This window comes from Ectopseudomonas composti (assembly GCF_001567565.1).
Taxonomy (GTDB): domain Bacteria; phylum Pseudomonadota; class Gammaproteobacteria; order Pseudomonadales; family Pseudomonadaceae; genus Aquipseudomonas; species Aquipseudomonas composti_A.
Genome location: NZ_LSSW01000029.1, coordinates 331,714 through 388,518 on the forward strand (window position 1 = coordinate 331,714; position 56,805 = coordinate 388,518).

General features: G+C 62.8%; 51 protein-coding genes and 2 tRNA genes (1 of these 53 only partly in view). 29 read left to right on the top strand and 24 right to left on the bottom strand.

Annotation, left to right across the window (positions count from 1 at the left end):
* Window positions 1–163 precede the first annotated feature (163 nt).
* The 16 genes from ftsH to PCLY_RS18130 all read left to right on the top strand — a co-directional run bounded on the left by ftsH (window position 164) and on the right by PCLY_RS18130 (window position 15,613).
* A complete protein-coding gene (gene ftsH, locus PCLY_RS18060) occupies window positions 164–2,077 on the top strand; it encodes an ATP-dependent zinc metalloprotease FtsH (RefSeq protein ID WP_061240997.1) in 1,914 nt (637 codons plus the stop codon).
* An 8-nt stretch (window positions 2,078–2,085) separates the two neighbouring features.
* On the top strand, window positions 2,086–2,937 hold the full coding sequence (gene folP / locus PCLY_RS18065; protein WP_061240998.1) for a dihydropteroate synthase: 852 nt from the start codon (window positions 2,086–2,088) through the stop codon (window positions 2,935–2,937).
* A gap of 13 nt (window positions 2,938–2,950) precedes the next feature.
* Window positions 2,951–4,288: a phosphoglucosamine mutase gene (gene glmM, locus PCLY_RS18070; RefSeq protein ID WP_061240999.1), complete on the top strand. Its 1,338-nt coding sequence runs from the start codon at window positions 2,951–2,953 to the stop codon at window positions 4,286–4,288.
* Window positions 4,289–4,353: 65 nt separating this feature from the next.
* Window positions 4,354–5,109, top strand: a complete 756-nt coding sequence (gene tpiA, locus PCLY_RS24565) for a triose-phosphate isomerase (protein WP_082768102.1) — start codon at window positions 4,354–4,356, stop codon at window positions 5,107–5,109.
* A 3-nt stretch (window positions 5,110–5,112) separates the two neighbouring features.
* Window positions 5,113–5,490 (top strand): preprotein translocase subunit SecG, encoded by a 378-nt coding sequence (secG, locus tag PCLY_RS24570; protein ID WP_082768103.1) that lies wholly within the window; start codon window positions 5,113–5,115, stop codon window positions 5,488–5,490.
* A 7-nt stretch (window positions 5,491–5,497) separates the two neighbouring features.
* Window positions 5,498–5,583: transfer RNA gene (locus tag PCLY_RS18080), tRNA-Leu, on the top strand.
* A 97-nt stretch (window positions 5,584–5,680) separates the two neighbouring features.
* A tRNA-Met gene (locus PCLY_RS18085) sits at window positions 5,681–5,757 on the top strand.
* Between the two features lie 129 nt (window positions 5,758–5,886).
* A complete protein-coding gene (gene rimP, locus PCLY_RS18090) occupies window positions 5,887–6,345 on the top strand; it encodes a ribosome maturation factor RimP (RefSeq protein WP_061241001.1) in 459 nt (152 codons plus the stop codon).
* 160 nt (window positions 6,346–6,505) lie between these two features.
* On the top strand, window positions 6,506–7,987 hold the full coding sequence (nusA, locus tag PCLY_RS18095; RefSeq protein WP_061241002.1) for a transcription termination factor NusA: 1,482 nt from the start codon (window positions 6,506–6,508) through the stop codon (window positions 7,985–7,987).
* A 27-nt stretch (window positions 7,988–8,014) separates the two neighbouring features.
* Window positions 8,015–10,501: a translation initiation factor IF-2 gene (infB, locus tag PCLY_RS18100; protein WP_061241003.1), complete on the top strand. Its 2,487-nt coding sequence runs from the start codon at window positions 8,015–8,017 to the stop codon at window positions 10,499–10,501.
* A gap of 109 nt (window positions 10,502–10,610) precedes the next feature.
* Window positions 10,611–11,003 (top strand): 30S ribosome-binding factor RbfA, encoded by a 393-nt coding sequence (gene rbfA / locus PCLY_RS18105; protein WP_061241004.1) that lies wholly within the window; start codon window positions 10,611–10,613, stop codon window positions 11,001–11,003.
* A 3-nt stretch (window positions 11,004–11,006) separates the two neighbouring features.
* Window positions 11,007–11,927 carry a tRNA pseudouridine(55) synthase TruB gene (gene truB, locus PCLY_RS18110; RefSeq protein ID WP_061241005.1) on the top strand — a complete coding sequence of 307 codons (921 nt, stop codon included), beginning with the start codon at window positions 11,007–11,009 and terminating at the stop codon, window positions 11,925–11,927.
* Between the two features lie 170 nt (window positions 11,928–12,097).
* Complete coding sequence (gene rpsO / locus PCLY_RS18115) at window positions 12,098–12,367, top strand: 30S ribosomal protein S15 (RefSeq protein WP_004424394.1); 270 nt, start codon at window positions 12,098–12,100, stop codon at window positions 12,365–12,367.
* 171 nt (window positions 12,368–12,538) lie between these two features.
* A complete protein-coding gene (gene pnp / locus PCLY_RS18120) occupies window positions 12,539–14,644 on the top strand; it encodes a polyribonucleotide nucleotidyltransferase (RefSeq protein ID WP_061241006.1) in 2,106 nt (701 codons plus the stop codon).
* A gap of 359 nt (window positions 14,645–15,003) precedes the next feature.
* On the top strand, window positions 15,004–15,357 hold the full coding sequence (locus tag PCLY_RS18125; protein WP_061241007.1) for a BON domain-containing protein: 354 nt from the start codon (window positions 15,004–15,006) through the stop codon (window positions 15,355–15,357).
* 58 nt (window positions 15,358–15,415) lie between these two features.
* Window positions 15,416–15,613, top strand: coding sequence for a CsbD family protein (locus PCLY_RS18130; protein WP_061241008.1), 198 nt, complete (start codon window positions 15,416–15,418; stop codon window positions 15,611–15,613).
* Window positions 15,614–15,816: 203 nt separating this feature from the next.
* Here PCLY_RS18130 and PCLY_RS18135 read toward each other — a convergent pair whose 3' ends face one another.
* The 16 genes from PCLY_RS18135 to dksA form a co-directional block, all read right to left on the bottom strand.
* The gene (locus PCLY_RS18135; protein WP_061241009.1) at window positions 15,817–16,119 is read right to left on the bottom strand and encodes a DUF2845 domain-containing protein; all 303 of its coding nucleotides are present in this window, start codon (window positions 16,117–16,119) and stop codon (window positions 15,817–15,819) included.
* A 13-nt stretch (window positions 16,120–16,132) separates the two neighbouring features.
* Complete coding sequence (locus PCLY_RS18140) at window positions 16,133–16,435, bottom strand: DUF2845 domain-containing protein (RefSeq protein ID WP_394326856.1); 303 nt, start codon at window positions 16,433–16,435, stop codon at window positions 16,133–16,135.
* Window positions 16,436–16,437: 2 nt separating this feature from the next.
* Window positions 16,438–19,320 carry a DUF748 domain-containing protein gene (locus PCLY_RS18145; RefSeq protein ID WP_061241011.1) on the bottom strand — a complete coding sequence of 961 codons (2,883 nt, stop codon included), beginning with the start codon at window positions 19,318–19,320 and terminating at the stop codon, window positions 16,438–16,440.
* 102 nt (window positions 19,321–19,422) lie between these two features.
* Window positions 19,423–20,436, bottom strand: coding sequence for a class I SAM-dependent rRNA methyltransferase (locus tag PCLY_RS18150; protein ID WP_061241012.1), 1,014 nt, complete (start codon window positions 20,434–20,436; stop codon window positions 19,423–19,425).
* 157 nt (window positions 20,437–20,593) lie between these two features.
* Window positions 20,594–21,460 carry an oxygenase MpaB family protein gene (locus PCLY_RS18155; protein ID WP_061241013.1) on the bottom strand — a complete coding sequence of 289 codons (867 nt, stop codon included), beginning with the start codon at window positions 21,458–21,460 and terminating at the stop codon, window positions 20,594–20,596.
* Between the two features lie 79 nt (window positions 21,461–21,539).
* Window positions 21,540–23,477, bottom strand: coding sequence for an acetate--CoA ligase (gene acs / locus PCLY_RS18160; RefSeq protein ID WP_061241014.1), 1,938 nt, complete (start codon window positions 23,475–23,477; stop codon window positions 21,540–21,542).
* Window positions 23,478–23,628: 151 nt separating this feature from the next.
* Window positions 23,629–25,293, bottom strand: coding sequence for a glucose-6-phosphate isomerase (pgi, locus tag PCLY_RS18165; protein ID WP_061241015.1), 1,665 nt, complete (start codon window positions 25,291–25,293; stop codon window positions 23,629–23,631).
* Between the two features lie 80 nt (window positions 25,294–25,373).
* Window positions 25,374–26,231 (bottom strand): pantoate--beta-alanine ligase, encoded by an 858-nt coding sequence (panC, locus tag PCLY_RS18170; RefSeq protein ID WP_061241016.1) that lies wholly within the window; start codon window positions 26,229–26,231, stop codon window positions 25,374–25,376.
* Entirely contained in the window at window positions 26,228–27,028 is an 801-nt protein-coding gene (gene panB, locus PCLY_RS18175) for a 3-methyl-2-oxobutanoate hydroxymethyltransferase (RefSeq protein ID WP_061241017.1), read from the bottom strand. The genes panC and panB overlap by 4 nt, the downstream gene beginning before the upstream one ends.
* A 274-nt stretch (window positions 27,029–27,302) precedes the next feature.
* Window positions 27,303–27,791: a 2-amino-4-hydroxy-6-hydroxymethyldihydropteridine diphosphokinase gene (gene folK / locus PCLY_RS18180; RefSeq protein ID WP_061241018.1), complete on the bottom strand. Its 489-nt coding sequence runs from the start codon at window positions 27,789–27,791 to the stop codon at window positions 27,303–27,305.
* The gene (locus PCLY_RS18185; RefSeq protein ID WP_061241019.1) at window positions 27,788–29,179 is read right to left on the bottom strand and encodes a polynucleotide adenylyltransferase PcnB; all 1,392 of its coding nucleotides are present in this window, start codon (window positions 29,177–29,179) and stop codon (window positions 27,788–27,790) included. The genes folK and PCLY_RS18185 overlap by 4 nt, the downstream gene beginning before the upstream one ends.
* Before the next feature lie 768 nt (window positions 29,180–29,947).
* Entirely contained in the window at window positions 29,948–31,384 is a 1,437-nt protein-coding gene (locus tag PCLY_RS18190) for a sigma-54-dependent transcriptional regulator (RefSeq protein WP_061241020.1), read from the bottom strand.
* Between the two features lie 53 nt (window positions 31,385–31,437).
* Window positions 31,438–34,392 (bottom strand): sensor histidine kinase, encoded by a 2,955-nt coding sequence (locus PCLY_RS18195; protein ID WP_061241021.1) that lies wholly within the window; start codon window positions 34,390–34,392, stop codon window positions 31,438–31,440.
* Window positions 34,376–34,552, bottom strand: coding sequence for a hypothetical protein (locus PCLY_RS24885; RefSeq protein WP_003244646.1), 177 nt, complete (start codon window positions 34,550–34,552; stop codon window positions 34,376–34,378). Before PCLY_RS24885 ends, PCLY_RS18195 begins: the two co-directional genes overlap by 17 nt.
* Window positions 34,553–34,721: 169 nt before the next feature.
* Window positions 34,722–35,606, bottom strand: a complete 885-nt coding sequence (gene gluQRS / locus PCLY_RS18200) for a tRNA glutamyl-Q(34) synthetase GluQRS (RefSeq protein WP_061241022.1) — start codon at window positions 35,604–35,606, stop codon at window positions 34,722–34,724.
* A gap of 50 nt (window positions 35,607–35,656) precedes the next feature.
* Window positions 35,657–36,103: an RNA polymerase-binding protein DksA gene (gene dksA, locus PCLY_RS18205; protein WP_017675309.1), complete on the bottom strand. Its 447-nt coding sequence runs from the start codon at window positions 36,101–36,103 to the stop codon at window positions 35,657–35,659.
* Between the two features lie 258 nt (window positions 36,104–36,361).
* Here dksA and PCLY_RS18210 point away from each other — a divergent pair, with 258 nt between their 5' ends.
* On the top strand, window positions 36,362–37,543 hold the full coding sequence (locus tag PCLY_RS18210; protein WP_061241023.1) for a pyridoxal phosphate-dependent aminotransferase: 1,182 nt from the start codon (window positions 36,362–36,364) through the stop codon (window positions 37,541–37,543).
* Window positions 37,533–38,240 (top strand): DNA/RNA nuclease SfsA, encoded by a 708-nt coding sequence (gene sfsA, locus PCLY_RS18215; RefSeq protein WP_061241024.1) that lies wholly within the window; start codon window positions 37,533–37,535, stop codon window positions 38,238–38,240. Before PCLY_RS18210 ends, sfsA begins: the two co-directional genes overlap by 11 nt.
* Before the next feature lie 112 nt (window positions 38,241–38,352).
* Here the strand turns inward: sfsA and PCLY_RS18220 are convergent, their stop codons facing one another.
* Entirely contained in the window at window positions 38,353–38,682 is a 330-nt protein-coding gene (locus tag PCLY_RS18220; RefSeq protein ID WP_061241025.1) for a Rieske (2Fe-2S) protein, read from the bottom strand.
* Between the two features lie 144 nt (window positions 38,683–38,826).
* Window positions 38,827–41,037, bottom strand: a complete 2,211-nt coding sequence (locus PCLY_RS18225) for a TonB-dependent hemoglobin/transferrin/lactoferrin family receptor (protein WP_061241026.1) — start codon at window positions 41,035–41,037, stop codon at window positions 38,827–38,829.
* Between the two features lie 193 nt (window positions 41,038–41,230).
* Between PCLY_RS18225 and PCLY_RS18230 the strand changes: the two genes are divergently transcribed.
* The 6 genes from PCLY_RS18230 (at window position 41,231) to PCLY_RS18255 (ending at window position 46,432) form a co-directional block, all read left to right on the top strand.
* A complete protein-coding gene (locus tag PCLY_RS18230) occupies window positions 41,231–42,295 on the top strand; it encodes a hemin-degrading factor (RefSeq protein ID WP_061241027.1) in 1,065 nt (354 codons plus the stop codon).
* A 63-nt stretch (window positions 42,296–42,358) separates the two neighbouring features.
* Window positions 42,359–43,258, top strand: a complete 900-nt coding sequence (locus tag PCLY_RS18235) for a heme/hemin ABC transporter substrate-binding protein (protein WP_061241028.1) — start codon at window positions 42,359–42,361, stop codon at window positions 43,256–43,258.
* Window positions 43,255–44,295, top strand: coding sequence for a FecCD family ABC transporter permease (locus tag PCLY_RS18240; RefSeq protein ID WP_061241029.1), 1,041 nt, complete (start codon window positions 43,255–43,257; stop codon window positions 44,293–44,295). The genes PCLY_RS18235 and PCLY_RS18240 overlap by 4 nt, the downstream gene beginning before the upstream one ends.
* Window positions 44,295–45,062, top strand: a complete 768-nt coding sequence (locus PCLY_RS18245; protein ID WP_061241030.1) for a heme ABC transporter ATP-binding protein — start codon at window positions 44,295–44,297, stop codon at window positions 45,060–45,062. The genes PCLY_RS18240 and PCLY_RS18245 overlap by 1 nt, the downstream gene beginning before the upstream one ends.
* A gap of 15 nt (window positions 45,063–45,077) precedes the next feature.
* Entirely contained in the window at window positions 45,078–45,962 is an 885-nt protein-coding gene (locus tag PCLY_RS18250; RefSeq protein ID WP_061241613.1) for a ChaN family lipoprotein, read from the top strand.
* 62 nt (window positions 45,963–46,024) lie between these two features.
* Entirely contained in the window at window positions 46,025–46,432 is a 408-nt protein-coding gene (locus tag PCLY_RS18255; protein ID WP_061241031.1) for a nuclear transport factor 2 family protein, read from the top strand.
* Between the two features lie 315 nt (window positions 46,433–46,747).
* Here the strand turns inward: PCLY_RS18255 and PCLY_RS18260 are convergent, their stop codons facing one another.
* From PCLY_RS18260 to PCLY_RS18275, 4 genes are all read right to left on the bottom strand, one after another.
* The gene (locus PCLY_RS18260; protein WP_061241032.1) at window positions 46,748–47,545 is read right to left on the bottom strand and encodes a cyclic nucleotide-binding domain-containing protein; all 798 of its coding nucleotides are present in this window, start codon (window positions 47,543–47,545) and stop codon (window positions 46,748–46,750) included.
* Between the two features lie 105 nt (window positions 47,546–47,650).
* Window positions 47,651–47,923: a TfoX/Sxy family protein gene (locus PCLY_RS18265; protein WP_061241033.1), complete on the bottom strand. Its 273-nt coding sequence runs from the start codon at window positions 47,921–47,923 to the stop codon at window positions 47,651–47,653.
* A 100-nt stretch (window positions 47,924–48,023) separates the two neighbouring features.
* Window positions 48,024–48,368: a pentapeptide repeat-containing protein gene (locus PCLY_RS18270; protein ID WP_061241034.1), complete on the bottom strand. Its 345-nt coding sequence runs from the start codon at window positions 48,366–48,368 to the stop codon at window positions 48,024–48,026.
* Between the two features lie 97 nt (window positions 48,369–48,465).
* Window positions 48,466–50,028, bottom strand: a complete 1,563-nt coding sequence (locus PCLY_RS18275; RefSeq protein WP_061241035.1) for a bifunctional aminoglycoside phosphotransferase/ATP-binding protein — start codon at window positions 50,026–50,028, stop codon at window positions 48,466–48,468.
* 115 nt (window positions 50,029–50,143) lie between these two features.
* Between PCLY_RS18275 and mrcB the strand changes: the two genes are divergently transcribed.
* The 3 genes from mrcB (at window position 50,144) to PCLY_RS18290 (ending at window position 53,536) form a co-directional block, all read left to right on the top strand.
* Complete coding sequence (mrcB, locus tag PCLY_RS18280) at window positions 50,144–52,462, top strand: penicillin-binding protein 1B (protein ID WP_082768104.1); 2,319 nt, start codon at window positions 50,144–50,146, stop codon at window positions 52,460–52,462.
* Window positions 52,463–52,529: 67 nt separating this feature from the next.
* Entirely contained in the window at window positions 52,530–53,210 is a 681-nt protein-coding gene (locus PCLY_RS18285) for a tetratricopeptide repeat protein (RefSeq protein WP_061241617.1), read from the top strand.
* Window positions 53,210–53,536, top strand: a complete 327-nt coding sequence (locus PCLY_RS18290) for a YqcC family protein (protein ID WP_061241036.1) — start codon at window positions 53,210–53,212, stop codon at window positions 53,534–53,536. Before PCLY_RS18285 ends, PCLY_RS18290 begins: the two co-directional genes overlap by 1 nt.
* 4 nt (window positions 53,537–53,540) lie before the next feature.
* Here the strand turns inward: PCLY_RS18290 and PCLY_RS18295 are convergent, their stop codons facing one another.
* Window positions 53,541–53,975 carry a DUF4124 domain-containing protein gene (locus PCLY_RS18295; protein ID WP_061241037.1) on the bottom strand — a complete coding sequence of 145 codons (435 nt, stop codon included), beginning with the start codon at window positions 53,973–53,975 and terminating at the stop codon, window positions 53,541–53,543.
* Window positions 53,976–54,377: 402 nt separating this feature from the next.
* Here PCLY_RS18295 and PCLY_RS18300 point away from each other — a divergent pair, with 402 nt between their 5' ends.
* Entirely contained in the window at window positions 54,378–56,102 is a 1,725-nt protein-coding gene (locus tag PCLY_RS18300; protein WP_061241619.1) for an acetolactate synthase 3 large subunit, read from the top strand.
* A gap of 1 nt (window position 56,103) precedes the next feature.
* Window positions 56,104–56,595 (top strand): acetolactate synthase small subunit, encoded by a 492-nt coding sequence (gene ilvN, locus PCLY_RS18305; protein WP_061241038.1) that lies wholly within the window; start codon window positions 56,104–56,106, stop codon window positions 56,593–56,595.
* A gap of 54 nt (window positions 56,596–56,649) precedes the next feature.
* On the opposite strand, the gene ilvY is transcribed toward ilvN, so the two are convergent.
* Window positions 56,650–56,805, bottom strand: the final stretch of a protein-coding gene (gene ilvY, locus PCLY_RS18310) for an HTH-type transcriptional activator IlvY (RefSeq protein ID WP_061241039.1). 726 nt of this gene lie beyond the right edge of the window; only the last 156 of its 882 coding nucleotides appear in the window; the start codon falls outside the window, past its right edge; its stop codon occupies window positions 56,650–56,652.

Here is a 56,805-nt window from a genome sequence, read left to right on the forward strand (position 1 = left end):
GTGGCCGCCACGTCGGTCTCAGTGGCAAAGGTCTCATAAAGGGTTACAGACGGTGCCTGCGGGACGCGGGCGTTTGGTGTAAGTTAGGTCGGTATATCATTGGTCGTCATGGGAAGCCTGCTTCGCCACGAGGCCTGCTTCAGAGGGTAGCTAATTGAACGACATGGCAAAGAATCTGATCCTGTGGCTGATCATCGCGGCGGTGCTGGTTACCGTGATGAACAACTTCTCCAGCCCGAGCGAGCCGCAGACCCTGAGCTACTCGCAATTCATCGAGCAGGTGAAGGAGGGGCGCGTCGAGCGCGTCACCGTCGACGGTTACGTGATCACCGGTAAGCGCACCGATGGCGAAGGCTTCAAGACCATTCGTCCGGCGATTCAGGATGGCGGTCTGATCGGCGACCTGATCGACAACAACGTGGTCATCGAAGGCAAGCAGCCTGAACAGCAGAGCATCTGGACGCAGCTGTTGGTGGCAAGCTTCCCGATTCTGGTGATCATCGCCGTGTTCATGTTCTTCATGCGCCAGATGCAGGGCGGTGCCGGAGGCAAGGGCGGGCCGATGAGCTTCGGCAAGTCCAAGGCACGTTTGCTCTCAGAAGACCAGGTCAAGACCACCTTCGCCGACGTCGCCGGTTGCGACGAAGCCAAGGAAGAAGTCAGCGAGCTGGTCGAGTTCCTGCGTGATCCGGGCAAGTTCCAGCGTCTGGGTGGCCGGATTCCGCGTGGCGTCCTGATGGTTGGCTCGCCGGGTACCGGTAAGACCTTGCTGGCCAAGGCCGTGGCCGGTGAGGCGAAAGTGCCGTTCTTCACCATTTCCGGTTCCGACTTCGTCGAGATGTTCGTCGGTGTGGGTGCCAGCCGTGTGCGCGACATGTTCGATCAGGCCAAGAAGCACGCCCCCTGCATCATCTTCATCGACGAGATCGACGCCGTTGGTCGCCATCGTGGCGCCGGCATGGGCGGCGGTCACGACGAGCGCGAGCAGACCCTCAACCAGCTGCTGGTTGAGATGGATGGCTTCGAAATGAATGACGGCATCATCGTCATTGCCGCCACCAACCGTCCTGACGTACTGGACCCGGCGCTGCTGCGCCCTGGTCGTTTCGATCGCCAGGTGGTGGTCGGTCTGCCGGATATCCGTGGTCGCGAGCAGATTCTGAAGGTGCACATGCGCAAGGTGCCGATGGGTGACGACGTCAATCCGGCTGTCATCGCGCGCGGTACTCCGGGTTTCTCCGGTGCCGATCTGGCAAACCTGGTCAACGAAGCATCTCTGTTCGCCGCTCGCTCTGGCAAGCGCCTGGTGGAAATGAAGGAGTTCGAGCTGGCCAAGGACAAGATCATGATGGGTGCCGAGCGCAAGACCATGGTCATGTCCGACAAGGAGAAGCTCAACACCGCTTACCACGAGGCCGGTCACGCCATCGTCGGTCGCCTGGTGCCCGAGCATGATCCGGTCTACAAGGTCTCCATCATTCCGCGTGGTCGTGCCTTGGGTGTGACCATGTTCCTGCCGGAAGAGGATCGTTACAGCCTCAGCAAGCGCGCCCTGATCAGTCAGATCTGCTCGCTGTTCGGTGGGCGTATCGCCGAGGAGATGACCCTTGGTTTCGATGGCGTCACCACGGGCGCCTCGAACGACATCATGCGCGCCACGCAGCTGGCCAAGAACATGGTCACCAAGTGGGGCTTGTCGGAGAAGCTGGGTCCGTTGATGTACGCGGAAGAAGAGGGTGAAGTGTTCCTCGGTCGCAGCATGGGTAGCCAGAACAGCAATGTTTCCGGCGAGACTGCCAAGCAGATCGACGAGGAAGTGCGCCGCATCATCGACGAATGTTACGCCACCGCCAAGCAGCTGCTGGTGGAAAACCGCGGCAAGCTCGATGCCATGGCAGAAGCGCTGATGAAGTACGAAACCATCGATGCTGAGCAGATCGAAGACATCATGAGCGGTCGCGAGCCCCGTGAGCCGCGTGGCTGGGGCGGTGGCGACGACTCCGGTGCGCCGCAAGCCAAGGTCGACGAACCCAGTCTTCCCGAGAAGCCCATCGGTGGGCCGGCGGCCGAGCACTAAGGTCGCTTATGTCCAATACGCAATACCCGAGCCGGCTGCCCTGTGGCAGCCGGCTTCTTGATTTGTCCCGTCCGCACGTGATGGGCATCCTCAATGTCACCCCCGATTCCTTTTCCGATGGCGGACGCTTCACGGCTCGTGACGCGGCGTTGCGTCATGCCGAGCAGATGGTCGCCGCTGGCGCGACGCTGATCGATGTTGGAGGGGAGTCCACTCGCCCAGGCGCTCGTGCAGTTTCGCCGACCGAGGAGTTGGAGCGAGTTGCGCCGATGGTGGAAGCCATCGCGGGCAATCTGGATGTGATCATCTCGGTGGACACCTCGACGCCTGCGGTCATGCGCGAGAGTGCAAGGCTGGGGGCTGGGCTGATCAACGACGTGCGTTCGTTGCAGCGTGACGGCGCTCTCGATGCTGCTGCCGACAGTGGCCTACCGGTGTGCCTGATGCACATGCGCGGTGAGCCGGGCAACATGCAGGACAACCCTCAGTACCCGGATATCGTCAGCGAAGTGCACGACTTCCTCGTCGAACGCATGAGTGCATGCGCGACGGCTGGTATTGCCGCCGAGCGGATCGTGCTCGATCCGGGCTTTGGATTTGCCAAGACCCTGGAGCACAATCTGGCCCTGTTCAAGCGGATGGCCGAGCTGTCCGCACTTGGGCGGCCCTTGCTGGTTGGTGTATCGCGCAAGAGCATGATCGGTAAGGTGCTTGGTCACGAAGTTGGCGGGCGCCTTTACGGCAGCCTGGCTCTGGCAGCCCTGGCATTGACCAAGGGTGCACATATTCTGCGTGTGCATGACGTCGCCGAAACGGTGGATGTGGTGCGCATGATCGCTGCGGTTGAAGCAGTGCAATAACAAGGAAAGCGTCATGGCTAGAAAATACTTCGGTACCGACGGCATTCGCGGGCGCGTCGGTCAGTTCCCCATTACTCCGGACTTCATGCTCAAGCTTGGCTGGGCCGCTGGCATGGCGTTTCGCAAGCAGGGCAAGTGCCGCATCCTGATCGGCAAGGACACGCGCATCTCCGGCTACATGTTCGAGTCCGCACTGGAGGCGGGTTTGGCTGCGGCCGGGGCTGACGTGCAGTTGCTCGGGCCGATGCCGACACCGGCCATCGCCTATCTGACGCGGACCTTCCAGGCCGATGCCGGCATCGTCATCAGCGCCTCGCACAATCCTCACGACGATAACGGCATCAAGTTTTTCTCCAGTGAGGGCACCAAGCTGCCCGACGATGTCGAGCTGATGATCGAAGAGTTGCTCGATCAGCCGATGACCGTGGTGGAGTCTGCCGGTATTGGCAAGGCTTCGCGAATCAACGATGCGTCCGGGCGTTATATCGAGTTCTGCAAAGGCAGCGTACCCAGTGGTACCAGCTTCAAGGGGCTGAAGGTCGTTCTCGATTGCGCCCACGGTGCCGCTTACAAGGTCGCGCCGAGTGTGTTTCGTGAGCTGGGTGCCGAGGTGCGAGTCATTTCGGCGCAGCCTGATGGGCTCAACATCAATGACGGTTGTGGCTCTACGCACCTCGCCGCGCTGCAGGCCGAGGTGGTCGCGCAGCAGGCTGATCTGGGCATCGCCTTCGATGGCGATGCTGATCGCGTGCTGATGGTCGATCAGTACGGCGCGGTGGTCGACGGTGACGAGCTGCTGTTCATCATCGCTCGTGACCTGCAGGAGCGCGGGCGCTTGCGTGGCGGTGTGGTCGGCACGCTGATGAGCAACCTGGGGCTCGAGCTGGCCCTGGCTGATTTGAACATTCCGTTCGTGCGGGCCAATGTCGGTGATCGCTACGTGATTGCCGAGCTGCTGGGGCGCAACTGGCAACTCGGTGGCGAGAACTCGGGGCACCTTGTTTGCTTCCAGCACACCACCACCGGTGATGCCATCATTGCCGCTCTGCAGGTGCTGATGGCGCTCAAGCGGCGTGATCAGAGTCTGGTCGAGGCGCGCAGCGATCTGAAGAAATGTCCTCAGGTGCTGGTCAATGTGCGGTTTTCCGGTGCCCTCGATCCGCTTGAGCACCCCTCGGTCAAGGAGGCCTGCGCGCGGGTTACCGAGAGCATGGCGGGGCGTGGTCGCGTGCTGCTGCGTAAGTCGGGTACCGAGCCGCTGGTGCGAGTAATGGTCGAAGGTGACGAGGAAACTACGGTTCGCGGCTATGCCGATGAATTGGCTAAGATTGTTGCCGAAGTCTGTGCTTGATTGCGCTTGCTACCGAGGGTGCTCTTGGGTAACATCTGCGCCCTCTTTGATCGACGAGGTAAAACATGCGTCGCCCCTTAGTCGCCGGTAACTGGAAAATGCACGGTACCCGCGACAGCGTCGCAGAACTGATCGAAGGGCTGCGTCAGCAGGATTTGCCGGCTGACGTCGATGTTGCGGTGTTTCCCTCCAGTCTGCATATCGCTCAGGTTGTTGAAGGCCTGAGCGGCAAAGCAGTGGAAGTTGGAGCTCAGGATTGTGCGGCACAGGTAGAGCAGGGTGCCTTGACCGGTGAGCTGGCAGTCAGTCAGTTGGTCGATGGTGGTTGCGAGCTGGTGCTGGTTGGTCACTCCGAGCGTCGCCTGATTCTGGGTGAAGATGACGAAGTGGTCGTGCGCAAGTTTGCGGCAGTGCAGGCGGCGGGCTTGACTCCCGTGCTCTGCGTTGGTGAAACCCGTGAGCAGCGTGAGGCGAATGCAACGCTGGGTGTGGTGGGTGGCCAGTTGGCCGCGGTGGTCGATGCCCTGGGTGTCGATGCGCTGAACAATGCCGTAGTTGCTTATGAGCCTGTATGGGCCATCGGCACCGGGTTGACCGCTACGCCTGAGCAGGCTCAGGAAGTGCATGCAGCCATCCGTGCGCAGGTTGCGCAGCTGGATGCTGATGTCGCGAGTCAGTTGAGAATTCTTTATGGCGGCAGTGTAAAGGCCGCCAGTGCAGCCGAGTTGTTCGGTATGCGGGATATCGATGGGGGGCTCGTAGGTGGAGCTTCTCTGAATGCGGATGAATTCGGTGCGATCTGTCGCGCTGCAGGAAACTGAAGAATGCTGGAAACAGTCATTGTTGTTCTGCACCTGCTGGGTGCGATCGGGATTGTAGTGCTGGTGCTGCTGCAGCAAGGCAAGGGTGCTGACGCGGGTGCGTCGTTCGGTTCGGGTGCTTCTGCAACCGTATTCGGAAGCCAAGGTTCCTCTACCTTTCTGAGTAAGTTTACTGGTATACTCGCAGCCGGTTTTTTCATTACTAGCTTGGGCTTAGCGTTCTTTGCTAAAGAAAAAGCTGATGCACTGACTCAGGTTGGTCTGCCAGACCCAGCGGTTCTGGAAGTTCAACAAAAACCGGCCGCCGAAGACGTGCCGGTGCTCGAAGAGCAAGCTCCAGCGTCCGATACTTCGGATGTGCCGGAGGCTCCAGAGCAGTAACAGTTTTGCCGAGGTGGTGGAATTGGTAGACACGCTACCTTGAGGTGGTAGTGGCCATAGGCTGTAGGGGTTCGAGTCCCCTCCTCGGTACCATACTCAAGAAAGCCCGCTGTTCGCGGGCTTTCTTGTTGCTGGAGTGTTTGGTTGACCCTCGCCAGGGGGTGGCCGTATAATTCCGGCCCAGCTTTGACGCGGGGTGGAGCAGTCTGGTAGCTCGTCGGGCTCATAACCCGAAGGTCGTAGGTTCAAATCCTGCCCCCGCAACCAGTTTCAGCAGGCCCCTTTTCAGGGGCTTTTTGTTAGCTGAAAGACAGTGTCCGTTGGTGGTTGCAGCGGATTGAAGGGATGGGCGTTTCGCCCATTTTTTATTTGCACAGCATGCACGAGGGCCGTTAAGTGTCGAGCAAGCTAGAACAGTTGCAGGCCTTGTTGGCCCCGGTAATCGAGGCGCTCGGTTATCAATGTTGGGGCATCGAGTTCCTGTCGCAGGGGCGTCATTCGCTACTGCGTGTCTATATCGATAAAGCCGATGGCATCCTGATCGAAGATTGCGAAATCGTCAGCCGTCAGCTCAGTGGTGTGCTCGATGTCGAGGACCCGATTACCTCGGAGTACACGCTTGAAGTTTCTTCTCCTGGCATGGATCGCCCGTTGTTCACGCTCGAACAATTTGCGGCGCATGCCGGTGAGCAGGTGAAGATCAAGCTGCGTTCGCCTTTCGACGGGCGTCGTAACTTCCAGGGCCTCCTTCGCGGTGTGGAGGAGCAGGACGTGGTAGTTCAGGTGGATGACCACGAGTATCTGTTGCCGATCGACCTGATCGACAAGGCCAACATCATCCCCCGATTTGATTGATATGCGCATTCTGCGTCGCTGCTGGACAGCCAAGTGTTGGCGCAGCGTGGGCGACACAGATGACGCGAGGGTAGCGCGGTAACGCACGAATGTAGCGCCCATGGCGTGAACGTGATGCGGATTGCGCAGAACCAATGGATTGCGAAAGGCGAGGCGTACGATGAGCAAAGAAGTACTGCTGGTTGTTGAGTCGGTATCCAACGAAAAGGGTGTACCGGCCGGCGTGATTTTCGAGGCGCTGGAGCTGGCTCTGGCGACTGCCACCAAGAAGCGTTTCGAGGACGAAGTCGATCTGCGTGTATCGATCAATCGTCAGAACGGTAGTTACGAAACCTTCCGCCGCTGGACGGTGGTCGACGAGTCCGAGTTCGAAGATCCGGCCTATCAGCTGACCGATGACATGCCTCAGGCCGTCGAGGCCAACGCCAAGATCGGTGACGTGCTCGAAGAGAAGGTCGACTCCATCGAGTTCGGCCGCATCGCCGCGCAAACCGCCAAACAGGTCATCGTGCAGAAAGTGCGCGAGGCCGAGCGTGCTCAGGTTGTCGACGCCTACCGCGAGCGCCTGGGAGAGATCATCTCCGGCACCGTGAAGAAGGTCACCCGTGACAGCGTCATCGTCGACCTGGGTAACAACGCCGAGGCACTGCTGGCTCGCGAAGACATCATCCCGCGCGAAACCTTCCGCGTCGGCGTGCGTCTGCGTGCCCTGCTCAAGGAAATTCGTACCGAGAACCGCGGCCCGCAGCTGATCCTGTCGCGTACCGCGCCGGAAATGCTGATCGAGCTGTTCCGCATCGAAGTACCGGAAATTGCCGAAGGGCTGATCGACGTCAAGGCCGCCTCCCGTGATCCGGGTTCGCGCGCCAAGATCGCCGTGCGCTCCAAGGACAAGCGTATTGACCCGCAGGGCGCCTGCATCGGTATGCGCGGTTCCCGCGTACAAGCCGTTTCCGGTGAGCTCGGTGGTGAACGCGTTGATATCGTGCTGTGGGACGACAACCCGGCGCAGTTCGTGATCAATGCCATGTCGCCGGCAGAAGTGGCCGCGATCATTGTCGACGAGGATGCCCATGCCATGGACATCGCCGTTGGCGAAGACAACCTTGCCCAGGCCATTGGCCGCGGCGGTCAGAACGTGCGTCTTGCCAGTCAGCTGACCGGCTGGACCCTGAACGTGATGACCGAGGCGGATATCCAGGCCAAGCAACAGGCAGAAACCGGCGACATCATGCAGTCCTTCATCGATGAGCTGGAAGTCGACGAAGAACTGGCTCAAGTCCTGGTCGAAGAGGGTTTCACCAGTCTCGAAGAGATTGCCTACGTACCCATGGAAGAAATGCTCAGCATCGATGGCTTTGACGAGGAGATCGTTAATGAGCTGCGTGCACGGGCCAAGGATCGTCTGCTGACCAAGGCGATCGCCAACGAGGAGAAGTTGGCCGATGCCCATCCGGCAGATGATTTGCTGGAACTGGAAGGCATGGACAAGGCGCTGGCTCTTGAGCTCGCGTTGCGCGGCGTGATTACCCGTGAAGACCTGGCCGAGCAGTCGATTGACGACCTGCTCGACATCGACGGCATCGACGAAGAGCGTGCCGGCAAGCTGATCATGGCCGCCCGAGCCCATTGGTTCGAATAAGCGGTTGCGGCCTGAGGAGAAAGATGCATGACGCAAGTCACGGTGAAAGAACTGGCCACAGTGGTCGACACCCCGGTTGAGCGCCTGCTGCAGCAGATGCGCGAAGCTGGCTTGTCCCACAGCAGTGCCGAACAAGTAGTGACCGATAGTGAGAAACAGGCCCTGCTGGCCCATCTCAAGAGCAGTCACGGCGACAAGGTCGAAGAGCCACGCAAGATCACCTTGCAGCGCAAGACCACCAGCACCCTCAAGGTTGCTGGCAGCAAAACCATTAGCGTTGAAGTGCGCAAGAAGAAAACCTTCGTCAAGCGCAGCCCGGAAGAGCTCGAAGCCGAGAAGCAGCGCGAGCTGGAAGCTCAGCAGGCAGCTGCCGAGGCCGAGCGTCTGAAGGCCGAGCAAGAAGCCAAGCGCAAGGCTGAAGAAGAAGCCAAGCGCGAGGCCGCCAGCGCCGGCAGCGAAACCGCCGCGCCTGCTGCTGCGCCGGCTCCGGCCAGCGAACCGGTTGTCGCGGCTCCGGTCGTCGACGTCGAGCGCAAGAAGGAAGAAGTGCGTCGTCCCGAGAAGGCGCGCAGCGACGAAGACGAGCGTCGTGATCGCAAGCACGCTCAGCATCGCCCGACCCTCAAGGAAAAGGCACCGGCTCCGCGTGTTGCACCGCGCAGTGTCGACGAAGAGAGCGACGGTTTCCGCCGTGGCGGTCGTGGCAAGGCCAAGATGAAGAAGCGCAACCAGCACGGCTTCCAGAGCCCGACTGGTCCTATCGTGCGCGACGTATCGATTGGCGAGACCATCACTGTTTCCGACCTGGCCCAGCAGATGGCCATCAAGGGCGCGGAAATCGTCAAGTTCATGTTCAAGATGGGCACTCCGGTGACCATCAACCAGGTTCTGGATCAGGAAACCGCACAGCTGGTCGCCGAAGAGTTTGGCCACAAGGTCAAGCTGGTCAGCGATAACGCGCTGGAAGATTCTCTGGCCGCGTCGCTGAAGTTCGAAGGCGAGGCGATGTCCCGTGCGCCGGTGGTGACCGTAATGGGTCACGTCGACCACGGTAAGACCTCGCTGCTCGACTACATCCGTCGTGCCAAGGTGGCGTCCGGTGAAGCCGGCGGCATCACCCAGCACATCGGTGCCTACCACGTGGAAACCGACCGCGGCATGGTCACCTTCCTCGATACTCCCGGTCACGCCGCGTTCACTCAGATGCGTGCCCGTGGTGCCAAGGCCACCGATATCGTCATCCTCGTCGTTGCCGCTGACGACGGTGTGATGCCGCAGACCCAGGAAGCCGTGCAGCACGCGAAAGCCGCTGGCGTGCCGATCGTGGTCGCGGTGAACAAGATGGACAAGCCGGAAGCCAATCCGGACAACATCAAGAACGGCCTGGCTGCGCTGGATGTAATTCCGGAAGAGTGGGGCGGTGATGCGCCTTACGTACCCGTTTCGGCCAAGGCCGGTACCGGTATCGACGAACTGCTCGAAGCCGTACTGCTGCAGGCAGAAGTGCTCGAGCTGACCGCTACGCCGAGCGCGCCTGGTCGTGGTGTGGTCGTCGAATCGCGCCTGGACAAGGGCCGTGGCCCGGTGGCCACCGTGCTGGTTCAGGACGGTACCCTGCGTCAGGGCGACATGGTCCTGGTCGGCGTCAACTACGGCCGTGTGCGTGCCATGCTCGACGAGAACGGCAAGCCGATCAAGGAAGCTGGCCCGTCGATTCCGGTCGAGATCCTCGGCCTGGACGGCACTCCGGATGCCGGTGACGAGATGATGGTGGTGGCTGACGAGAAGAAGGCCCGCGAAGTTGCGCTGTTCCGTCAGGGCAAGTTCCGCGAGGTCAAGCTGGCCCGCGCCCACGCTGGCAAGCTGGAAAACATCTTCGAGAACATGGGCCAGGAAGAGAAGAAGACCCTCAACATCGTCCTCAAGGCCGACGTTCGCGGTTCTCTGGAAGCCCTGCAAGGCTCGCTCAGCACCCTGGGCAACGACGAAGTGCAAGTGCGTGTGGTCGGTGGCGGCGTCGGTGGTATCACCGAGTCCGATGCCAACCTGGCGCTGGCTTCCAATGCCGTGCTGTTCGGCTTCAACGTCCGTGCTGACGCCGGTGCGCGCAAGATCGTCGAGTCCGAAGGCCTCGACATGCGCTACTACAACGTCATCTACGACATCATCGAAGACGTCAAGAAAGCCCTCACCGGTATGCTCGGCAGCGACGTTCGCGAGAACATCCTGGGTACCGCGGAAGTGCGTGACGTGTTCCGTTCGCCGAAGTTCGGCGCTGTCGCTGGCTGCATGGTCATCGAGGGCACCGTCTACCGCAACCGTCCGATCCGCGTACTGCGCGAGGACGTGGTGATCTTCGAAGGCGAGCTGGAATCGCTGCGTCGCTTCAAGGACGACGTCGCCGAAGTGCGTAATGGCATGGAGTGCGGTATCGGCGTGAAGAGCTACAACGACGTCAAGGTCGGCGACAAGATCGAAGTGTTCGAGAAAGTCCAGGTGGCTCGCAGCCTGTAATCGCGAGTCGCAACACGCAACGCCCGGCCCCGCATTCGCGCGGCCGGGCGTTTGCCGCTTTTGAGTCTGCTGACGAACAGACGGCGGACGAAGTAAAGGTAAGTAGAAAATGGCCAAAGATTACAGCCGTACCCAGCGTATCGGCGACCAGATGCAACGTGAGCTTGCCCAGCTTATCCGGCGTGAGGTCAAGGATCCGCGTCTGGGGTTGGTGACCATCACCGCGGTCGATGTCAGTCGTGACATCGGTCACGCCAAGGTCTTCATCACTGTCATGGGGCAGGACGATGCCGATGCCGTCAAAGAGAGCCTCAAGGTACTCAACGACGCGGCCGGTTTCCTGCGCATGCAACTGGGCAAGGCGATGAAGCTGCGCAGCGTGCCGCAGTTGCACTTCCACTACGACGAGAGCGTTCAGCGCGGTGCTCACCTGTCGGCGCTGATCGAGCGTGCCGTGGCGGAAGATCGTCAGCACGACGATACCGCAGGTTCCAAGGAGTAAGGCGTGGCGCAGGTCAAACGTATTCGCCGCAAGGTCGACGGCATCATCCTGCTGGACAAGCCGCATGGTTTCACCTCCAACGCAGCCCTGCAGAAGGTGCGCTGGTTGCTCAATGCCGAGAAGGCCGGGCATACCGGCAGTCTCGACCCGCTGGCCACCGGCGTGCTGCCGCTGTGCTTCGGCGAGGCGACCAAGTTCTCCCAGTATCTGCTCGATGCCGACAAGGGCTACGAGACAGTCGCTCAGCTGGGCGTCACCACCACCACCGGTGATGCCGAAGGCGATGTGCTCGAGCGTCGTCCGGTGACCGTTGGTCGCGCTGAAATCGAAGCCCTGCTGCCGAGTTTTCGTGGAGAAATCAAACAGATACCTCCCATGTACTCGGCACTGAAGAAGGATGGCCAGCCGCTCTACAAGCTGGCGCGTGCAGGCGAAGTAGTGGAGCGCGAAGCGCGTTCTGTTACTATTGCGCGCCTGGAATTGCTGGCCCTTGAGGGTGAGCAGGCTCGCTTGGCGGTGGATTGCAGTAAAGGGACCTATATCAGGACCCTGGTCGAAGACCTCGGCCAACTGCTCGGTTGCGGCGCACACGTTGCCGAACTGCGCCGTACCAAGGCCGGCCCGTTCGATCTGACGCGTACCGTGACCCTCGAAGAGCTGGAAGCGGTGCATGCTGAAGGTGGCAACGAAGCGCTCGACCGTTTCCTGCAACCGGTCGACAGTGGGTTGCTGGACTGGCCGCTGCTGCAGTTTTCCGAGCACAGCGCGTTCTACTGGCTGCAGGGGCAGCCGGTGCGGGCACCTGAAGCGCCGAAGTTCGGCATGGTGCGGGTGCAGGACCACAATGGTCGCTTCATCGGGATCGGTGAAGTGAGCGACGATGGGCGTGTTGCGCCGCGTCGATTGATTTATACCGGTGCGTAGCACCGACAGTTTCGGCCGTAACGGCTGAAAGCCTGATGACGGCACTGTTGTCGTCAGGTGTTGCGAGGGTGGCTGTTAGTAGGCACGGTCATGCCTCTTTTTAAAACACGGGAAGCGATTCCCGGCCTATTGAGACTGCTTCGGCAGTTTCCAGATGAGAGGAAGCCAACATGGCACTCAGCGTTGAAGAAAAAGCCCAGATCGTTAACGACTACAAGCAAGCTGAAGGCGATACCGGTAGCCCGGAAGTGCAGGTAGCCCTGCTGACCGCCAACATCAACAAGCTGCAAGGTCACTTCAAGGCCAACGGTAAGGATCACCACAGCCGTCGTGGTCTGATCCGTATGGTTAACCAGCGCCGCAAGCTGCTGGACTACCTGAAGGGTAAAGACACCAGTCGTTACAGCGCCCTGATCGGTCGCCTGGGCCTGCGTCGTTAATAGACGCGAGCTGCACAAGTTGGAAGCTGGGAGTTCGGCGTCGCGAGTGGGGAGTGATCCTCACCTCGTGGCGCCGGGCTTCCAGCTTTTGGCTTTTCGAGGGATGCATCGGGTCCGACTCCCGCGCGTCTTTCCAATTTCCCCCAAGGCAACAAAGAGAAGGAAAACACCGTGAACCCGGTAATCAAGAAATTCCAGTTCGGTCAGTCGACCGTTACCCTCGAGACTGGCCGTATCGCCCGTCAGGCCTCCGGCGCAGTGCTGGTCACCGTCGATGACGACGTCAGCGTGCTGGTTGCCGTAACCGGCGCCAAGACTGCAGACCCGAGCAAAGGCTTCTTCCCGCTGTCCGTGCACTATCAGGAAAAGACCTACGCTGCCGGCAAGATCCCAGGCGGTTTCTTCAAGCGTGAAGCGCGCCCGAGCGAGAAAGAGACTCTGACCTCGCGCCTGATCGACCGTCCGATCCGCCCGCTGTTCCCGGAAGGCTTCCAGAACGAAGTGCAGGTCATCTGCACCGTGGTTTCCACCAGCAAGAAGACCGATCCGGACATCGCTGCGATGATCGGTACCTCGGCTGCCCTGGCCATCTCCGGCATCCCGTTCAACGGCCCGATCGGCGCTGCCCGCGTCGCCTTCCACCCGGAAGCCGGCTACCTGCTGAACCCGACCTACGAACAGCTCAAGGCTTCGAGCCTGGACATGGTCGTGGCCGGTACCGAAACCGCCGTACTGATGGTGGAATCGGAAGCCAAGGAACTGACCGAAGACCAGATGCTGGGCGCCGTACTGTTCGCCCACGATGAGTTCCAGTCCGTCATCAGCGCCATCAAGGCCTTCGCTGCCGAAGCCGCCAAGCCGACCTGGGACTGGCAGCCGAAGCCGGAAAACACCGCTCTGCTGAGCGCCATCCGTGGCGAGTTCGGCGAAGCCATCTCCCAGGCCTACACCATCACCATCAAGCAGGATCGTTACGCACGCCTTGGCGAGCTGAAAGATCAGGTGGTTGCCAAGTTCTCTGGCGAAGAAGGTCAGCCTTCCGCTGGTGAAGTCAAAGACGCCTTCGGCGAAATCGAATACCGCACTGTGCGCGAGAACATCGTCAACGGAAAACCGCGTATCGATGGTCGTGACACCCGCACCGTGCGTGGCCTGAACATCGAAGTCGGCGTTCTGGACAAGACCCACGGTTCGGCTCTGTTCACCCGTGGCGAAACCCAGGCGCTGGTCGTGGCCACCCTCGGTACCGCGCGCGATGCGCAGCTGCTGGACACCCTCGAAGGCGAGAAGAAAGATCCCTTCATGCTGCACTACAACTTCCCGCCGTACTCGGTGGGTGAGTGTGGTCGCATGGGCGCCACTGGCCGCCGCGAAATCGGTCACGGCCGTCTGGCTCGCCGTGGCGTCGCTGCCATGCTGCCGAGCGCTGACGAGTTCCCGTACACCATCCGCGTGGTATCGGAAATCACCGAGTCCAACGGTTCTTCCTCCATGGCTTCGGTCTGCGGCGCTTCCCTGGCGCTGATGGACGCTGGCGTGCCGATGAAGGCGCCGGTTGCCGGTATCGCCATGGGTCTGGTACTGGAAGGTGAGAAGTTCGCCGTCCTGACCGACATCCTCGGTGATGAAGACCACCTCGGCGACATGGACTTCAAGGTAGCCGGTACCGCCAAGGGTGTTACCGCGCTGCAGATGGACATCAAGATCCAGGGCATCACCGAAGAGATCATGGAGCAGGCGCTGGAGCAGGCCCTGGAAGCTCGTCTGAACATCCTCGGCCAGATGAACCAGGTCATTGCCCAGTCGCGCAGCGAGCTGTCGGCCAATGCACCGACCATGCTGGCGATGAAGATCGACCAGGACAAGATCCGCGACGTGATCGGCAAGGGTGGCGCCACCATCCGTGGTATCTGCGAAGAGACCAAGGCTTCGATCGATATCGAAGACGACGGCTCGATCAAGATCTTCGGCGAAACCAAGGAAGCGGCCGAGGCTGCCAAGCAGCGCGTTCTGGCCATCACCGCGGAAGCCGAGATCGGCAAGATCTACGTCGGCAAGGTCGAGCGCATCGTTGACTTCGGTGCCTTCGTCAACATCCTGCCGGGCAAGGACGGTCTGGTGCACATCTCCATGCTGAGCGATCAGCGCGTTGAGAAGGTCACCGACGTGCTGCAGGAAGGCCAGGAAGTGAAGGTTCTGGTACTGGATGTGGACAACCGCGGCCGTATCAAGCTGTCGATCAAGGATGTCGCTGCTGCTGAGGCCTCTGGCGTCTAAGCACGGCTGACCTGTTCGAACGAGAAGGGCTCCTGCGGGAGCCCTTTTTTGTGCCTGCTGTTCAGCGCTCGGTTGTGCTGTAGCGGTCGCGGCCCTCGGCCAACACCGACATGCTGCGGTGCAGCGCCTACGCGAAGCGGGGGAGGGCGTCGGTCGCGTCAGGGTCATGCAAATTGCCCGAGGGTTTTTGGCCAAACCGGCGAAATGCAATCAGGTACGTGCCTTTCTATTTTGTTAAGTTGTTGTTTTTAAAGGTTTTATTTTATTTGGAAAAGCTGGCACAGGCCCTGCAACAGTACTAGTGAACCTGCAACCAGGAGTTGGTTTGCAGATTGTCTGGAATGTACAGGAGTCGAACAATGAAACAGCCAATCAACCGTTTTGCCGCTACTACCCTGGCTGCCGCTGTACTGAGCATGTCGCTGGCCTCGGCAGCTTTCGCCGCAGAGCCGACCATGCTGGCGGCCAATGACACCATGGATAAAGCCGAGCAGGCGGTATCCGACACCTGGATCACCAGCAAAGTGAAGTCTACCTTCGTCGCTGATTCTGCTCTCAGCGCGCTGGACATCAAGGTCGAGACCAACCAAGGCGTGGTTTCCCTGTCTGGTGTAGTCGCGACTGACGCCGAGCGTGATCTGGCCATTGCCAAGACCAAGGAAATCGAGGGTGTGCGTGACGTGTCCGCCGATGCCCTGAAAACCGCAGACTGATTAGCCGAGCCGGCCGGGTTACGGCCCGGCCCCACCTTCTGTCACTGGGAGAATGACCATGAATAGCGACATCATCAAAGGCAAATGGAAGCAGCTCAACGGTCGCATCAAGGAGCGTTGGGGCAACCTGACCGATGACGACCTGGACGTCGCCGAGGGCCACAGCGAGTACCTGGCCGGCAAGCTGCAAGAACGTTATGGCTGGACCAAGGAAAAGGCCCAGCAAGAGCTGCGCGAGTTCAGCGACAAGCTCTGAGCAAGGACTGCCTGGCAGGGACGCCGTTCAAGCACGGATGGCTGCAGGCGGGATGCCTCATCAGCACGGACGGCTCAGGCAGGACGCCTTATCAGCACGGATAGCGACAGGCATGGATGCGCGAAGGCCCCGCCGGTGTAGCCGGCGGGGCCTTGATTTTTTGTGCCGGATGCACGGGTCGTCAGCCCGCATCGGGCTGCAGATCAGCTGCCGCGCTTGCTGCGGATTTCGGTCAGGCGTCCACCCTCGAAGCGCAGAAAGTGATACATGCCGCTTTTCGGGCCGTAGATCCACTCCTCGACACTCACCTCGTTGCGAAAACCGTAGCTATCGACCACTTCCTTGTAGCCGAGAAAATCGCGGCTGGAGGGCTCGCCGCATTTGCTCAGCACTTCTGCTGAGGGCGCGGTGGTGCTGACCAGCGAACTACCGCAGCGATAGGTGGACGACGCCTCGGCCATCAGGGGCAGGCAGAGCAGAGTGAGCAGATATCCGAATGTGCGCATGAGAGCCTCCTGCTCAGCGTTCGCGACGGCGTTCGATGGCAACCAGGCGATTACCCTCGAAGCGCAGGATGCTGAGCATGCCGTTGCTTGGGCCATACACCCATTCTTCGATCATGTACTCGCGGCGGTCGTAGGAGCCCAGGGTGTAACCGACAGGGTCGCGGTGTACCGGCTCACCACATTTGCGTTCGACCTCGAACGGCCGGTCGCCAAGGCTGACCAGGGCGCTGCCGCAGCGCAGGGTGTCGGCCTGCGCGGTTGCGCTGAGCAGGCCGGCAGTCAGGGTGACAAGTGTGGCAAGGGTTGAGCGGCGCATGATCATTGGCTGTCCAGGTGCAGGGTGGTGAGTACGCGGCCATCGGCTTCTGGTTCACCCAGGTTGGCATCGATCAGATAGACGCGTTCATCGTACAGCCCGCCTTGCTCAACCAGATAATCCTTGATCGTTGCAGCGCGTTGCTGGGCCAGTTGGCGCAGTAACAGCTTGCTCTTGGCCCAGGAGTCCAGCACGGCCTGGCGCATGTTCTGCAGGCGTTGCTCGCTGTCCAGCGCGGCCCATTCGGCGGGCGGTTGCTGCTTGAGACGGGTGCGATAGATGCCTTCGAGCAGGGCGGCCTGTTCGTCTGCGCTGACCGTCAGCTCGTCGGGGCTGGCCGGCACCTTGTCCCCGCGACGTTGCAGCACCTTGTACCAGGTTTCGCGGAATTCGCGTTGCAGGCGCTGTTCGGCCAGTAGCGGGCCGTCGGCACTTTGTGCGGCCCGGCCTTCCACTTCCAGGCGCAGGTTGGGACGCTCCTCCAGCGCTTTGGCCAGCGTGTCCAGCGCCTGGCGCGCGTCGCCTTGCAGCTCTGCAGAGCCGGCGCTGAATGGCACGGTGCTGAGGTCGACATTGCTGCCGCCGACCAGCCCGGCGATGAACTTGAATGGCGCCTGTGCGGCGCGCAGCACCAGGTTGCGCAGGGTCTGCCAGACGATGGGCATGACGCTGAACTGTGGGTTGTTCAGGTCGCCCTGTACCGGCAGCTCGATGGAAATGCGTCCCTGGGTGTCCTTGAGCAGGGCCACCGCGAGGCGAATCGGCAGGTCCACGGCGTCCGGGCTGTCGACCCGCTCACCCAGCTGCAGGTTTTCCACCAGTACCTTGTTCTCGGCATTGAGCTGGCCTTTCTCGATGCGGTAGTGCAGGTCGAGGTTGAGGCGGCCCTTGCGGATACGGTAGCCGGCGAACTTGCCGGAGTAGGGGGTAATGGTGGTCAGCTCGACGTTCTTGAAGCTGGTGGCGATATCCAGGCTGTTGAGCGGATCGAAGGGCGTCAGCTGGCCTTTGATACTCATCGGTGCGTAGCGGTCGACCTTGCCCTTGATGTCGACGTTGGCCGCCTGCGGCTTCTGGTTGTCGAGCACGCCGATGCGGCCATTCATCTGCTGAATCGCGGTGGCGAAGCTGGGAGTCAGGCTGAAGTCGGCGAAGTTGGCCGAGCCGTCATTGATCGCCACGCCGCCGATGCGGATCGCCAGCGGCTTGCCCGCATCGGCCTCGCTCGGCTTTGGCGCCTCCGGCTGCGGCACGACGAGTTCGCTGACGTTGGTGGTGAGATTCTCGTTGATCACGAAGCGTGCGTAAGGCTGGTCCAGTTCGACGCGGCCGATGGCCAGGCTTTCCCCGTGGCGATAGTCGAGACCCTCTACCCGAACCTGCTTCCAGCGTACGAAATCGCGCTCGTGCAGGGTGTCGAGGGTGTGCAACTGATCGATGTGCGCGCTGCCGGTAACATGCAGGGCCAGTGGCTCGGTGCTCTTGAGCTGCACGTCGAGGTCGCTGCCGAGCAGGCCGCTGCGCAGTTCGAGGTGTATGAAAGGACTCAGATAGGCCTGCGCCAGGCGCAGGTCGATGTCTTGCGTGCTGACCTTGAGTTGAGCGCTGGTCGGGCTCAGTTGTACATTGCCGGCCGCCAGCAGCTTGCCTTGCTTGCCCAGGCCGCTATCGAGCCTCAGGTCGAAAGGCTTGTCGCCGAGGCTGTCGAAGTTCTTCAGATCGAGGTTCAGCGGGCCGACCTCCACGGCTACCTCCTGCTGCGGTACGCGGTCGGCCAGGTGAGCCTTGTAGTCACGCAGCTGCACATCCTGCAACAGCACCTGCCAGGGCTTGCTCTCGCTGCTCTGCTGCGGCGAGTCGGCCGTCTCGCGCTTGGCGCTTTCGGGCGTGCTGAACAGCTTCTGCCAGTCCAGCTGGCCGTCGGCCTCGCGCGCCGCCCAGGCTTCCAGCCCCTGGCTGCGCACCTGGCCGACCACCACCTGCTGCTTGGCCAGGTCGAGGCTGGTGTTGTCGATATCCAGGCGTTGCAGGCGTACCAGCGGTTTGCCTTGCGGATCATCGATGGCGAAGGGCGCCAACTGCACCTTGACCTTGCTCAGTTGCAGCTCGGTGCCACTGGACAGGTCAAGGTGGTAGTCGCTGCTGAGATCGACCTGGCCTTCCTTGAGCACCAGCGGCAAGGCGTCCCGTACGTAGGGCCAGAAGGTGCTCAGGCGGCCATCGCTGATGCTCAGGCTGCCGCTGGAGGTGATCGGTGTCAGGCTGACCTGACCGCGCCAATCGATCCGCGCACCGTAAGGGCCACTGGCGGTCATGGTCATTTCGGCATTGTCGCCGGCCAGGGTGCTGAGGTTGTGCAGGTCCAGGTCGAGCGCGTCGTAGGCGAACTCCACGGGCTCGCTCGGACGCAGGTCCTGGAAGCGCAGCGACTTCTCACGCAGGCGAATGCTGTCGATACGCAGCGGGAAGGGCTCGCTGTTCTCGGCCTTGGGTTCGGCCTGGCTTTCCGGTAGGCGGAACAGCTGGGTGAGGTTGAGCGTGCCGTCTTTGGCGAACAGTATTTCGCTGCGTGCCCCGTCGAGTTCGACGTCACTCAGGTGCAGGGCTCCGCTCCACAGGCTGTCGCTCTGCAGGTTGGCGTAGAGACGCTGGAAACTCAGTTGCTCCTGGCCACTCTCGCCGACACGCAGGCCCCACAGGCTCAGCTCGAGCGTGAAGGGGTTGAGCTGCACACGCTGCAGCGAGGCGGGCACCGTGGCGTACTGCGCCAACTGCTGGTTGGCGATACGCAGGGCGATACCCGGCAGAATCAGAAAGCCGATCAGGCTGTAGAGAAATACGGTGATCAACAGCGCGCTCAGCGCGCGCTTCAGTCCTTTGGGCATGGCTTGGCGTCATCTATCCAGACGAGGAGACGACTTGGAGTATGGCACGACGGTTCGGTTCCGGTGGTTATCGCCGCATTTGTATTGCGTGTTCGCCGTGCTTCACAGCTGCAGGATCAGGGTTTTCAACGGCGGCTTGCCGTCATGCGAGGGGAAGTCCGGCGCTGGAGCGATCACCTGGCAATCGCGCACCGGGCGGCCCAGTTTCTCGGCACAACGCAGCACCTGCGTGCGCCAGTCGCTCATCTCCACTTTGGCCAGGTTGTTGCAGCACACCAGTGTGCCACCCTCGGCAGTGGCCAGCAGAGCTGGCTTGAGCAGGCTCTGGTAGTCGCGCAGTAGGTCGACCGTGCCAAAGGCGCTCTTGGCCCAGGCCGGCGGGTCGAGGAAAACCAGATCGAACTGGCGTGGTTGCAGGCGCGGATAGCTCGGCAGCTTCTGCCCGCGACGGCTGCTGATCGGCAGCCCGGCGAACTGGCGGATGGCCGGGAAGTAGTCGGACTGGATGAACTGCATGGCGGGTAGCTCGGGGTTGAGCGTGCCGTTCTCGCGGCCGACTGCCAGGTTGCCCTCGGCGAAGTCCAGGTTGACCACTTCGCGAGCACCACCGGCGGCAGCGCTCAGACCGACACCGCAGGTGTAGGCGAACAGGTTGAGCACGGATTTGCCGGCGCTGTTGGCCTTGACCCAGCCTCGTGCGTTGCGCAGGTCGAGAAACAGCAGAGGGTCCTGGCCCGCATGACGGCCGCGCACGCGGTAATTCAGCCCCCACTCATGAGCGATCAGATCCTCCAGCGCCGCGTCCGTAGGCTGGAACAGTGTCGGGTCGCGGTCGATGCGCGAGTTGCCTTTGGAGCGATCGTTGTAGACCAGCAGCGTCTGGCCGAGGTGGCCCTCGACGATCTCGCTCAGACTTTGCAGGTCTTCGGGCGGTAGCGGCTGATGAAAGCTCTGCACCAGCAGCTGCGCACCGTAACGGTCGACGGTCAGACCTGGCGCGCCTTCCTGGCTGCCATGGAACAGGCGGTAGCAGTCGGTGCCCTGGGCATGCAGCTCGGCGAGCAGGTTTTCACGGGCGGCAAGGGCGGCGCGCAGCGCCTGGTCAAGAGAAGGCATGCGCGGCGTCTCGGAGGAGGGAGGGCCGGCAGTTTATCAAGAAAACAGCCGGCTTCCTCTGCCGGGCGAAGCCTGCGCGCCATGAGGGGGCTGCGCTGGTGACCGTCGCCCAGTCTCGCCACAAGCTGGGGCCGGTGTCAGCTCGCTGCTGCGCGCTCTACCGTACCAGTCGGCGCTGAGCGCGTTGCGCGGCACTGTTACGAATCGCCCAGCGCAGCAGGGTGGCGGTGCGCTGCACGCTGCTGCGGATCAGCGGGCGGCGCCAGGCGGGTTGCCGTTCGCCGAGCAGGTCGCTGGCCCAGTCCGGCAGCAGATCGACGCCCGCCTGCATCATCAGCTTGCCAAAGGGCTTGGCGAGAATGCTGGGTACCGGCGCGGCATGCAGCAGCCGCACCACTTCGCGGGTGCGCTCATCGCAGAGCAGCTGCGGGCGCATGCGTTCGAGGTAGGCGCTGATGGCCTGGCGCGATTTGGGCACGTCCTGGGCGCCCAGGCGTTCGGCGATCAGCGCCACCTCGCGGTAGTAGCGATCCTGCTCGGTGACAGCTAGCTGCGGATTGACGTAACGCAGGTAGCCGGCGAGGAACTGGCTGACCTCGGAGACGTGTACCCAGGTCAGCAAATGTGGATCGCTGGCGGCGTAGGGGCGACCGTCCGGCGCGCTGCCGACCACCTGCAGGTGAATGGTGCGCACCTTGTCGATCAACTGTTCGGCGTCGTGCTGGCCGCCATAGGTGGTGCCGGCGATGAACAGGCTGGTGCGGCGCAGGCGCCCGATCATGTCCTGGCGGAAGGTGGAGTGATCCCACACACCGGCCAGGGCCAGCGGATGGAGCATCTGCAGCAGCAGGGCGGAGACGCCGCCGACCATCATCGCGGTAAAGTCGGCGTGCACTTCCCAGACCATCGACTCGGGGCCGAACAGACCCGCGTCGCCACGCGGCTGGTCGAGGTCGAGCACACCCAGCGAGGCGCCGGTAAGGCTGTGCACCTGTTTTTCAATCTGACGACGTAGGCTTTCCATGGCGCGCAGTGTCGGCGCTTGGCTGGCCCAAGGCAAGATGCCGCATTGCCCCGCAGGTGCGGGGCAATGGGCGTGCGGTTCAGCGGTTCAGACGCTGCTCGATCAGGCTGTCGACCACGCTGGGGTCGGCCAGGGTGGAGGTGTCGCCCATGTTCTCCAGTTCGTTGCAGGCGATCTTGCGCAGGATGCGGCGCATGATCTTGCCCGAACGGGTCTTGGGCAGGCCCGGGGCCCACTGGATCAGCTCCGGCTTGGCGAAGCTGCCGATCTCCTTGCCGACCAGGCTCAGCAGGTCCTTCTTCAGTTCCTCCGAAGGCTCCTGGCCGTTCATCAGGGTGACGTAGGCGTAGATGCCCTGGCCCTTCACATCGTGCGGGTAGCCGACCACCGCTGCCTCGGCCACGGCATCGTGTAGCACCAGGGCGCTTTCCACCTCGGCGGTGCCGATGCGGTGGCCGGAGACGTTGATCACGTCGTCCACGCGCCCGGTGATCCAGTAGTAGCCATCCTCGTCGCGACGCGCGCCGTCGCCGGTGAAGTAATAGCCGGGGTAGGGCTTGAAGTAGGTGTCGACCATGCGCTGGTGGTCGCCATAGACGCTGCGGATCTGGCTCGGCCAGCTCGCCTTGATCGCCAGCACGCCGTTGCCTGGGCCGTCGATCTCCTTGCCCTGCTCATCGAGCAGCACCGGCTGTACGCCGAAGAAGGGGCGCGTGGCCGAGCCCGGCTTGAGGTCGGTGGCGCCGGGTAGCGGGGTGATCAGGATGGAGCCGGTTTCGGTCTGCCACCAGGTGTCGACGATGGGGCAGCGCGTTTCGCCGACTACATGGAAGTACCATTCCCAGGCTTCCGGGTTGATCGGCTCGCCCACCGTGCCGAGCAGGCGCAGGCTGCTGCGCGAGGTGGCCTTGACCGGTGCTTCGCCTTCACGCATCAGCGCGCGCAGGGCGGTCGGCGCGGTGTAGAAGGTGTTGACCTGGTGCTTGTCGATCACCTGCCAGAAACGCGAGGCGTCCGGGTAGTTCGGTACGCCCTCGAACATCAGGGTAGTGGCGGCGTTGGCCAGCGGGCCGTAGACGATGTAGCTGTGCCCGGTGACCCAGCCGACATCGGCGGTGCACCAGTAGATGTCGCCCTCGTGGTAATCGAACACGTACTTGTGGGTCATCGCTGCGCCGAGCAGGTAACCGCCGGTGGTGTGCAGCACGCCCTTGGGTTTGCCGGTGCTGCCCGAGGTGTAGAGGATGAACAGCGGGTCTTCGGCGTCCATCGGCTCGGCCGGGCAGTCGGCCTCGACGTCCTTGAGCGCCTGGTGATACCAGAGGTCACGGCCCTCGACCCAGGCCACATCGCCCTGGGTGCGCTCGACCACCACCACGGTGGAGACGTCCGGGCAACTCTGCAGCGCCTTGTCGACGTTGGCCTTCAGCGGGATGTACTTGCCGCCGCGTACACCTTCGTCGGCGGTGATCACCGCGCGGCAGTCCGCATCGAGGATGCGATCACGCAACGCGTCCGGGGAGAAACCGCCGAACACCACCGAATGCACAGCGCCGATGCGCGCGCAGGCGAGCATGGCGTAGGCCGCCTCGGGGATCATCGGCATGTAGATGCACACCCGGTCACCCTTCTTCACGCCACGGCTTTTCAGCACGTTGGCCAGGCGGCTGACGTTGTGGTGCAACTTGTTGTAGGTGATGTGCGCCGACTCGGCGGGGTTGTCGCCTTCCCAGATGATGGCGACCTGTTCACCGCGCTTTTCCAGATGGCGGTCGATGCAGTTGTAGGCGACGTTGAGCTGGCCGCCCTTGAACCATTCGGCATGGCCCTGCTTCAGGTCGCTGCTGTGCACCTGATCCCAGGGCTTGAACCAGTGAAGAAAGGCCTTGGCCTGCTCGGCCCAGAAGGTTTCTGGCTGTTCGACGGACTGCTGATAGAGGCGCAGGTAGGCGTCGTTGTCCAGGTGTGCACGCTGGCGCACCGCATCGGGCACGGGATGGCGAGTGATCTCGAACATGGCGGGGTCCTTGTAATTGTGTGTCCGCAACAACCACAAGGGTGCACCCAAGCAGGCGCTTGGTTCAAGGGCCGATGTTCGAGGGCAAGACTGCTGAGGGTCGTCAACGCTGCCCGGCGCTTGGCGCCGGGCAGCGGCGGAAGGGGTTGGCTCAGCCGCGATGATGTTCGCGGAAATGTTCGATCAGACCCTGGGTCGAGGCGTCCGATGCGCCGCTCTCGATCTGGCCGGTGAGGCGCTGATAGACCTCCTTGCCCATCTCCTTGCCCAGCTCCACGCCCCACTGGTCGAAGGCATTGATGCCCCAGATGGCGCTCTGCACGAAGACCTTGTGCTCGTACAGCGCCACCAGTGCGCCCAGCTCGAAGGGGGCGATGCGATTCATCACCAGGATGTTGCTCGGACGGTTGCCGGGGATCACCTTGTGCGGCGCCAGGCGCTGCACTTCGGCTTCGCTCAGGCCCTTGCCACGCAGCTCGGCTTCGGCCTCTTCGCGCGTTTTGCCCTGCATCAGGGCCTGGGCCTGCGACAGGCAGTTGGCGAACAGCCACTGGTGATGGTCGGACAGCGGGTTGTAGCTGTTGACCGGCACGATGAAGTCCGCCGGCACCAGCAGGCGGCCCTGGTGCAGCAGCTGATGGTAGGCGTGCTGGCCGTTGCAGCCGACGCCACCCCAGATGATCGGCCCCGTGGCGATGTCCAGTGCGCTGCCATCCTGGCGCACGCTCTTGCCGTTGGACTCCATGTCCAGCTGTTGCAGGTGCTTGGTGAAGTTACGCAGGTAGTGATCGTAGGGCAGGATGGCGTGGCTCTGCGCGCCCCAGAAATTGGTGTACCAGATGCCCAGCAGGGCCATCAGCACCGGCATGTTCTCGGCCAGTGGCGCCTGGGTGAAGTGCTGGTCCATGGCGTATGCGCCGGCCAGCAGTTCCTTGAAGTTGGACACGCCGATGGCCAGGGCAATCGGCAGGCCAATGGCCGACCACAGCGAGTAGCGCCCACCGACCCAGTCCCACATGGGGAAGATGTTCTCTTCGCCGATACCGAATTCGATCGCCGCCTTGCGGTTGCTGGTCACTGCGATGAAGTGGCGGTGCAGCTCCTCTTCCGGGCCGCCCATGGCCAGGTACCAGTCGCGCGCGGCCAGGGTGTTCTTCAGGGTTTCCAGGGTGCCGAAGGACTTGCTGGAGACGATGAACAGCGTGGTTTCCGGGTCCAGGCGGGCCGTCAGCTCGCGGAATTCGCTGCCGTCGATATTGGCCAGGTAGTGGCAGCGTACGCCGCGCTGGGTGAACGGGCGCAGCGCTTCGGAAACCAGTTGCGGGCCAAGGAACGAGCCACCGATGCCGATGTTCACCACTTCCTTGATTGGCTTCTCGCTGTAGCCACGCCACAGGCCGCTGTGAATGCGGCTGACCAGTTCGGTGACCTGGTTCAGGACGCGGTGTACCTCGGGGATGAGGTCCTTGCCATCGACCAGCAGACGACGGCCGATCGGACTGCGCAGGGCCGTGTGCAGCGCCGCGCGGCCCTCTGAGGCGTTGACCTGCTCGCCGCTGTACAGGGCTGCGATGGACTCGTGCAGGCGGGCCTGTTCGGCCAGTTGAATCAGCAGCTCGAGGCCGCGTTCATCGATCAGGTTCTTCGAGTAGTCCAGCAGCAGACCGCAGCTGTCGAGGGAAAAACGCTGGAAGCGGCGTGCGTCCGCGGCGAAGGCCTCGCGCATGCTGAAACCGGCCATCTCGGCACGATGTTGCTGCAGGGCCTGCCAAGCGGGCAGGGTGGTGACGTCTTGAGGCTGCTGGTAGTAGGCCATTGGAGCTCCTGATCCACAAAAGCAAAAGGCCCGGGTTGATCCGGGCCTTTGAGAGTGTAACCGCCTGCGTTCGGGCACAGCTACTGGCTAGCGGGCTCGACCACAAGATTGTCGATCAGGCGGGTGTTACCGAGGTGGGCCGCAGTGAGGATCACCAGGTGGCGATCATCGACCTGTGCCGGACGCAGGTTCACCGCGTTGCGGATCTCCAGGTAGTCGGGTACGAAACCGGCGGCCTGCTGCTGAGCCTGGGCCTGCTCGATCAGCCTCTGGTAGTCGCGGGCGCCACGACGCAGCGCCTCGGCAACTGCCTGCAGGCCCCGATACAGCGCAGGCGCGACGGCACGCTGCTCGGCGCTGAGGTAACCGTTGCGCGAGGACAGGGCAAGGCCGTCCTCAGCGCGTTGCGTCGGCGCGCCGATGATCTGGATCGGCATGTTCAGGTCCTGCACCAGGGCGCGAATCACCGCCAGTTGCTGATAGTCCTTCTCGCCGAACACGGCCAGGTCGGGCTGGACCATGTTGAACAGCTTGGTTACCACCGTCGCCACGCCTTCGAAGTGCCCTGGTCGGCTGGCGCCACAGAGCCCTTCGGAAACGCCAGGAACGCTCACGCGGGTCTGGTCGCCCATGCCGTGTGGGTAGATTTCCTCGACGTCGGGGTGAAACAGCAGGTGGCAACCGGCCGCCAGCAGTTTTTCCCTATCGGCGGCGAGGGTGCGGGGGTATTTGTCCAGGTCTTCCCCCGCGCCGAACTGCAGCGGATTGACGAAGATACTGGCGACCACGAAGTCGGCACGTTGGGCGGCGATCTCCACCAGCGAAACGTGGCCCGCATGCAGATTGCCCATGGTCGGTACGAAACCGATCTGCTTGCCCTCGGCGCGTGCCTGAGCGATGGCTGCGCGTAGCTCGCGCAGTGTCTTGACCGTGGTCATGCGGAAAAACCATGTTCGGCGGCTGGGAAGCTGCCGTCTTTCACGGCTTTGACGTATGCGTCCAGGGCACCCTGGATGCTGCTCTGACCTTCCATGAAGTTACGCACGAACTTGGCGACACGGCCCGAGAGCGACAGGCCGAGCATATCGTGCTGAACCAGCACCTGGCCGTCGGTTGCGCTACCGGCGCCGATGCCGATCACCGGAATCTTCACCGCCTGAGTGATTTCCGCAGCCAGCTCGCTCGGCACGCATTCGAGCAGCAGTATGGCTGCGCCGGCCTGCTCCAGTGCCATGGCGTCGGCGCGCATCTGCCGTGCCTGTGCCTCCTGGCGGCCCTGAACCTTGTAGCCACCGAGGATGTTCACCGCCTGTGGGGTCAAACCCAGGTGCGCGCACACCGGCACGCCACGTTCCGCCAGCAGACGGATCGGCTCGGCCAGCCAGCCGGCACCTTCCAGTTTGACCATGTGGGCACCTGCCTGCATCAGCTTGGCGCTGTTGTGCAGCGCCTGCTCGGTGGTGGCGTACGCCATGAACGGCAGATCGGTAACGATCAGTGCGCCCTGGTTGCCACGTTTGACGCAGGCCGTGTGGTAGGCCATTTCTTCGACGCTGACCGGCAGGGTGCTGTCGTGGCCCTGCAGGACCATGCCCAGGGAGTCGCCGACCAGCAACACTTCGACACCCGCCTGGCAGGCCGCATGGGCGTAGGTGGCGTCGTAGCAGGTCAGCATGGCGATCTTTTCACCGTTCTGCTTGAGGCTCTGCAGGGTGCTCAGGGTAACGTCAGGCATTTCAAAGGTCCTCGCTCAGACTCGGTATACCGCTTCTATATGGCGGCAATCCGGCCTGGATTGGCATCAAAGGTGCGCCCGGCGCGGTGCGACGGGACGCCTATAGTCCAGATGGGGGGCTATGAAGTCAATTGCAGGTGTTACCGCCCTGTTACTGGCGTTACCGCCAATGCGCGGGATGTCGGGGGTGCGCAAGGGGCCGTCCTGTGGGAGGGACTTCAGCGGCGAGCTCGTCGGGTCGCGGCTGAAACCCCTCCCACGGAAGCCGGCTGGGTTACTCAGCCAGGCGTTCCAGGCCGGTAAACGGGCAGGCTTCGAGCAATGCACCGAGACTGCGGCCGTCCGGTAACTGCAGTTGCGCGGCCAGCTCGGCCAGCGGATAGAGCACGAAGGGACGCGCATGCATGTGGTAGTGCGGCACGGTCAGGCGTTCGTCGTCGATCAGGCGTTCGCCGAATAGCAGGATATCCAGGTCCAGCGTACGCGGGCCCCAGCGTTCGGTCTTGCGTACGCGGCCTTGCTCCTGCTCGATGCGCTGCAGGGCGTCGAGCAGTTGCCAGGGCTCCAGCTCGGTATCCAGTGCTGCCACGGCGTTGACGTAACGTGGTTGATCGGCAGGACCAAGTGGATCGCTGATGTAGAACGAAGAGTGCGCCTGCAAACGGCTGTGCGGCAGCTGGGCGATGGCCTGCAAGGCCGCACGCAACTGTTGCAGCGGTTCGGCCAGGTTGCTGCCAAGGCCGATATAGGCCCGCTCCATCATTCGCCGCTGCTTTCTTCGCTGCGCTTGCGGCGATTGCTGTTGCGGCGACGCTTGCGCGGTGCGTTGCCGGTGCTCTCGCCTTTGCCGGCGAGGTCGCGAATCATCTGCCGGCGCTCGCTATCGTTGGCGTCCTGATAGTCCGTCCACCATTCGCCCAGGCCGCCAGTGTCTTCCCCGGCCAGCTCGCGCAGCAGGAGGAAGTCATAGCCAGCACGGAAACGAGGATTCTCCAGCAGCAGGTCGGCGCGTTTGCCGCTGCGTCGCGGCAGGCGCTCCTGCATGTCCCAGATCTCGCGAATCGGGATGGTGAAGCGCTTGGGCACGGCGATGCGCTGGCATTGCTCGGCAATCAGTTCGTGCGCGGCTTCCTGCATCGCCGGAATCGGCGGCATGCCTTTGCTCTGCAACTGCAGCACGCGGGCGGGCAGGGCCGGCCACAGCAGGGCGGCGAAGAGAAACGCCGGTGTAACCGATTTACCGTCATGGATGCGGTCATCGGTGTTGATCAGAGCCTGGCGAATCAGCTTCTCGGTGTACTGCGGGTTCTGCTTGAGCGCTGCGCCACTGGCCGGGAACAGCTGGGCGAACAGGTCGTGCTCGAGCAGCAGGTCGAAGGTGTACTCGGCGTAACCGGCGAGGAACAGCTTGAGTACCTCGTCGAACAGGCGCGCCGACGGAATGTCACGCAGCATCGGCGCCAGGCGGCGAATCGGCGCGGCGCTGTGTTTCTCGATCTCGAAGTCGAGCTTGGCGGCAAAACGCACCGCACGCAGCATGCGCACCGGGTCTTCCAGGTAACGCTGCTCCGGATCGCCGATCAGGCGTACCAGGTGGTTACGCACGTCGTGCATGCCACGGGCGTAGTCGAGGATGTGTTCCTGGGTGGGATCGTAGTACAGCGCGTTGATGGTGAAGTCGCGGCGCTGGGCATCGTCTTCGAGGGTGCCGTAGACGTTGTCACGCAGGATGCGGCCGCTCTCGTTGCGCGCGGCGTGATTGCTGTTTTCCTCTTCCTCGCCCTGTGGGTGATTGGCGCGGAAGGTGGCGACCTCGATGATCTCGCGGCCGAAATGCACGTGAACCAGCTTGAAGCGGCGGCCAATTACCCGTGCGTTACGGAATTCGGCGCGCACCTGCTCGGGCGTGGCGCTGGTGGCGACATCGAAATCCTTGGGATCGATATCCAGCAACAGATCGCGTACGCAACCGCCGACCAGGTAGGCCTGGTACCCGGCCTTCTGCAGGCGATCGACCACGCTGATGGCGTGACGGCTGATCTCGTTGCGATTGAGCGGATGTTGTCGACTGCTCAGCACTTCGGGGGTGCTGCGTGGGCGTGGGGCACGGCGCAGAGGTGAGCGGAAAGACTTGAACAGCTTTTTCAGCATGGGATGCACTGTTTGGAGTAGTGGTCGGCCTGCTGCGCATGCGCTTGAAAATCGAATTGTGTGGGCATCATGGCGTTATTGGCAGTCTGCTCAGACAGGGTTTTTCAACTGCATGCGAAACGATGACCGCATGATTGCTGCGGATTCTAGCATCGTGTAGGGAGAAGGTGTGTAGAAGGGCGCAGGCGGGGGATCCGGGGACCGGAAGCTACTGGGGGAGCCGAAGCTCCCCCCCAAGTTGGTGCGTGCTATGTTTTTATTGTTATTGAGGGTCTGTTGTTTTTGTTGTCGACCCTTCCCGGCTCGCCGTGGCTTACCGGGTGCTCCCTAGAATGGGGAGCCAATAGCAAACGGATTTCTTTGGACGCTGATGCTGCCTTAATCAACCAGTTCCGGCTCTGCCTTGAGGCAGTTTTATTATTCTCAGCCTGGTCGCTGGGGCGAACCCCTTGCGGCAACTCCTCTCCAAAAGAATCAGTTAGCTGCGCCTCCGTACCTTGTTGTTTTTGTTGTTCTGGAGTCGTTACGTCTTGTTCTTATTGTGTAGGGCATTGCTTGTTATTGTTGTTGTGCCAGAGATAAAGCAGATGCCGTGCCAGTTTTTACGATTCCTTGTAAATCAAGGGCTTGAGGCAATCGTGGTGGTTCGGAGGGGGGAGAAAAGGCCGTGTTTTCGTTACCGATAGACCCGGCCTTTGTTACGAGATATTGAAACGGTAACAACCTGTGGAACCTGTGTGCGGGCAGGTTGTCACCGATGCCCCGGCGTCAAGGGCCACTGGTCACGCCGGATTTGCGTCGTGGAATGCCCAGGCGCTGGCGGCGTTCCCATAGGCATTTGCGGCTGATGCCCAGCTTGCGAGCCAGTTCGGTCTCGGTCATGTGGTCCTGATGCTCGAGGACGAAATGCTGGAAGTAGTCCTCCAGCGACAGATCCTCGGTAGGCTCGTGACTGTTGCCACTGCTTTGCACGCCAGCGGCAGCCAGACTGAAGTCCTCGTCATCCAGATCGTCCAGCTCGATGTCGATGCCCAGCAGGTCGGCGGAAATATCCGAGCCCTCGCAGAGAATCACCGCGCGCTCGATGGCGTTCTCCAACTCACGCACGTTACCCGGCCAGGGGTAATGACGGATCGCCTGCTCGGCGTCGTGGGCGAAGCGCAGCGGCTCGCGGCCCATGCGCGTGTACTGGCGCACCAGGAAGGCCTGGGCGATCTCGATCACGTCGCTGCCTCGCTCACGCAATGCCGGCAGCTTGAGTGCGATGACGTGCAGGCGGTAATAGAGGTCTTCACGGAATTGGCCAGTCTTGGCCAGGGTCTTCAGGTCGCGGTGAGTCGCGGCGATCAGGCGCACATCCACCTTTTGCGATTGCACCGAGCCAACCCGACGAATTTCGCCTTCCTGCAGCACGCGCAGCAGGCGCGCCTGGGCCTCCAGCGGCAATTCGCCAATTTCGTCGAGGAACAGCGTGCCACCGTCGGCGGCTTCCACCAGGCCGGCACGCCCGGCGCTGGCGCCGGTGAATGCGCCCTTCTCGTGGCCGAACAGTTCGGACTCGATCAGGGTTTCCGGAATGGCGGCGCAGTTCACCGAAATCAGCGGCGCCTTGGCGCGCTTGGACAGGTTGTGCAGGGCACGTGCGACCAGTTCCTTGCCGGTACCGGACTCGCCCTGTACCAGTACATTGGAGTCGGTGGGGGCGACCTTGCGAATCTTGCTGTAGAGCTCTTGCATGGCTGCGCAGGAGCCGATGATGCCGATTTCGCCATTGGCGTTGTCTACCGCCTTCTCGGCAGTTGCACCCCGTGTGCTGCTGGTCGCGGCTGGCGCTGCTGGTGCGCTCTTGGCTTCCTGGCGGTCGCGCAGAATACGGGCGACCGCCTGCAGCATCTCGTCGTGATCGAAGGGCTTGGCGATGTAATCGACGGCACCCATCTTCATCGAGTCCACCGCCGAACGCAGGCTGGCATAACTGGTCATGATCAGCACCGGTGTGCCTTCGGCCAGTTTGATCAGTTCAGTGCCAGGCGCGCCAGGCAGGCGCAGGTCGCTGACGATCAGGTCGAAGGTGGGGATGCTGTAGCGCTCCTGGGCTTCCTGTACCGAGCCAGCTTCGCTGACTTGGTACTGATTGCGTTCGAGCAGGCGGCGCAAGGCAGAGCGGATAATGGTTTCGTCTTCGACGATAAGAATATGTGGCATCAATTCGGTCTCTCGACGGTCACGGAGGTGCTGCTGGCACCTTCTGTCGCTGTTTACATCGCTACGGACGTCGTCTCGACATGCCTTGGCAGGGTGACCCGAATTCGAGTGCCCAATTGGCGCTCGGGGTCAGCCGGGCTGTCGATTGTTATCTGTCCATAATGCTCTTCCACGATCGAATAGACCAGTGCGAGGCCCAGACCGGTCCCTTCTCCGGGGTCCTTGGTAGTGAAGAAAGGTTCGAACAAACGGTCGATGATCGCCTTGGGAATGCCGCTGCCTTCGTCCTCGACGATCAGATCGACGGTGTGCTCGCTGGCTTCGCTGCGTACACGGATGGCGCCGCCGGGTGGCGAGGCGTCACGGGCGTTGGACAGCAGGTTGATCAGAACCTGGGCCAGGCGCTGCGGGTCGCCGCAGGCCCAGTGCTGCGGGTCGCAGAGGTTGTAGAACTGGATCTCGAAGTTGCGCTTGTTCAGCGACAGCAGGCCGATGGCGTCCTGCGCCACGTCGGCCAGGCACACCGGCTCGTCGCTGCGCTGATGACTACCGGAGTGGGCGAAGCTCATCAGCGACTGGACGATGCGTGATACGCGCTTGGTCTGCTCGAGAATCTGCCCGCTGATTTCGGTCAGCTCGGCGTCGGTCTCACGTTCCTCGCGCAGGTTCTGCGCCAGGCAGGCGATGCCGGTGATGGGGTTGCCGATCTCGTGGGCGACGCCGGCGGCGAGGCGACCGATGCTGGCCAGGCGCTCGGAGTGCACCAGTTTGTCTTCGAGCATCTGGGTTTCGGTCTGGTCTTCGACCAGCAGCACCAGGCCACTGTTGCCGGGTGCCAGTGGCTCGTTGATGGCGGCCTTGTGCAGATTGAGCCAGCGAATCTGACCATCGAGCGCCAGATGCTGTTTGTGCAGATGCTGGTCGGGGCGTTCGATGAAGTCCTGCAACAGGCTCTGCCAGGGTTCGCTCAGGGTGCTCATGCGCGAGCCGACGACACGCTGCGCAGGAATGTCGGTGAGCTCTTCCATGGCCCGGTTCCACATCAGGATCTCCTGATCCTTGGCCAGCGAGCACACCCCCATGGGTAGCTCCTGCAGGGTCTGGCGATGGTAGCGGCGCAGCGCATCGAGTTCGGCAGCCAGACCGGTGAGGCGCGACTGGTAGTCTTCCAGGCGGCTTTCGATGAAGTGGATGTCTTCGGTGACGTAGCCTTCGCTGCCGGATTTGTAAGGCAGGAAGGTCTCCACGATGTCCTGCGCCACGCTCGGCCCCATCAGGCCCGACAGGTTGGCCTCGATGCGGTCGCGCAGACGGCGCAACGCATAAGGCCGGCTTTCGTCGAAGGGCAGATGCAGGTCGCGCAGGGCTTGCTCCACCTCGCGCTGCGCGGTCTTGGCGCCAAGCGGCTTGGCCAGTTGTGCGGCAAAGTCCTGCGGCGACACGGCGACCAGTTCGCGGCGCTGCGGGCGGCGTACGTTATCCACTGCGCAGGCTTCGGCGGCGCTCTTCTCCTCGGGGCTGGCTTCGGTGAACAGCGATACAAGGGTGAATGCCAGCACGTTGGCGGCGAGCGAGGCGATGGCCGCGAGGTGCCAGCTGGCATCGTCGAGTACATAGATGACGTCGAACAGCGGCAGGTAGAAGCCTTCCAGGTTGCCCAGCAGCGGCAACAGCATGGTCAGTGCCCAGACGCTGATGCCGGCCAGCAGGCCGGCGAGGAAACCGCGGCGATTGGCCGTCTGCCAATACAGCACCGAGAGCACGCCGGGGAGGAACTGCAGGGTGGCGACGAAGGCGACGATACCCAGGTTGGCCAGGTCCTGTTGGGCGCCGAGCAGCAGGTAGAAGCCGTAGCCGGCCATGATGATGAAGGCGATCAGCGCGCGGCGTGTCCACTTCAGCCAGCGATAGATGTTGCCTTCGGCTGGTGGCTGGTACAGCGGCAGCACCAGGTGGTTCAGTGCCATGCCCGACAGCGCCAGGGTCGAGACGATGATCAGGCCGCTGGAAGCCGATAGCCCGCCGACATAGGCCAGCAGTGCCAGGGCTTCACTGTTGACCGCAATCCCCAGCCCCAGGGTGAAGTATTCCGGGTTGGTGGTCGCGCCGAGCTTGAGGCCGGCCCAGAGAATCAGCGGCACCGCCAGGCTCATCAGCAGCAGAAGCAGCGGCAAGCCCCAGCTGGCGCTGACCATGGCGCGCGGGTTGAGGTTCTCGGTGAAGGTCATGTGGTACATGTGCGGCATGACGATGGCCGAGGCGAAGAACACCAGCAACAGGGTGCGCCACGGCCCTTCCTGCAGGGGCGTGTGCAGCGTCGACAGTGCCACCTGGTTCTGCACCAGCCACAGTTCCAGTTCGCGCGGCCCACCGAATACCTGATACAGCGCGTACCAGCCGATGACGCCCAGGGCGATCAGCTTGACCAGCGACTCGAAGGCGATGGCGAATACCAGGCCTTCGTGCTTCTCGCGCGTGGCGATATGGCGCGCGCCGAACAGGATGGTGAAGAGGATGATCAGGCCGCAGTAGCTCAGCGCGACCTTTTCCTGCAGTGGCTCGCGGCTGAGGATGCCGATGGAGTCGGCCACCGCCTGGATCTGCAGGGCCAGCAGTGGCAGCACGCCGATCAGCATGAACAGCGTGGTCAGTGCGCCGGCCCAGGTGCTGCGAAAACGGAAGGCGAACAGGTCGGCCAGTGATGACAGCTGGTAGGTGCGAGTGATGCGCAGGATGGGGTAGAGCAACACCGGCGCCAGCAGGAACGCCCCGGAGACCCCGAGGTAACTGGCGAGGAAGCCATAACCATACTGGTAGGCCAGGCCCACCGTGCCATAGAAGGCCCAGGCGCTAGCGTAGACGCCCAGTGACAGGGTGTAGGTCAGCGGGTGGCGGATGATCCAGCGGGGGATAAGACCGTGTTCACTGACCCAGGCGACACCGAACAGCACCAGCAGATAGCCGGCGCTGATCAGGATCAGTTCGCTCAGGCTAAAGCTCGTCAGCATCGCGTTGGCTCTGAAGAATGAAGGTGACGACGATCAGGATCAGCCACAGCAGATAAGGCCGATACCAGGCGCCATTGGGGTCGATCCACCAGTCCATGATGGCCGGTGAAAACAGGTAGATCCCCACTACCAGGATCAGAACCAGTCGGTAGATATACATGTGGCATCTCGTCGAAAGATGCCGCGATGGTAAAGGAAGCTGCGCGCTTCAAGCCACAAACTTGAGGCTTATATGGGGCGCCATGCGCTCCGAGGTCATACAGCGCGTAGCCCGGATGAAATCCGGGGGATGCCTGCGCCATCGTTCCCGCTTTGTATCCAGGCTGCGGTTACTTCAATTGTGCTTCGGCCAGGGTGCGGCTGCGTGGGATGCGCGTGGCGTCCCAGTGGGCGACGCCCCAGGCCAGCAGCTCGCTGGGGCTGGCGCCCTGCAGTTCGGCCGTGGGTCGCTGGCCCAGCGCACGCAGGGCGCGCAGCAGCAATGGGCTGGCCTGGTCCGCGGGCAGCGGCGGCGAGCGATAACTCTTGCCCAGCTTGTGGCCATCGGGCTGGATGATCAGCGGTACGTGCAGGTAACGCGGTTGCGACAGCCCGAGCAGCTCCTGCAGATAGAGCTGGCGCGGCGTGGAGTCGAGCAGGTCGGCGCCGCGCACCACGTCGGTAACACCCTGCCAGGCATCGTCCAGCACCACGGCGAGCTGATAGGCGAACAGCCCGTCGCGCCGGCGAATCACGAAGTCACCGACTTCACGGCCCAGGTGCTGGCGAAACTCGCCCTGTACCCGGTCGATGAAGTGATAGTCCAGCTCCGGAACGCGCAAGCGGATGGCCGCGTCGTGGTCAGGGTGGCAGGCATTGCGGCAAAACCCCGGATAGATGCCGGCGTAGCCTTCGAGCTGCTTGCGCGAACAGATGCAGGCGTAGGCCAGGCCCTGGCTGAACAGCCGGGCGATCACCGCGGCGTATTCGGCGTGACGATCGTTCTGGCGCACCAGTGCGCCGTCCCACTCGAAGCCGTAGGTCTCCAGCGTGCGCAGGATTGCGTCCTGGGCGCCAGGTGCTTCCCGTGGCGGGTCGAGGTCCTCCATGCGCAGCAGCCAGCGGCCGCCAGCGGCGCGGGCATCGAGGTAGGAGGCGAGAGCGGCGACCAGCGAACCGAAGTGCAGATAGCCGCTGGGCGTGGGGGCGAAGCGCCCGATATAGGCAGTGTTCATGGAGCTAGGGCCAGAAACAGAGCGGGGCGCCTAAGCGCCCCGTCGTCAGATCAGGAACCGATCTGCTTTTCCTTGATTTCCGCCAGCGTCTTGCAGTCGATGCACAGCGTGGCGGTCGGGCGGGCTTCGAGGCGGCGGATGCCGATCTCGACGCCACAGGAGTCGCACCAGCCGTAATCGTTGTCTTCGATCAGCTGCAGGGTCTCGTCGATCTTCTTGATCAGCTTGCGCTCGCGGTCACGGGCACGCAGCTCCAGGCTGAACTCTTCTTCCTGGCTGGCACGGTCGGCCGGATCGGGGAAGTTGGCCGCTTCGTCCTGCATGTGGTGCACGGTACGGTCGACTTCCTGCATCAGCTCCAGCTTCCACTTATTGAGGATGCTGGTGAAGTGAGCGCGCATCGGCTCGCTCATGTATTCCTCGCCCTTCTTCTCTTGATAGGGTTCGAAACCACGAATCAGCTGGCTGGTGCTTTTGGCTTTTTCTTTTGTGGGCATGGATGACGCCTCTCACTCTTTCTAATCCATCGCGCAGGTTATTCCATTGCCAGGCGTTTGTCCGGCCCTGCGACTGCAAGCGGGCGAACTTACCAGATCGAATCGGGGCGCGCTACTCCCGGTTGTCTCTGCCTGGTTCGGGGTGTGAACGAAATCTGCAAGGGACTGGCTAGCAAGCGTAGCGCTGCTTTGGCGCCCTTGCCGTGGCCTCGAGCTGCCCTGCTAGAATCCGCGCCTCGCAACCCTGAAGGCAGACCCATGGCTCAGCTCTACAGTGCGCGCAGTCGCGCCATCGAACCCTTCCACGTGATGGCCTTGCTGGCGCGTGCCAACGAGCTGCAGGCCGCCGGCCACGATGTGATCCATCTGGAGATCGGCGAGCCGGACTTCACCACTGCCGAGCCGATCATCCGCGCCGGCCAGGCCGCATTGTCCGCCGGGCATACCCGCTACACCGCGGCCCGCGGCCTGCCGCAGTTGCGCGAAGCCATCGCCGGCTTCTACGCCGAGCGTTATCGCCTGAGCATCGATCCGCAGCGCATCCTGATCACGCCGGGCGGCTCCGGCGCCCTGTTGCTGGCCGCCAGCCTGCTGGTCGATCCGGGCAAGCACTGGTTGCTGGCCGACCCGGGCTACCCGTGCAATCGCCACTTTCTGCGCCTGGTCGAAGGCGCCGCGCAACTGGTGCCGGTGGGCCCGGACGTGCGTTACCAGCTCACCCCGCAGTTGCTGGAGCGGCACTGGGATTCTGGCAGTGTCGGCGCCCTGGTCGCCTCGCCGGCCAATCCGACCGGCACGCTGCTACACAAGGATGAGCTGGCCGCGCTGTCGACCTGCCTCAAGCAACGCGGCGGCCATCTGGTGGTGGACGAGATCTACCACGGCCTGACCTACGGCTGCGAGGCGCCGAGCGTGCTGGAGGTGGATGACGACGCCTTCGTGCTCAATAGTTTCTCCAAATATTTCGGCATGACCGGCTGGCGCCTGGGCTGGCTGGTCGCACCCGAAGCGGCCGTGCCGGAGCTGGAGAAGCTGGCGCAGAACCTCTATATCAGTGCGCCGAGCATGGCCCAGCATGCTGCGCTGGCCTGCTTCGAGCCGGCCACGCTGGCAATCCTCGAAGAGCGCCGTCATGAATTCCAGCGCCGCCGCGATTATCTGCTGCCGGCATTGCGTGAGCTGGGCTTCGGTATCGCGGTGGAGCCGGAAGGTGCCTTCTATCTATATGCAGACATCAGCGCCTTTGGCGGCGACGCCTTCGCTTTCTGCCGCCACTTCATCGAAACCGAGCACGTGGCATTCACGCCGGGCCTGGATTTCGGCCGTTACCAGGCCGGGCACCATGTGCGCTTTGCCTACACGCAGAACGTCGAGCGCCTGCAGCAGGCGGTCGAGCGCATCGCCCGTGGTCTGAAGAGCTGGCAGCCCGATGCGCTTTGATCCGCCGTTGGAGCAAGGGCGCCTGTTGCGCCGCTACAAGCGTTTTCTCGCCGATATCGAGACCGCCCAAGGCGAGCAGATGACCATCCACTGTGCCAACACCGGCTCGATGCTCAATTGCATGAGCGAAGGGTGCCGGGTGTGGTTCAGCCGCAGCAACGATCCCAAGCGCAAGCTGCCGGGCAGCTGGGAAATCAGCGAGACGCCACAAGGGCGGCTGGCCTGCATCAACACCGCGCGGGCCAATGCTCTGGTGGAAGAGGCTTTGCGTGCCGGGCAGATCGCCGAGCTGGCCGGTTTCACCGCGCTCAAGCGTGAAGTGCCCTACGGCGTGGAGAACAGTCGCGCCGACTTTCGCCTGGATTATCCAGACGGGCCGGCCTTCGTGGAGGTCAAGAGCGTGACGCTGGGGTTCGCTGATAGCGACGTGGCGGCCTTTCCCGATGCGGTGACTCAGCGCGGCGCCAAGCATCTGCGCGAGTTGGCGGCGTTGGCCCGTGCCGGGGTACGCACGGTGCAACTGTACTGCGTGAACCTTTCTGGCATCCGCGCCGTGCGCGCCGCCGAGGAAATCGACCCGGCCTACGCAGCAGGCCTGCGCGATGCCAAGGCAGCGGGTGTGGAGGTGCTGGCCTATGGCGCCGAGCTCAGCCCCGAAGGGATCGCTCTGGTTCGCCGCCTTGAGGTACTGACCTAGGGTGTGCTGCGCACACCGGCTTCTGTTTCGGTAGTGCGCTGGGCGCCATGTTGACGTAGCCCGGATGCAATCCGGGAATTCAGTTCTCGCCCATCCCCGGATTGCATCCGGGCTACCTGGCGGCAGCGCCTTCGATCCAGATCCCGTGCGTGTCTTCCCTGCATTCCAGTGCCTGCAGCGCCTGCCCCTCGCAAGGCCCGGCCACGCATTCGCCACTGTCGATCAGAAACAGCGCGCCGTGGGTCGTGCAGCGGATCAGGCTGCCGCTGTCATCGAGAAAATCGTCTGGTCGCCACTCCAGGGCAATACCGCGATGTGGGCAGCGGTTGATATAGGCGTGCACCTGACCGTCCCTGCGTACCGCAAGCAGGTTCAACTGATCGATCACAAAGCCCCGGCTCTGACCTTCGGCCAGATCCTGTGGGGCACACAAGCGAATCATCGCGGTTTCCCGTTAGCGTAAACGGTCGCGTAGCTGCGACCTCGGATGACCTTCCTCCGGCGGAAGAAGGTGGCGCATGGCGCCGCAAGACGGGCGGATTATCCCGCAAGAGGGAGGAGGGCGCATCCATGCGCCAAGTGGAACTCAGAACTGCCAGGAGGCAGACACGCGCAAGGAGCGACCTGGCTCGCTGTAGTAGTCGACGGGTTGCGGGCTGGCGCGGCCGCCCGCGCTGGGCACGTTGAGGGCATTCCAGTACTTCTTGTCGAACAGGTTGAACAGCCCCGCCTGCAGCCGGACGCCATCCAGCGCCGCAGGCTGCCAGTAAGCAGTGAGGTCGACCACGCCGTAGCCGGGTGCCTTGAAGTCGCTGTCGTTCTCGACCTTGTCGCGGCGGCGCGCGGCGGTCAGCATCAGGTCCGCGCCATGGTGCTGCTGGGTATAGCTGAGGCCGAGGGTGCCGGTCAGCGGGGCGACAGAGTTCAAGTGCTGTTTGGTTTCACGGTCCTTGCCCACGGCCCAGGCGACCGAGCTCCAGGCTTGCCAGGAGGGGGCGAACTGCCAGTGCGCGGTGCCCTCGGCACCATAGATGCGCACCTTGTCGCGGTTTTCCATCACCTCGAAGAAGGTCGGGAACTCCCCAGCCTGGAAGCCGTAGTCCGCTTCATTGGCAGTGATGCTGTCGATGAAGTTCTTGTAGCGGTTATCGAACAGGCTGACGGAACCCCCCAGGCGGCTGTCACCCAGGCGCGCGCCAACTTCATAGCCGGTGCTCTTTTCGGGCTTGAGGTTGGGATTGCCCACCCGCGCGTAACCCATGCCGGAGTTGGTGAAGGTGCTGTACAGCTCGTTGACGTCCGGTGCCTTGAAGCCCTGCGCCCACTGCGCATAGAGAGTGGCCAGCTTATGCGCCTGCCAGGTCAGCAGCAGGCTGCCGGACCAGTTGGAGTCCTTGTTCTCGCTGAGCATCACGCTGTCACCGGCCAGCACGTAGCCGCTGGTGCCGCTCTTAGGCTTGTATTGGTAATGGTCGTAACGCACGCCTGGCGTCAGGGTCAGGGTGTCGCTGAGGGCGATGTCGTCCTTCAGGTAGATGCCATACAAGGTGCCCGGCGTTTTCGGCATCTCGGCCTGATTGGTGTGCAGGTTGACGCAGGCGAAGTAGATGCCGGCAGGCGTGCTGTCCGGGCGCGGCGGGAAAGGTGGCACCAGCACGCTGGGGCAGGCATCGTAGCCGCCGCTGTACTGCTCGGCCTCGATGCGGCTCCACTCGGCGCCCAGGGTCAGATTGTGCTGCCCGAGCTGTTTGCCCAGGCTGCTGTTGATGCCGTACTGGGTTTTCTCGATCTCGTTGTTGCGGCCGAAGGGGCCCGCCAACGTCCCGGCGCGGGTCGCATCCACCTCGTCCTCGCGATGGAGCTTCTGCCAGTAGACGATGGTGTCGGCCCAGTCGAGCAGGCTGCCGGCTTTATCGGCGCGGTACTGGTGATCGAAGGACAGGCGCTTGCGCTCGCTGTTCTCGCGGGTGTCGTAGTGCCGAGGGTAGTTGGCGGTGCCCTGGTTGATGCGGCTGTCCATGTCCTCGGTGCGTTCGAACAGTTCGGCGGTCACGCCGATGCGATGACCATCGGCGAGTTTCTGCTGAACCTTGAACAACAGGCTGTGCTGATCGGTATCGCTGGGGTTGGCTTCGGTGCGCCGCGTGCCCAGCAGATTCTGGTTGCCCTGGTTGTCGAGCTCGTGACCCATGCGTCCACCGGCCTGGAGCAACCAGGCAGTGTCGTTGAAGCGGCCGGCCAGCGCGGCATTGAGGCCCCAGCTGCGGTCAGCGCTGTCGTAGTCGTTCTTGAGCAGGCCGGCGAATGCGTCCTTGTTGCCCAGCAGATCATCAGGGTTCAGCGTGCGCAGTTGCAGGGCGCCGCCAAGGGCGCCGGAGCCCACTTGGCTGGAGTTGGCGCCGCGCACCACGTCGATGGCGGACAGGCTGTTGAAGTCGATGCTGTCCAGGCCGCCATTCACCTCGCGTACGGCGTCGTTCAGCCAGGGCATGCGGATGCCGTCGATGGTGGTCAGCACGCGGTCGCGATCCAGGCCGCGGATATTGATGCTGTTGTTGCTGCGGTTGAAGTTCACCCCGGGTTCGGCGCGTCGCGACAGATCATCGAAGCTGCGGATCTGGCGACGCTCCAGCGTCTGGGCGTCGGTCCGGGTCGTGGTCGGCAGTGGTTGCGTGGCTGCCGGAGCAGTGATTTCGACAGCGGGGAGTTCGGCTGGCGCATCAGCCAGGGCCAGGGAAGGACACAGCAACAGTAGCGCGAGCCAGGGACGGCGAGCGTAGGGCGGGCGAACGAGCATGGTGATACTCCAGTGCATGCTTGGCAGTTCTGCGACTGCCTGGTTGGCGACGGCGCAAGACGTTAACCAGATTATCTACTTGATGCAAATAATTCTCAGGTAGATTATCGTTCTCTCAAATTGCACTGCCGTGTCGGTACGCGTTCGTGTCGCCGGCGGTGGTGGCAAGCACCCGTGAGAGAGGAATATCCCGATGAGTACCGCAAACATTGCTGCCGCACCGGCGGCCGATCTTTACCAGGCATGGCAAGCGCTGCGTCATGCACAGCCGCGTCTGCGTGCCCGCGAGGCGGCAGCGCAACTGGCTGTCAGCGAAGCTGAGCTGACTGCCAGCCGCCTGGGCATCGATGCGCAGCGCCTGCGCCCGGACTGGACCGAGCTGTTGCCGGCGCTCGGCGGTCTCGGCCAGGTGATGGTGCTGACGCGCAACGAGCATTGCGTCCATGAGCGCAAAGGGGTGTACCGCGAGGTCAGTGTCTCCGCCTCCGGGCAGATGGGCCTGGTGGTCTCCGCCGATGTCGACCTGCGCCTGTTCCTTGGCGGCTGGGCCAGCGTGTTCGCGGTTGCCGAGCAGACCGCCAAGGGTATTCAGCGCAGCATCCAGGTGTTCGACCAGCAGGGCGTTGCCGTACACAAGGTCTACCTCACCGAGCGCAGCGAGCTGGGCGCCTGGCAGCCGCTGGTCGAGCGCTTTGCCGGCGAGCAGAGTGCCGAGTTGCAGCTACTGCCACCGCCGGTCGCACCGGCGCGCAGGGCTGACGCCGAGATCGACAGTCAGGCGCTGCGTGAGGGCTGGTCGGCGCTACAGGACACCCATCATTTCTTCGCCCTGCTCAAGAAGCATCAGGTCGCGCGTACCCAGGCGCTGCGCCTGGCGGGCGAGCAGTGGGCGCAGCCGTTGGCGATCTCCGAGCTGACGGTGCTGATGGAGCAGGCCGCCACGCGTGAAGTGCCGATCATGGTGTTCGTTGGCAACCGCCACTGCATCCAGATCCACACCGGTCCGGTGAACAACCTGCGCTGGATGGACAGCTGGTTCAACGTGCTCGACCCCGACTTCAACCTGCACCTGCAGACCCGTGGTGTGGTCGAGCTGTGGCGCGTGCGCAAACCCAGCATCGACGGTGTGATCACCAGCCTGGAGGCCTTCGGTGCCGACGGCGAACTGGTGGTCCAGTTGTTCGGGGCGCGCAAGCCCGGTATGGCCGAGCGCGATGACTGGCGTGAGTTGGCCGAGTCGCTGCCGGTTCTGGCCTGATCCGAGGGTGCCGGCTATCCATGACGGATGGCCGGTCGATGTCACGTTCGAGGAGTCGAGGCCATGCGTCTTGCGAATATTCTGGGCGGCCTGGCGGCCGTCCTGCTGTTTCCCAATCTGGTACTGGCCGCGGAGCCATTGCCGCAGCGCTGGGTGAGTTCCGGTGGCGCTCTTAGCGAGTGGGTGGTGCTGCTGGGCGGCGAGAGCAAGCTGGTGGGAGTCGATACCACCAGTCGTCATCCTGCCTCGCTGACCAAGCTGCCCAGCGTTGGCTATCAGCGCCAGTTGGCAGCCGAGGGCATTCTTGCCCTGCGTCCGGACCTGCTGCTCGGCAGCGAGGAAATGGGCCCGCCACCGGTGCTCGAGCAACTGGCGGCGGCCGGTGTGCGTATCGAGCGCCTGACTGCGCGAGCCGAACTGGACAGCCTGCAGACCAATTTGCAGCGCCTGGGCCACCTGCTCGGTGATGAGGCGGCAGCGCAGCGTGCCTTCGCCGACTACCGGGCACGCTTGCAGATCCAGCAGCAGTGGGTCGAGCAAGCCCAGCACAGCCAGCAGGCGCCCGGTGTGTTGTTGCTGCTCGGGCATGCCGGCGGTAGCCCGCTGGTGGGCGGCGTCGATACGGCGGCGGACTGGCTGATCCGTCGCGCCGGCGGGCGCAATCTGGCCAGTCATGATGGATACAAGGCACTGTCCAGCGAAGCGCTGCTGGCGCTCGATCCGCAGGTCGTGGTGGTCGCCGACCGCGCCCTGGAGGGCGATGCCGCGAGGCAGGCCTTGCTGCAGCAGAACCCGGCGCTGGCCGGTACCCGGGCGGCACGTGAGGGACGCTTGCTGGCGCTCGACCCGACCTTGCTGGTTGGCGGTCTTGGGCCGCGTGTGCCGGATGGGCTGGCGATGCTCGCCGCAGGCTTTTATCCTGCCAGCCAACCCCTGACTGCCGAAGCCAAGCGCGAGCCATGACCTCACCTTTTTCGACGCGCCCGTTGTTCATCACGCTGGGCCTGTTGCTCGTGCTCGTGTTGTGGCTCTCGCTGGCGCTCGGGCCGGTCAGCCTGCCGCTGGGCGATACCCTGCGTGCCGCACTGCGCCTGCTGGGCTTGCCTCTTGCGGCAGATGCGGCGGTACAACAGGCGGAACTGATCCTTTCGCAGATCCGCATGCCGCGCACGTTACTCGGGCTCGCCGTGGGCATGGTGCTGGCGCTCTGCGGCGTGGCGATGCAGGGGCTGTTTCGCAATCCATTGGCTGACCCGGGCCTGGTCGGTGTTTCCAGCGGCGCCGCACTGGGTGCTGCGCTGGCCATCGTTGGCGGCTCCGCGTTCGGCGGTTTGCCCGAAGCGTTCGCGCCCTATCTGCTGTCGGCCTGTGCCTTCGTCGGTGGCTTGCTGGTGACGGCGCTGGTCTACCGCCTGGGCCGGCGTGACGGGCAGACCCATGTGGCGACCATGTTGCTGGCCGGCATTGCCCTGACCGCACTCGCCGGCGCGGCCATCGGCCTGTTCACCTACCTGGCCGACGATGCGACCCTGCGCACCTTGACGTTCTGGAACCTGGGTAGCCTCAACGGTGCCAGCTATGCGCGGCTTTGGCCGTTGTTGCTGGCCACGCTGGCCGTGGCGTTGTGGCTGCCGCGACGGGCGCGTGCATTGAATGCGCTGCTGCTGGGCGAATCGGAGGCGCGCCACCTCGGTTTCGACGTCGAGCGCCTCAAGCGCGAGCTGGTGTTCTGCACCGCGCTGGGCGTCGGCGCTGCGGTGGCTGCTGCTGGCCTGATCGGTTTCATCGGCCTGGTGGTTCCACATCTGATGCGCTTGCTGGTCGGTCCCGATCATCGCCTGCTGTTGCCTGCATCGGCACTGGCCGGTGCCAGCCTGCTGCTGCTGGCCGATCTGGTCGCGCGCCTGGCATTGGCGCCTGCCGAGTTGCCAATCGGTATCGTCACGGCGCTGATCGGCGCGCCTTTCTTTCTTTATCTGCTGGTGCGGGGGCGAAGCTGATGCTGCGGGTCGAACGGCTGGAAGTCCGTCGCGGGCACTGCGTGGTGCTCAGTGGCATCGATCTGCAACTGCATCCCGGTGAGGTGCTGGGCGTGCTGGGGCCGAACGGCGCGGGCAAGAGCACCTTGCTGGCGGCGCTGACCGGCGAGCTGCCGGCCAGCGCCGGGCAGGTGACGCTCGATCAGCGGGCGCTCGATGACTGGTCGGGGCCGGAGCGCGCCCGACGCCTGGCCGTGCTGCCGCAAAGTTCGAGTCTGAATTTCGCCTTCCGCGTCGAGGAGGTGGTCGCCATGGGCCGCCTGCCTCACGACAGCGGCCGTGCGCGCGATGCGCAGATCGTGCAGGAGGCTCTGCTCGCGGCCGATGCTGCGCATCTGGCTGGGCGCAGCTACCTGGCGTTGTCCGGTGGAGAGCGTCAGCGCGTGCACCTGGCGCGGGTGTTGGCGCAGCTGTGGCCGGGCGGTGATGAGCAGATCCTGCTGCTCGATGAGCCGACCTCGATGCTCGACCCGCTGCACCAGCACACCTGCCTGCAGGCGGTTCGCCGTCTGGCCGAGTCCGGTGCGGCCGTAATGGTGATTCTCCACGACCTCAATCTGGCTGCACGCTATTGTGATCGCCTGCTGCTGCTGGAGCAGGGTAGGGCGCATGCGCTGGGCACACCTGCCGAGGTGCTGCGCGCCGAACCCCTGCAGGCCGTGTTCGGTCTGGAAGTGTTGGTGCAGACTCATCCCGAGCGCGGCCATCCGCTGATCATTGCACGCTGAATGTTGGAGACCTCGATGCGAGCCGTTCTGCTGAGCTGTCTGATGCTGCTAGCCGCCTGCCAGAGTCGAGATGCGTTGCCGCCTCCGGCGCCGCTCGCCCCGCTGGGTCGGGAGCATGCCGATCTCGGCCGTATCGTCGATCTGGCCAGCGGGCAGAGCATCAGCCCGGAGCAACTGCTCAGTCGCCTGGCACCGGCTCAGCGAGTGCTGGTCGGTGAGCAGCACGACAACCCTGATCACCATGCGCTGCAGCTGTGGCTGTCGCGTGAGCTGTCCCGGCAGCGCCCGCAGGGCAGTGTACTGATGGAAATGCTCAATCCCGATCAGCAGGACGCGGTCGAGCAGGCCCAGGCAGCCGCGCGCGCGGGGCAAGCGGTTGCTGATCCTTTCCAGGTGCTGGCCTGGCAGCCAGGGTGGGATTGGTCGCTCTACGGACCGCTGGTGCTGCATCAGCTGCGTCAGCCTTATCCCCTGCTCGCGGCCAATCTGGACCGCGCCGAAATCATGCAGATCTATCGCCAGCGCCCGCTCCTGCAAGGCGAGCGCTCCAGCGCAGCCAAGGTGCAGGAGCGCTTGCTGGCCGATATCCGCGAGTCGCACTGCGGCCTGCTGCCGGACAGTCAGTTGCCGGCGATGCTCGCCGTGCAGCAACAGCGTGACCGACGCATGGCCGAAGCGCTGCTGGCCGCACCGCAGCCAAGCCTGCTGCTGGCTGGTGCCTTCCATGTACGCAAGGACCTCGGCGTTCCACTGCATCTGGACGATCTGGGGGCGCAGACGGGCAGCGTGGTGCTGATATTGGCCGAGGTCGGCCGTGCGGTGGACGCGTCCATGGCGGACTACGTGTGGTTCACCGCCGCGCAGCCGGAGCAGGATCACTGCGCCAAACTGCGACACTAGCCGCCTTTCGCCTGCAGATCGCAAGGTATCCTCGGCGCTTTGCCGCTCCGGAGCCTGCCCCTATGTCCACTGACGTTCGCGACCTGCTGCAAGGTTATTTCAATGCCCTCAATGATCGCGATATCCGCGCCTGCCTGGCGCTGGTCAGTGACGATCTGATTCTGGAGCCCAACCAGGGCTTTGCCGAGCATGGGCGCGACGCCTTCGCCGCTTTTCTGGAGCGGCAGCTGCATTGCTATCGCGAGACCGTCGATTCTCTGGTCATTCTGGCCGGGCCAGAAGGGCGGCACGCCGCCTGCGAGTACCGCGTTTGCGGCGAATACCTGGCAACTGACGACGGCCTGCCTGAGGCCTGTGGACAGCACTACGAGATGCGCGTGGGGGCGTTCTTCGAAATCGGCAATGGGCTGATCACGCGCATCAGCCTGCATTTCAACCTGCCGGACTGGCTGGCTCAGGTCGACGACTGATAGACGCCGAGCGGCTCTGTCGTCAATCCGGTGAGCTGTTCTTGCCGCTGGGTGAACTGGAAAACGACGGGCAAAAAAAGACCCGGCAAGAGCCGGGTCAATAACCGTGATTAGCCTGATGAGGAGATAATCTGAAGAGTCCGACTGAATGGTCTCTTTAGCTTATCGGCTGATCTCGCGACCAGTTGAGATAATAATAACAATTCTCATTTCATAGTCAACGCCCTTTTGAGAATTTTTCTCAGAAAGTTTTCTCTGGCTCAGAAATGCAAAACCCCGGCAGTGGGCCGGGGTTCGTCGATACGGAGCCGAAGGTCAGGATTCCCCTGGCAGGCGCAGCTGGGTGACTTCCTTGTTCAGCAGGTCGATGCGCCGGGCCATGCTCTCGATCAGGCTGTGAGCGATGCGCGGGTTGCTCTGCATCAGGCTGAGAAATTGCTCCTTGGGAATCACCATGACCGTGCAAGGCTCGCTGGCGACCACCGTGGCACTGCGCTTCTCGCGCGTGAATACCGCCATGGCACCGAAGATTTCGTCCTTCTGCACGTCACCGACCTTCTGGCCGTCGACGTAGGCTTCGGCGTGACCTTCGATGATGATGAACACGTGGTCGGCTTCATCCCCCTGATGAATCAGATCTTCGCCGGCGGCAAAGTGCTGGAAGCCGGTTGCCGGGCGAATTTCCGGCTGCTTGAGGCGCGCCAGTGCATCGGAGAGCAGGGCGGTATGGCCGATCAGGTACTGGATGAACTGTTCCTGGCGCTGTTCGCTGGCATAGATGTGCTGGAACACCTCGCTGCGCGAGTAGGGAATCAGGCTGATGGGTTCTTCGCTGCTGTAGCGGCAGGATGGCAGGTCGATGCCCTGACGCAGGCCGACCAGGTCGCCTTCCTGCAGATAGAACAACGGGCGCTCATCGACCAGTGCATGCAGCAGACCGTTCTCGATGATGAACAGCTGGTTGCCAGGCAGTACCTGAGCCAGGTCATCGACGCGTTCCAGACGCAGCGGTTCGCCCGCAGGTTGCAGTCCTTCCAGCAGCTGAGTGGGGATACTCTGCAGGCGATTGATCAACTGATCGGCGTAGGCCGGTTGCTCCCCGAGTAGATACATAACCGTAATTCCTTGAACTGGCTGTGCTGGCTGACCGCACGAAGGTCCCTGAAACAATAGGCTGCGCGGGCCTTCGAGTAAATCACCTTGCGCTGGTGTTGTGAGCTAGCTCTTGTTGTGATCTTGGGCCGCGTCCAGCTTGCCGTTCAGTGCTGCCTTGTGCGCAGGCGGAAGTTCACTCCAGTGCACGTCGAGCAGCGCGCCTTCGATGGCGTAAAGCAGCACCTTGGAGGCACGAAAGCCACGCGCCCTGACCGCGCGATAGGCCCCAACAGCACCGTAGCGGCGCAGGTCGTTGGCACTGTGGATGCCTACGGCGTGCAGCCATTGGGCCGAGGTCTTGCCGAGGTTCTTCAGGTGTTGCAGTTCGTCGTTCATTGGGCCTCCATGCGTGCAGATCGAAGGTTCACGTTGGCATGCCTGCCAAAAAGTGTAGCGGCCAATTGCCTGAGTGCAGCTTGCCGTGGCTGGTACTGACCTACCTGGTGCGATAACGCAGACGCGTGCCGAAATTGACCGACATGAGAATCTCGTCAGCGGTTAGCTCGACAGGGAAGTAGGCGCCGGAGATCTGCGCGTGGGCCAGGCTGGCGCCTTCTATTTTGGCGTTGCGAAAGTCCAGGCCACGCAGGTCGGCTCCACGGAAGTACGCGTCGGTGAAATTGACCGCGTCGGTGTCCATGTTGCGCAGGTCGAGTCCACGAAAGTCGCCGCCAGACAGGTCGACTTCGCTGCCCTTGGGCTTTTGCGCATTGAAGCCCTTCACATCGTCGTTGTGTAGAAGGTGGTAGAGCGGATGGTCAAGCTGACGTGGTTGGCTCATGGTGAATACCGGTGATGGTCTCACCGGCAGTATAGAAGCCCTGCCAGGGTTTGCCTGGCAGGTTGAGAGCGCTGGCCATTGGAGAGGGCGGCGTTGCTCAGATCCCCGGCAGGCGCTGGCGAATGCGTTCCACCAGGCTGTCCAGATTCGCGCTGTCATGCGTGTCGACGTGTTTGCTGTGGCTCAGCTCCTCGTCGTCGAGCGGTTCGCGGCTGGCCTGTTGGGCCTGGATCACTTCCAGCGTCGCATCGGACGGGTCCTTGTCTTCGCTCTGACGCTGCGCCAGCCAACTGGCGATAACTGCCTCGGGGGCGTGACAGTCGAGAATGATGAAGGGCACGCCGGTTTCCTCGGCGACCTCACTGGCGGCCTGGCGTTGCGCGGCCTTGAGGTAGGTCGCGTCGATCACCACCGGGAAGCCGGCCTGCAGTGTCTGGCGCGCCAGCTGGTGCAGGCGCTGATAGGTGGCCTGGCTGGCGTCGGTGCTATAGATACCAGCGGCCAACTGATCCTTGGCCTCGGCACTCTGCTCGCCGAACAGGCGTTTGCGTTCGATGTCGGAGCGCAGGCGAATGGTGCCCAGCGCTTCTACCAGACGCATGGCGACATGGCTTTTACCTACGGCGGAAACGCCGTGGGTGATGGCCAGGAAGGGGGAGGGGATAGCGCTGTAGCTCTCTGCGAGTGCGGCATAGCCACGGTATTGGCGCAGAATGACGGCGCGCTGCACCGAATCCTGTTCCTGGCCAAGGCGGAACAGTGCGACCTTGCCGCGAACCATGGCGCGGTAGGCCTTGTAGAAGTTCAGCAGTTGCAGGGCTGCATAGTCGCCCGTGCGCTCCAGCCAGCCGTTGATGAGGCGCCGAGCCAGGCACTTGAGTCCGCGGTCTTCGAGGTCCATGGCCAGAAAGGCGATATCCGCGGTGACGTCGGTGAAGCGGAAGGGTTCGTTGAATTCGATGCAGTCGAAGAGCACCACTCGGCCGTCGATCTGGGCCGCGTTACCCAGATGAATATCGCCGTGACATTCACGGATGAAACCCTGCGTTTTGCGTTCGTTCAGCAGTGGTTGCAGGCGTTCGTAGCTGGACTGGGCCCAGGCTTCGAGCGCGTCGAGCTGCTGCAGGTCTGCCGGCTCGCTGAGCATCGGGCGAATCTGATCGAAGTTCTGCTGAACCGGGACCATCACCGCCTCTGCGCTGCCCAGCGGGTGTTCCTGCGGCACCTTCGGCGTATTCAGGTGGAAGGTGGCGATCTGCTCGGCCAGCGCGTCGATATGCGCGTCGTTCAGCTCGCCGCGTGCCTGAATGGCGCTGAGCAACTGTTCCTGCGGGAACTGGCGCATTTTCAGCACATATTCGATGGCCGGCGTGCTGCCGTCGAGGCTGGGAGCGTCTTCAGTACCGCTGATCGGCAACACTTCCAGATACAAATCCTCGGTCAGGCGCTGGTTGAGGCGCAGCTCTTCTTCACAGAAATGACGACGAGCGTCGAGCTCGGTGAAGTCGAGAAAACCGAAGTTGACCGGCTTTTTGATCTTGTAAGCGTAGGGGCCAGTGAGCAAAACCCAGGAAATGTGGGTCTCAATGACCTGAAACCCATCCACAGGGTGCGGATACAGGGCCGGGTTCTGCAATGCGGCAATCAGGGCTTGGCTCACGTTCGATCCTTGTTCTAGACGCTGTTCGAGCTGGGCATTATGGCCGCTGTGAGCTGCTCTGCAAACCATCCGGGCGGCTCTGCTGGCCCCTTTGTAAAGTGCGTATAATCCCGCCATGACTCGAAAACGCTCTCCCCGCTCAAAGAAAAAATCCCGCTCCTCCGGTCTGCGCCCCTGGCTCGCCTGGGGCTTCAAGCTCGGTCTGGTTGGCCTGGTGATCCTCGCCGGCTTCGCCGTTTACCTCGATGCAGTGGTGCAGGAGAAGTTCTCCGGCAAGCGCTGGACCGTGCCCGCGAAGGTCTACGCCCGGCCGCTTGAGCTCTTCGTTGGCCAGAAATTGACCAAAACCGACTTCCTGCGCGAACTCGACGCCCTGGGCTATCGCCGTGAAAGCACGGTCAATGGGCCGGGCGCGGTATCGGTCGCGGGTAACAACATCGAACTTAACAGTCGCGGCTTTCAGTTCTACGAGGGCGCCGAGCCTGCGCGGAAAGTACGGGTGCGCTTCTCCGGCGACTACGTGGCCGGTCTGAGCCAGGCCGACGGTAGCAACCTGGCGGTGGCGCGGCTGGAGCCGATGTTGATCGGCGGGCTTTATCCGGCGCACCAGGAGGATCGCATCCTGATCAAGCTGGATCAGGTGCCGGCCTATCTGATCGACGCGCTGGTGGCGGTCGAGGACCGTGACTACTTCGATCATTTCGGAGTATCGCCCAAGGGCATCGCCCGTGCGCTGTGGATCAACGCGTCCTCCGGCCGTCTGGTGCAGGGCGGTAGCACCCTGACCCAGCAGCTGGTGAAGAACTTCTACCTGACCAACGAACGTACCCTGCTGCGTAAAGTCACCGAAGCGATGATGGCGGTGCTGCTGGAGCTGCACTACGACAAGCGCGAGATCCTCGAGGCTTACATGAACGAGGTGTTCCTCGGCCAGGATGGGCAGCGTGCAGTGCATGGCTTCGGTCTCGCCAGCCAGTACTTCTTCAGCCAGCCGGTATCCGAGCTGAAATTGGAGCAGGTCGCGCTGCTGGTGGGCATGGTCAAGGGGCCGACCTACTACAATCCCCGGCGCAACCCCGAGCGCGCGATGACCCGGCGTAACCTGGTGCTCGACCTGCTCGCGGAGCAGGGCACGATCACCGCCGAGGAGGCCGCAGCGGCGAAGGCGAAGCCGTTGGGCGTGACGTCGCGCGGCAGCATGGCCGACAGTTCGTTCCCGGCATTCCTCGATCTGGTCAAGCGTCAGCTGCGCGAGGACTACCGTGAGCAGGACCTGACCGAAGAAGGCCTGCGCATCTTCACCAGCTTCGATCCGATCCTGCAGCTCAAGGCCGAAGAGGCACTGGGCGAGACGCTCAAGCGCCTGGCCGGTCGCAAGGGCGTGGACGAAGTACAAGCCGGGATGGTGGTGACCAATCCCGAGACCGGAGAAATCCAGGCGCTGATCGGTAGCCGCCAGCCGCGTTTCGCGGGCTTCAACCGGGCGCTGGATGCCGTGCGGCCGATTGGTTCGCTGATCAAGCCGGCGATCTACCTGTCGGCGCTGGAGCGCCCCAGTCAGTACACCCTGACCAGTTGGCTGGAGGACGAACCCTTCTCCATCAAGGGCCAGGATGGTCAGGTCTGGACGCCGCAGAACTACGACCGCAAGGCCCACGGCACCATCTACCTGTACCAGGGGCTGGCACACTCCTACAACCTGTCTACCGCCAAGCTCGGTCTGGAGATCGGCGTGCCGAGCGTGCTCAAGACCCTCGAGCGACTGGGTGTCGAGCGCAAGTGGCCAGCTTATCCGTCGATGCTCCTCGGTGCGGGTGCGCTGACGCCGATGGAAGTGGCGGGGATGTACCAGACCCTCGCCAACGGTGGCTTCAACACCCCGCTGCGCGGTATCCGCAGTGTGCTGACTGCCGAAGGCGAGCCGCTCGGGCGCTATCCGTTCAAGATCCAGCAGCGCTTCGATCCAGGGGCCATCTACCTGCTGCAGAACGCCATGCAGCGCACAATGCGTGAAGGCACCGGGCGTTCGGTCTACAGCCAATTGCCCAGCTCGCTGAACCTGGCAGGCAAGACCGGCACCAGCAATGACTCGCGTGATAGCTGGTTCGCGGGCTTCAGTCAGGATCTGCTGTCGGTGGTGTGGCTGGGGCGTGACGACAACGGCCCGACCCCGCTGACCGGCGCGACCGGTGCGCTTCAGGTCTGGACCAGCTTCATGCGCAAGGCCGATCCGCTGCCGCTGGATATGCAGATGCCGGACAATGTCACCGAGGCCTGGATCGATCGCCAGACCGGTTTGGGCTCGGCTTCGGGCTGCCCGAATGCGGTACAGATGCCTTATATTCGCGGCAGCGAACCTGCCCCCGGCTCCGCTTGCGGTATCCAGGCACCGGTAGACTCGGTGATGGACTGGGTGCGGGGTTGGTTGGAATGACGGCCGGGCCGATTGGCTCGGTGTTACCTGAAGAGGATTGGATGTGAACAAGAAGTGGCTTGCCACGATGCTGGCAACAGCGGTTCTGAGTGGTTGCAGTACGGTGCCACAGGGTTCGATTCCGGTGATCGATGCCGGCGCGCCGCTATCGTCGGGCGGTTCTGGCTCGTCGAACGGCCCGGGCCCTGCTGCTGCGCCGCAGCAAATCGAGGAAGATTCCGGAGTGGTGGTGATGGTGCCGCAAGGTGCCGTGTCGACGCCGCTGCAGACCGATTCGCAACCGATCACCTCCAGTGGCGGCCTGACGTTCGACCCGCCGCTGAACACCGAACCCTCTGCGTCCAGCCAGGGTGGTTTCGGATCGTCGGCGCCGAGCATGCCTAGCGGCATCCCCAGCGGCGGAGGCCTGGCTGCTGACGAGCAACTGGATGGGCCGGTGCTGGCTCTGCTGACCACTGCTCAGCAGCAGCAGGGTGGTGGTGATCTCAATGGCGCGGCGTCCAGCCTGGAGCGTGCCCAGCGCATCGCACCGCGTGAGCCGCAGGTGCTTTACCGCCTTGCCGAAGTCCGTCTGGCTCAGGGCGATGCGGCCCAGGCCGAGCAGTTCGCCCGTCGTGGCCTGACCTACGCCAGCGGTCGCCCGGCATTGCAAGCCAGCCTGTGGGGCCTGATCGCTCAGGCGCGTGAGCGTCAGGGTGACCCAGCCGGCGCAGCCCAGGCCCGTGAGCGCGCTCGGGTCAATCTCTGATGGAGGCGCGTGTGAATGCGCTGGCCGAGCATCTGCTGCTGATCGAGCGCGAGTTGCGGGTGCTGGGCTGGTGGCAAACGGAGGCGCCTAGCGCTGATGCCCTGGCGAGTCCGGAGCCTTTTTGCGTCGATACGCTGACGTTCGAACAATGGCTGCAGTGGATTTTCTTGCCGCGAATGAAGGTTCTGCTGGAAACCGGCGCGCCCTTGCCTTCGGTGTCAGGTGTGCAGGCGATGGCCGAAATGGTCTATCAGCAGCAGCCGCGCGTTGCGCGTCGGCTGCTGGAGTTGCTTGGCGAGTTCGACCGCCTGCTTACGCGCGCGTAACGCGTCATTTGCAGTTCTCTGTAATGGATTTCTTCAGTTCGGTGATGCGTTCCTGGCGCTCGTTCTCGTCGAGGCGGCGAACTTCGCCACCATCCTCGATGCGCACGCGCGGATTGTTCTCCAGCTGAGCCAGGTTGGTTCGCGCATTCTCGCAATACTGCTTGCGCTCAGCTTCCTGCTTCGCCACGTCCTCCTTGACCTTCTTGTCGATGGCCGCCTGCTCGGGGTCGAGCTGCTCTTCGACGCTCGGCGCCGGCTCGCTTGGTGCCTGTCGGGGAGGCGGGGTTGCGGTATTGATGGTCGTGGCCTGTTGACCCTGTGGAGGCTGTGCGCCGAAGTGGGTCACGCCTTTGTCATCTACCCACTTGTACACCTGGCTGGCCATGGCGGACGTGCTCAATGCGAGCATCAAGGTGCCAGTAAGAATCATGTGGCGCATGCTGTTTCCTTTATCGAGAGCTGCAGTGCTGTTGGTTACTATAACCAAAAGCCGGCAATCTTCATCCTGCGCTGCGTCACAGCAGTAGGTTGAATAATCGGGCGCACATCTCTTGACTTGCCCCCGCCGAACCCGAACAATCCAGCCTTCCCCCGTAGTGGAGTCCGCCGCAAGCGTCCTTCAGCTCGGGGAAAAGAGGCGCTACCCGCGCCGAACCGTGACACCCGCAACGCGTTACCTCGCGCTGGGAGGGCCAGCCCCGCAAGACCATGGGCTGCCCCGTTACTCGTCAAGCTGATGTTCCGAATCCACGATCACCGTCGTGCGTGTCTGCTGACAGTAAGAACCTACTTAGGGCTGCCCGTTGGCGGGTGGCATACTGGCGTTCAAGAGGTGAACAACGTGGAGCTTTTATCCGGCGCTGAAATGGTCGTCCGCTTCCTGCGTGACGAAGGCGTTAAGCATATCTATGGGTACCCTGGTGGTGCTCTCCTGCACATTTACGATGCCCTGTTCAAAGAACCGGAAGTGACCCACATCCTGGTGCGTCATGAACAGGCAGCGACTCATATGGCTGACGGCTATGCCCGCGCCACCGGCAAGGCCGGTGTCGTGCTGGTGACCTCCGGCCCAGGCGCGACCAATGCCATTACCGGTATTGCGACTGCCTACATGGACTCCATTCCGATGGTGGTGATCTCCGGCCAGGTGCCGAGCGCCATGGTCGGTACCGATGCCTTCCAGGAAACCGACATGGTCGGTATTTCCCGTCCGATCGTGAAGCACAGCTTCATCATCAAGCACCCGTCGGAAATCCCCGAGACCCTCAAGAAGGCGTTCTACCTCGCCGAGTCGGGTCGTCCGGGCCCTGTGGTCGTGGATATTCCGAAGGATATGGGCGATCCGACCCAGAAGTTCGAGTACGTCTATCCGAAGAAGGTCAAGCTGCGCTCCTACAGCCCGGCGGTCCGTGGTCACTCCGGCCAGATCCGCAAGGCGGCAGAGATGCTGCTGGCGGCCAAGCGTCCGGTCATGTACGCCGGCGGTGGCGTGATCATGGGTGGTGCTTCCGCACCGCTGACCGAGCTGGCGCAGATGCTCAATCTGCCGGTGACCAACACGCTGATGGGACTCGGTGGCTATCCGGGTACCGATCGCCAGTTCATCGGTATGCTCGGCATGCATGGTAGCTACACCGCCAACCTGGCGATGCACCATGCCGACGTGATCCTGGCTGTCGGTGCTCGCTTCGACGATCGCGTGATCAACGGTGCGGCCAAGTTCTGCCCGAACGCCAAGATCATCCATATCGACATCGACCCGGCTTCGATTTCCAAGACCATCAGAGCTGACATCCCGATCGTCGGTCCGGTGGATAGCGTGCTGACCGAAATGGTCGCCATCCTCAAGGAAATCGGTGAAACGCCGAACAAGGAAACCGTCGCCAGCTGGTGGAAACAGATCGACGAGTGGCGTGGCAACGGGCGTCTGTTCCCGTACAACGAGGGTGACGGTTCGATCATCAAGCCGCAGACCGTGATCGAGACCCTGTGCGACGTGACCAAGGGCGACGCCTTCATCACCTCCGATGTCGGTCAGCATCAGATGTTTGCTGCTCAGTACTACCGGTTCAACAAGCCCAATCGCTGGATCAACTCCGGTGGCCTGGGCACCATGGGCTTCGGTTTCCCCGCCGCGATGGGCATCAAGCTGAACTTCCCGGAAGCCGATGTGGCGTGCGTGACCGGCGAGGGCAGCATCCAGATGAACATCCAGGAGCTGTCGACCTGCCTGCAGTACGACCTGCCGGTGAAGATCGTCAACCTGAACAACGGTGCGCTCGGCATGGTTCGCCAGTGGCAGGACATGCAGTACAGCAGCCGTTATTCGCACTCCTACATGGAATCGCTGCCTGACTTCGTCAAGCTGGCCGAGGCCTATGGTCACGTCGGCATGCGCATCACCTCGCTGCAGGACCTCAAGCCCAAGCTGGAGGAAGCCTTCGCCCTCAAGGACCGCCTGGTGTTCCTCGATATCGCGGTGGATTCCAGCGAGCACGTCTATCCGATGCAAATCAAAGACGGTGCGATGCGTGACATGTGGCTGAGCAAGACGGAGCGGACCTAAGATGCGACACATCATTTCCCTGCTGCTGGAAAACGAGCCGGGCGCACTGTCCCGCGTGGTCGGTCTGTTCTCCCAGCGTAACTACAACATCGAGAGCCTCACCGTTGCGCCAACCGAGGATCCGACGCTGTCGCGTCTGACCCTCACCACTGTTGGTCAGGATGAAGTGATCGAGCAGATCACCAAGAACCTCAATAAGCTGATCGAGGTGGTCAAGCTGGTCAACCTGTCGGAAAGCGCCCATATCGAGCGTGAACTGATGCTGGTCAAGATCAAGGCCACCGGTGCTCAGCGTGCCGAGGTCAAGCGTACCACCGACATCTTCCGCGGCCAGATCGTGGATGTGACCAGTAGCGTCTACACCGTGCAGCTGACCGGTACCAGCGACAAACTGGACAGCTTCATCCAGGCCATCGGTACGGCGTCGATCCTGGAGACGGTGCGCAGTGGTGTCACGGGTATCGCCCGTGGTGACAAGGTACTGAGTATCTGATCACTGTGGTAAACAAAAGCCCCGCCTCGTGCGGGGCTTTTTGTTGGCCGAGATTTACCGTTGGCGGTTCCAGAAGGCAGCGATCAGCGGATCCTTCAGACGTTTTTCCAGCGCGAACAGGCCAATGTCATAAGCGGTGAGCGGTGGCTGGATGTCGTAGATGCGAATGCGTGCGGCCAGTGGGCTGTTATCCAGCACGATCTGCGGCAC

Coding starts and splice junctions, on each gene's coding strand:
- ftsH (WP_061240997.1), top strand. CDS start 164: ATGGCAAAGAATCTGATCCTGTGGCTGATCATCGCGGCGGTGCTGGTT.
- folP (WP_061240998.1), top strand. CDS start 2,086: ATGTCCAATACGCAATACCCGAGCCGGCTGCCCTGTGGCAGCCGGCTT.
- glmM (WP_061240999.1), top strand. CDS start 2,951: ATGGCTAGAAAATACTTCGGTACCGACGGCATTCGCGGGCGCGTCGGT.
- tpiA (WP_082768102.1), top strand. CDS start 4,354: ATGCGTCGCCCCTTAGTCGCCGGTAACTGGAAAATGCACGGTACCCGC.
- secG (WP_082768103.1), top strand. CDS start 5,113: ATGCTGGAAACAGTCATTGTTGTTCTGCACCTGCTGGGTGCGATCGGG.
- nusA (WP_061241002.1), top strand. CDS start 6,506: ATGAGCAAAGAAGTACTGCTGGTTGTTGAGTCGGTATCCAACGAAAAG.
- infB (WP_061241003.1), top strand. CDS start 8,015: ATGACGCAAGTCACGGTGAAAGAACTGGCCACAGTGGTCGACACCCCG.
- rbfA (WP_061241004.1), top strand. CDS start 10,611: ATGGCCAAAGATTACAGCCGTACCCAGCGTATCGGCGACCAGATGCAA.
- rpsO (WP_004424394.1), top strand. CDS start 12,098: ATGGCACTCAGCGTTGAAGAAAAAGCCCAGATCGTTAACGACTACAAG.
- PCLY_RS18125 (WP_061241007.1), top strand. CDS start 15,004: ATGAAACAGCCAATCAACCGTTTTGCCGCTACTACCCTGGCTGCCGCT.
- PCLY_RS18130 (WP_061241008.1), top strand. CDS start 15,416: ATGAATAGCGACATCATCAAAGGCAAATGGAAGCAGCTCAACGGTCGC.
- PCLY_RS18135 (WP_061241009.1), bottom strand. CDS start 16,119: ATGCGCACATTCGGATATCTGCTCACTCTGCTCTGCCTGCCCCTGATG.
- PCLY_RS18140 (WP_394326856.1), bottom strand. CDS start 16,435: ATGCGCCGCTCAACCCTTGCCACACTTGTCACCCTGACTGCCGGCCTG.
- PCLY_RS18145 (WP_061241011.1), bottom strand. CDS start 19,320: ATGCCCAAAGGACTGAAGCGCGCGCTGAGCGCGCTGTTGATCACCGTA.
- PCLY_RS18150 (WP_061241012.1), bottom strand. CDS start 20,436: ATGCCTTCTCTTGACCAGGCGCTGCGCGCCGCCCTTGCCGCCCGTGAA.
- PCLY_RS18155 (WP_061241013.1), bottom strand. CDS start 21,460: ATGGAAAGCCTACGTCGTCAGATTGAAAAACAGGTGCACAGCCTTACC.
- acs (WP_061241014.1), bottom strand. CDS start 23,477: ATGTTCGAGATCACTCGCCATCCCGTGCCCGATGCGGTGCGCCAGCGT.
- pgi (WP_061241015.1), bottom strand. CDS start 25,293: ATGGCCTACTACCAGCAGCCTCAAGACGTCACCACCCTGCCCGCTTGG.
- panC (WP_061241016.1), bottom strand. CDS start 26,231: ATGACCACGGTCAAGACACTGCGCGAGCTACGCGCAGCCATCGCTCAG.
- panB (WP_061241017.1), bottom strand. CDS start 27,028: ATGCCTGACGTTACCCTGAGCACCCTGCAGAGCCTCAAGCAGAACGGT.
- folK (WP_061241018.1), bottom strand. CDS start 27,791: ATGATGGAGCGGGCCTATATCGGCCTTGGCAGCAACCTGGCCGAACCG.
- PCLY_RS18185 (WP_061241019.1), bottom strand. CDS start 29,179: ATGCTGAAAAAGCTGTTCAAGTCTTTCCGCTCACCTCTGCGCCGTGCC.
- PCLY_RS18190 (WP_061241020.1), bottom strand. CDS start 31,384: ATGCCACATATTCTTATCGTCGAAGACGAAACCATTATCCGCTCTGCC.
- PCLY_RS18195 (WP_061241021.1), bottom strand. CDS start 34,392: ATGCTGACGAGCTTTAGCCTGAGCGAACTGATCCTGATCAGCGCCGGC.
- PCLY_RS24885 (WP_003244646.1), bottom strand. CDS start 34,552: ATGTATATCTACCGACTGGTTCTGATCCTGGTAGTGGGGATCTACCTG.
- gluQRS (WP_061241022.1), bottom strand. CDS start 35,606: ATGAACACTGCCTATATCGGGCGCTTCGCCCCCACGCCCAGCGGCTAT.
- dksA (WP_017675309.1), bottom strand. CDS start 36,103: ATGCCCACAAAAGAAAAAGCCAAAAGCACCAGCCAGCTGATTCGTGGT.
- PCLY_RS18210 (WP_061241023.1), top strand. CDS start 36,362: ATGGCTCAGCTCTACAGTGCGCGCAGTCGCGCCATCGAACCCTTCCAC.
- sfsA (WP_061241024.1), top strand. CDS start 37,533: ATGCGCTTTGATCCGCCGTTGGAGCAAGGGCGCCTGTTGCGCCGCTAC.
- PCLY_RS18220 (WP_061241025.1), bottom strand. CDS start 38,682: ATGATTCGCTTGTGTGCCCCACAGGATCTGGCCGAAGGTCAGAGCCGG.
- PCLY_RS18225 (WP_061241026.1), bottom strand. CDS start 41,037: ATGCTCGTTCGCCCGCCCTACGCTCGCCGTCCCTGGCTCGCGCTACTG.
- PCLY_RS18230 (WP_061241027.1), top strand. CDS start 41,231: ATGAGTACCGCAAACATTGCTGCCGCACCGGCGGCCGATCTTTACCAG.
- PCLY_RS18235 (WP_061241028.1), top strand. CDS start 42,359: ATGCGTCTTGCGAATATTCTGGGCGGCCTGGCGGCCGTCCTGCTGTTT.
- PCLY_RS18240 (WP_061241029.1), top strand. CDS start 43,255: ATGACCTCACCTTTTTCGACGCGCCCGTTGTTCATCACGCTGGGCCTG.
- PCLY_RS18245 (WP_061241030.1), top strand. CDS start 44,295: ATGCTGCGGGTCGAACGGCTGGAAGTCCGTCGCGGGCACTGCGTGGTG.
- PCLY_RS18250 (WP_061241613.1), top strand. CDS start 45,078: ATGCGAGCCGTTCTGCTGAGCTGTCTGATGCTGCTAGCCGCCTGCCAG.
- PCLY_RS18255 (WP_061241031.1), top strand. CDS start 46,025: ATGTCCACTGACGTTCGCGACCTGCTGCAAGGTTATTTCAATGCCCTC.
- PCLY_RS18260 (WP_061241032.1), bottom strand. CDS start 47,545: ATGTATCTACTCGGGGAGCAACCGGCCTACGCCGATCAGTTGATCAAT.
- PCLY_RS18265 (WP_061241033.1), bottom strand. CDS start 47,923: ATGAACGACGAACTGCAACACCTGAAGAACCTCGGCAAGACCTCGGCC.
- PCLY_RS18270 (WP_061241034.1), bottom strand. CDS start 48,368: ATGAGCCAACCACGTCAGCTTGACCATCCGCTCTACCACCTTCTACAC.
- mrcB (WP_082768104.1), top strand. CDS start 50,144: ATGACTCGAAAACGCTCTCCCCGCTCAAAGAAAAAATCCCGCTCCTCC.
- PCLY_RS18285 (WP_061241617.1), top strand. CDS start 52,530: ATGCTGGCAACAGCGGTTCTGAGTGGTTGCAGTACGGTGCCACAGGGT.
- PCLY_RS18290 (WP_061241036.1), top strand. CDS start 53,210: ATGGAGGCGCGTGTGAATGCGCTGGCCGAGCATCTGCTGCTGATCGAG.
- PCLY_RS18295 (WP_061241037.1), bottom strand. CDS start 53,975: ATGCGCCACATGATTCTTACTGGCACCTTGATGCTCGCATTGAGCACG.
- ilvN (WP_061241038.1), top strand. CDS start 56,104: ATGCGACACATCATTTCCCTGCTGCTGGAAAACGAGCCGGGCGCACTG.